General features: G+C 37.9%; 59 protein-coding genes (2 of these 59 cut by a window edge). 37 read left to right on the top strand and 22 right to left on the bottom strand.

What is annotated here, in order from left to right; all coding sequences use genetic code 11:
- On the bottom strand, nt 1–1358 hold the 5' portion of the coding sequence (locus tag BUB03_RS15475; RefSeq protein WP_073064800.1) for an ATP-binding protein. The gene continues 646 nt to the left of window position 1, outside the view; the window shows 1358 of its 2004 coding nt (coding positions 1–1358); its start codon is at nt 1356–1358; its stop codon lies beyond the left edge, outside the window.
- A 303-nt stretch (nt 1359–1661) separates the two neighbouring features.
- On the opposite strand from BUB03_RS15475, the gene BUB03_RS15470 reads away from it, so the two are divergent.
- Nucleotides 1662–2162: a hypothetical protein gene (locus BUB03_RS15470; RefSeq protein WP_139258881.1), complete on the top strand. Its 501-nt coding sequence runs from the start codon at nt 1662–1664 to the stop codon at nt 2160–2162.
- 146 nt (nt 2163–2308) lie between these two features.
- Here BUB03_RS15470 and tyrS read toward each other — a convergent pair whose 3' ends face one another.
- The gene (gene tyrS / locus BUB03_RS15465) at nt 2309–3604 is read right to left on the bottom strand and encodes a tyrosine--tRNA ligase (protein WP_073064794.1); all 1296 of its coding nucleotides are present in this window, start codon (nt 3602–3604) and stop codon (nt 2309–2311) included.
- A 113-nt stretch (nt 3605–3717) separates the two neighbouring features.
- On the opposite strand from tyrS, the gene BUB03_RS15460 reads away from it, so the two are divergent.
- From BUB03_RS15460 to BUB03_RS15445, 4 genes are all read left to right on the top strand, one after another.
- Nucleotides 3718–4278: an RNA polymerase sigma factor gene (locus BUB03_RS15460; RefSeq protein ID WP_073064790.1), complete on the top strand. Its 561-nt coding sequence runs from the start codon at nt 3718–3720 to the stop codon at nt 4276–4278.
- A 216-nt stretch (nt 4279–4494) separates the two neighbouring features.
- The gene (gene lipA, locus BUB03_RS15455; RefSeq protein ID WP_040995633.1) at nt 4495–5361 is read left to right on the top strand and encodes a lipoyl synthase; all 867 of its coding nucleotides are present in this window, start codon (nt 4495–4497) and stop codon (nt 5359–5361) included.
- 83 nt (nt 5362–5444) lie between these two features.
- On the top strand, nt 5445–5894 hold the full coding sequence (locus tag BUB03_RS15450) for a hypothetical protein (RefSeq protein ID WP_073064788.1): 450 nt from the start codon (nt 5445–5447) through the stop codon (nt 5892–5894).
- A gap of 3 nt (nt 5895–5897) precedes the next feature.
- Nucleotides 5898–6161 carry a hypothetical protein gene (locus BUB03_RS15445; protein ID WP_073064786.1) on the top strand — a complete coding sequence of 88 codons (264 nt, stop codon included), beginning with the start codon at nt 5898–5900 and terminating at the stop codon, nt 6159–6161.
- 6 nt (nt 6162–6167) lie between these two features.
- On the opposite strand, the gene BUB03_RS15440 is transcribed toward BUB03_RS15445, so the two are convergent.
- Nucleotides 6168–7028, bottom strand: a complete 861-nt coding sequence (locus tag BUB03_RS15440) for an AraC family transcriptional regulator (RefSeq protein WP_073064784.1) — start codon at nt 7026–7028, stop codon at nt 6168–6170.
- 199 nt (nt 7029–7227) lie between these two features.
- Between BUB03_RS15440 and BUB03_RS15435 the strand changes: the two genes are divergently transcribed.
- Nucleotides 7228–8427 carry an MFS transporter gene (locus BUB03_RS15435; RefSeq protein WP_083538959.1) on the top strand — a complete coding sequence of 400 codons (1200 nt, stop codon included), beginning with the start codon at nt 7228–7230 and terminating at the stop codon, nt 8425–8427.
- Nucleotides 8428–8507: 80 nt separating this feature from the next.
- Here the strand turns inward: BUB03_RS15435 and BUB03_RS15430 are convergent, their stop codons facing one another.
- Nucleotides 8508–8888, bottom strand: coding sequence for a SpoIIAA family protein (locus tag BUB03_RS15430; protein ID WP_040995641.1), 381 nt, complete (start codon nt 8886–8888; stop codon nt 8508–8510).
- A 112-nt stretch (nt 8889–9000) separates the two neighbouring features.
- Between BUB03_RS15430 and BUB03_RS15425 the strand changes: the two genes are divergently transcribed.
- Complete coding sequence (locus BUB03_RS15425) at nt 9001–10206, top strand: NAD(P)/FAD-dependent oxidoreductase (RefSeq protein WP_073064782.1); 1206 nt, start codon at nt 9001–9003, stop codon at nt 10204–10206.
- Nucleotides 10207–10246: 40 nt separating this feature from the next.
- Here BUB03_RS15425 and BUB03_RS15420 read toward each other — a convergent pair whose 3' ends face one another.
- Nucleotides 10247–10831, bottom strand: coding sequence for a Crp/Fnr family transcriptional regulator (locus tag BUB03_RS15420; RefSeq protein WP_040995644.1), 585 nt, complete (start codon nt 10829–10831; stop codon nt 10247–10249).
- Nucleotides 10832–11026: 195 nt separating this feature from the next.
- Between BUB03_RS15420 and BUB03_RS15415 the strand changes: the two genes are divergently transcribed.
- Complete coding sequence (locus BUB03_RS15415) at nt 11027–11713, top strand: hypothetical protein (protein ID WP_040995646.1); 687 nt, start codon at nt 11027–11029, stop codon at nt 11711–11713.
- 74 nt (nt 11714–11787) lie between these two features.
- Here the strand turns inward: BUB03_RS15415 and BUB03_RS15410 are convergent, their stop codons facing one another.
- Nucleotides 11788–12981, bottom strand: coding sequence for a vWA domain-containing protein (locus BUB03_RS15410; protein WP_073064780.1), 1194 nt, complete (start codon nt 12979–12981; stop codon nt 11788–11790).
- Between the two features lie 290 nt (nt 12982–13271).
- Nucleotides 13272–13946 (bottom strand): SIMPL domain-containing protein, encoded by a 675-nt coding sequence (locus tag BUB03_RS15405; protein WP_073064778.1) that lies wholly within the window; start codon nt 13944–13946, stop codon nt 13272–13274.
- A 208-nt stretch (nt 13947–14154) separates the two neighbouring features.
- On the opposite strand from BUB03_RS15405, the gene BUB03_RS15400 reads away from it, so the two are divergent.
- The 8 genes from BUB03_RS15400 to BUB03_RS15365 all read left to right on the top strand — a co-directional run bounded on the left by BUB03_RS15400 (nt 14155) and on the right by BUB03_RS15365 (nt 27457).
- Nucleotides 14155–15936: a tetratricopeptide repeat-containing sensor histidine kinase gene (locus BUB03_RS15400; RefSeq protein ID WP_073064776.1), complete on the top strand. Its 1782-nt coding sequence runs from the start codon at nt 14155–14157 to the stop codon at nt 15934–15936.
- An 8-nt stretch (nt 15937–15944) separates the two neighbouring features.
- Nucleotides 15945–16661 (top strand): PA3715 family protein, encoded by a 717-nt coding sequence (locus BUB03_RS15395; RefSeq protein WP_139258879.1) that lies wholly within the window; start codon nt 15945–15947, stop codon nt 16659–16661.
- Nucleotides 16662–16705: 44 nt separating this feature from the next.
- Nucleotides 16706–17440 carry a LytR/AlgR family response regulator transcription factor gene (locus BUB03_RS15390; RefSeq protein ID WP_073064772.1) on the top strand — a complete coding sequence of 245 codons (735 nt, stop codon included), beginning with the start codon at nt 16706–16708 and terminating at the stop codon, nt 17438–17440.
- 60 nt (nt 17441–17500) lie between these two features.
- Nucleotides 17501–18043 carry a lipocalin family protein gene (locus BUB03_RS15385; protein WP_040995655.1) on the top strand — a complete coding sequence of 181 codons (543 nt, stop codon included), beginning with the start codon at nt 17501–17503 and terminating at the stop codon, nt 18041–18043.
- Nucleotides 18044–18180: 137 nt separating this feature from the next.
- Nucleotides 18181–19431, top strand: coding sequence for a CinA family nicotinamide mononucleotide deamidase-related protein (locus BUB03_RS15380; protein ID WP_073064769.1), 1251 nt, complete (start codon nt 18181–18183; stop codon nt 19429–19431).
- Nucleotides 19432–19518: 87 nt separating this feature from the next.
- Nucleotides 19519–22917 (top strand): polysaccharide deacetylase family protein, encoded by a 3399-nt coding sequence (locus BUB03_RS15375; protein ID WP_073064766.1) that lies wholly within the window; start codon nt 19519–19521, stop codon nt 22915–22917.
- Nucleotides 22918–22995: 78 nt separating this feature from the next.
- Complete coding sequence (locus tag BUB03_RS15370) at nt 22996–25056, top strand: M13 family metallopeptidase (RefSeq protein WP_073064763.1); 2061 nt, start codon at nt 22996–22998, stop codon at nt 25054–25056.
- Between the two features lie 301 nt (nt 25057–25357).
- Nucleotides 25358–27457 (top strand): M13 family metallopeptidase, encoded by a 2100-nt coding sequence (locus BUB03_RS15365; protein ID WP_073064761.1) that lies wholly within the window; start codon nt 25358–25360, stop codon nt 27455–27457.
- A 65-nt stretch (nt 27458–27522) separates the two neighbouring features.
- Here the strand turns inward: BUB03_RS15365 and BUB03_RS15360 are convergent, their stop codons facing one another.
- On the bottom strand, nt 27523–28569 hold the full coding sequence (locus BUB03_RS15360) for a hypothetical protein (RefSeq protein WP_040995664.1): 1047 nt from the start codon (nt 28567–28569) through the stop codon (nt 27523–27525).
- A gap of 353 nt (nt 28570–28922) precedes the next feature.
- Here BUB03_RS15360 and BUB03_RS15355 point away from each other — a divergent pair, with 353 nt between their 5' ends.
- From BUB03_RS15355 to BUB03_RS15315, 9 genes are all read left to right on the top strand, one after another.
- On the top strand, nt 28923–29369 hold the full coding sequence (locus BUB03_RS15355; protein ID WP_040996350.1) for a type VI secretion system contractile sheath small subunit: 447 nt from the start codon (nt 28923–28925) through the stop codon (nt 29367–29369).
- Nucleotides 29370–29390: 21 nt separating this feature from the next.
- Nucleotides 29391–30752: a DUF5458 family protein gene (locus BUB03_RS15350; protein WP_073064758.1), complete on the top strand. Its 1362-nt coding sequence runs from the start codon at nt 29391–29393 to the stop codon at nt 30750–30752.
- Between the two features lie 64 nt (nt 30753–30816).
- Complete coding sequence (locus tag BUB03_RS15345; protein WP_228417904.1) at nt 30817–31290, top strand: hypothetical protein; 474 nt, start codon at nt 30817–30819, stop codon at nt 31288–31290.
- A gap of 201 nt (nt 31291–31491) precedes the next feature.
- Nucleotides 31492–32526 carry an A/G-specific adenine glycosylase gene (mutY, locus tag BUB03_RS15340; protein ID WP_073064755.1) on the top strand — a complete coding sequence of 345 codons (1035 nt, stop codon included), beginning with the start codon at nt 31492–31494 and terminating at the stop codon, nt 32524–32526.
- A gap of 44 nt (nt 32527–32570) precedes the next feature.
- Nucleotides 32571–33128 (top strand): gliding motility lipoprotein GldD, encoded by a 558-nt coding sequence (gene gldD / locus BUB03_RS15335; protein WP_040995670.1) that lies wholly within the window; start codon nt 32571–32573, stop codon nt 33126–33128.
- 28 nt (nt 33129–33156) lie between these two features.
- Nucleotides 33157–34080 carry a PfkB family carbohydrate kinase gene (locus BUB03_RS15330; RefSeq protein WP_040995671.1) on the top strand — a complete coding sequence of 308 codons (924 nt, stop codon included), beginning with the start codon at nt 33157–33159 and terminating at the stop codon, nt 34078–34080.
- An 87-nt stretch (nt 34081–34167) separates the two neighbouring features.
- Nucleotides 34168–35532 carry a peptidylprolyl isomerase gene (locus BUB03_RS15325; protein ID WP_040995672.1) on the top strand — a complete coding sequence of 455 codons (1365 nt, stop codon included), beginning with the start codon at nt 34168–34170 and terminating at the stop codon, nt 35530–35532.
- 135 nt (nt 35533–35667) lie between these two features.
- Nucleotides 35668–36612: an NAD(P)H-dependent flavin oxidoreductase gene (locus tag BUB03_RS15320; protein ID WP_040996352.1), complete on the top strand. Its 945-nt coding sequence runs from the start codon at nt 35668–35670 to the stop codon at nt 36610–36612.
- An 11-nt stretch (nt 36613–36623) separates the two neighbouring features.
- Nucleotides 36624–37391: an alpha/beta fold hydrolase gene (locus tag BUB03_RS15315; RefSeq protein WP_073064752.1), complete on the top strand. Its 768-nt coding sequence runs from the start codon at nt 36624–36626 to the stop codon at nt 37389–37391.
- 546 nt (nt 37392–37937) lie between these two features.
- Here BUB03_RS15315 and BUB03_RS15310 read toward each other — a convergent pair.
- Nucleotides 37938–38555: an HD domain-containing protein gene (locus tag BUB03_RS15310; RefSeq protein ID WP_073064749.1), complete on the bottom strand. Its 618-nt coding sequence runs from the start codon at nt 38553–38555 to the stop codon at nt 37938–37940.
- 27 nt (nt 38556–38582) lie between these two features.
- Entirely contained in the window at nt 38583–38882 is a 300-nt protein-coding gene (locus BUB03_RS15305; RefSeq protein ID WP_040995675.1) for a rhodanese-like domain-containing protein, read from the bottom strand.
- 162 nt (nt 38883–39044) lie between these two features.
- Between BUB03_RS15305 and queG the strand changes: the two genes are divergently transcribed.
- The 4 genes from queG (at nt 39045) to BUB03_RS15285 (ending at nt 42164) form a co-directional block, all read left to right on the top strand.
- Nucleotides 39045–39998 carry a tRNA epoxyqueuosine(34) reductase QueG gene (queG, locus tag BUB03_RS15300; protein WP_073064747.1) on the top strand — a complete coding sequence of 318 codons (954 nt, stop codon included), beginning with the start codon at nt 39045–39047 and terminating at the stop codon, nt 39996–39998.
- A gap of 356 nt (nt 39999–40354) precedes the next feature.
- Nucleotides 40355–41032, top strand: a complete 678-nt coding sequence (locus tag BUB03_RS15295) for a TIGR02117 family protein (RefSeq protein ID WP_394363667.1) — start codon at nt 40355–40357, stop codon at nt 41030–41032.
- A 5-nt stretch (nt 41033–41037) separates the two neighbouring features.
- Nucleotides 41038–41688, top strand: coding sequence for a murein L,D-transpeptidase catalytic domain-containing protein (locus BUB03_RS15290; RefSeq protein ID WP_073064741.1), 651 nt, complete (start codon nt 41038–41040; stop codon nt 41686–41688).
- A gap of 14 nt (nt 41689–41702) precedes the next feature.
- On the top strand, nt 41703–42164 hold the full coding sequence (locus BUB03_RS15285) for an SRPBCC family protein (protein ID WP_073064738.1): 462 nt from the start codon (nt 41703–41705) through the stop codon (nt 42162–42164).
- A gap of 97 nt (nt 42165–42261) precedes the next feature.
- On the opposite strand, the gene BUB03_RS15280 is transcribed toward BUB03_RS15285, so the two are convergent.
- From BUB03_RS15280 to BUB03_RS15265, 4 genes are all read right to left on the bottom strand, one after another.
- On the bottom strand, nt 42262–42690 hold the full coding sequence (locus BUB03_RS15280; RefSeq protein ID WP_040995678.1) for a cold-shock protein: 429 nt from the start codon (nt 42688–42690) through the stop codon (nt 42262–42264).
- Between the two features lie 624 nt (nt 42691–43314).
- Nucleotides 43315–44151 carry a prolipoprotein diacylglyceryl transferase gene (gene lgt / locus BUB03_RS15275; RefSeq protein ID WP_073064735.1) on the bottom strand — a complete coding sequence of 279 codons (837 nt, stop codon included), beginning with the start codon at nt 44149–44151 and terminating at the stop codon, nt 43315–43317.
- 229 nt (nt 44152–44380) lie between these two features.
- Nucleotides 44381–44575 carry a cold-shock protein gene (locus BUB03_RS15270; RefSeq protein ID WP_040995680.1) on the bottom strand — a complete coding sequence of 65 codons (195 nt, stop codon included), beginning with the start codon at nt 44573–44575 and terminating at the stop codon, nt 44381–44383.
- A gap of 71 nt (nt 44576–44646) precedes the next feature.
- On the bottom strand, nt 44647–45267 hold the full coding sequence (locus BUB03_RS15265; RefSeq protein WP_083538956.1) for a DEAD/DEAH box helicase: 621 nt from the start codon (nt 45265–45267) through the stop codon (nt 44647–44649).
- A 522-nt stretch (nt 45268–45789) separates the two neighbouring features.
- Here BUB03_RS15265 and BUB03_RS15255 point away from each other — a divergent pair.
- Nucleotides 45790–46737 carry a beta-1,6-N-acetylglucosaminyltransferase gene (locus BUB03_RS15255; protein WP_073064728.1) on the top strand — a complete coding sequence of 316 codons (948 nt, stop codon included), beginning with the start codon at nt 45790–45792 and terminating at the stop codon, nt 46735–46737.
- Nucleotides 46738–46822: 85 nt separating this feature from the next.
- On the opposite strand, the gene BUB03_RS15250 is transcribed toward BUB03_RS15255, so the two are convergent.
- On the bottom strand, nt 46823–47632 hold the full coding sequence (locus tag BUB03_RS15250) for an anti-sigma factor (protein ID WP_073064725.1): 810 nt from the start codon (nt 47630–47632) through the stop codon (nt 46823–46825).
- Between the two features lies 1 nt (nt 47633).
- Complete coding sequence (locus BUB03_RS15245) at nt 47634–48152, bottom strand: RNA polymerase sigma factor (protein ID WP_042279208.1); 519 nt, start codon at nt 48150–48152, stop codon at nt 47634–47636.
- A gap of 300 nt (nt 48153–48452) precedes the next feature.
- Here BUB03_RS15245 and BUB03_RS15240 point away from each other — a divergent pair, with 300 nt between their 5' ends.
- From BUB03_RS15240 to BUB03_RS15225, 4 genes are all read left to right on the top strand, one after another.
- The gene (locus BUB03_RS15240) at nt 48453–49022 is read left to right on the top strand and encodes a fasciclin domain-containing protein (RefSeq protein ID WP_073064722.1); all 570 of its coding nucleotides are present in this window, start codon (nt 48453–48455) and stop codon (nt 49020–49022) included.
- A gap of 79 nt (nt 49023–49101) precedes the next feature.
- A complete protein-coding gene (locus BUB03_RS15235) occupies nt 49102–49812 on the top strand; it encodes a ferritin-like domain-containing protein (protein ID WP_040996358.1) in 711 nt (236 codons plus the stop codon).
- Between the two features lie 25 nt (nt 49813–49837).
- Nucleotides 49838–50650, top strand: a complete 813-nt coding sequence (locus BUB03_RS15230) for a ferritin-like domain-containing protein (RefSeq protein WP_040995685.1) — start codon at nt 49838–49840, stop codon at nt 50648–50650.
- A gap of 175 nt (nt 50651–50825) precedes the next feature.
- Nucleotides 50826–52079: a hypothetical protein gene (locus BUB03_RS15225; protein WP_073064719.1), complete on the top strand. Its 1254-nt coding sequence runs from the start codon at nt 50826–50828 to the stop codon at nt 52077–52079.
- Between the two features lie 193 nt (nt 52080–52272).
- On the opposite strand, the gene BUB03_RS15220 is transcribed toward BUB03_RS15225, so the two are convergent.
- A complete protein-coding gene (locus BUB03_RS15220; protein WP_073064716.1) occupies nt 52273–52860 on the bottom strand; it encodes a Crp/Fnr family transcriptional regulator in 588 nt (195 codons plus the stop codon).
- Between the two features lie 282 nt (nt 52861–53142).
- Here BUB03_RS15220 and BUB03_RS15215 point away from each other — a divergent pair, with 282 nt between their 5' ends.
- Both BUB03_RS15215 and BUB03_RS15210 read left to right on the top strand, forming a co-directional pair.
- Complete coding sequence (locus BUB03_RS15215; RefSeq protein WP_073064713.1) at nt 53143–53868, top strand: SDR family oxidoreductase; 726 nt, start codon at nt 53143–53145, stop codon at nt 53866–53868.
- Between the two features lie 53 nt (nt 53869–53921).
- Nucleotides 53922–54278 carry a glyoxalase gene (locus tag BUB03_RS15210; RefSeq protein WP_073064710.1) on the top strand — a complete coding sequence of 119 codons (357 nt, stop codon included), beginning with the start codon at nt 53922–53924 and terminating at the stop codon, nt 54276–54278.
- Nucleotides 54279–54407: 129 nt separating this feature from the next.
- On the opposite strand, the gene BUB03_RS22280 is transcribed toward BUB03_RS15210, so the two are convergent.
- The 3 genes from BUB03_RS22280 to BUB03_RS15200 form a co-directional block, all read right to left on the bottom strand.
- Nucleotides 54408–54602, bottom strand: coding sequence for an SDR family oxidoreductase (locus BUB03_RS22280; RefSeq protein ID WP_394363668.1), 195 nt, complete (start codon nt 54600–54602; stop codon nt 54408–54410).
- Complete coding sequence (locus BUB03_RS22275; RefSeq protein WP_394363666.1) at nt 54572–54808, bottom strand: SDR family NAD(P)-dependent oxidoreductase; 237 nt, start codon at nt 54806–54808, stop codon at nt 54572–54574. Before BUB03_RS22275 ends, BUB03_RS22280 begins: the two co-directional genes overlap by 31 nt.
- A 193-nt stretch (nt 54809–55001) precedes the next feature.
- On the bottom strand, nt 55002–55592 hold the full coding sequence (locus BUB03_RS15200) for a Crp/Fnr family transcriptional regulator (protein ID WP_073064707.1): 591 nt from the start codon (nt 55590–55592) through the stop codon (nt 55002–55004).
- A gap of 183 nt (nt 55593–55775) precedes the next feature.
- Here BUB03_RS15200 and BUB03_RS15195 point away from each other — a divergent pair, with 183 nt between their 5' ends.
- A complete protein-coding gene (locus BUB03_RS15195) occupies nt 55776–56288 on the top strand; it encodes a YceI family protein (RefSeq protein ID WP_073064704.1) in 513 nt (170 codons plus the stop codon).
- Nucleotides 56289–56355: 67 nt separating this feature from the next.
- Here the strand turns inward: BUB03_RS15195 and BUB03_RS15190 are convergent, their stop codons facing one another.
- Together BUB03_RS15190 and BUB03_RS15185 are read right to left on the bottom strand one after the other, a co-directional pair.
- Nucleotides 56356–57084 carry a pirin family protein gene (locus tag BUB03_RS15190; RefSeq protein ID WP_073064702.1) on the bottom strand — a complete coding sequence of 243 codons (729 nt, stop codon included), beginning with the start codon at nt 57082–57084 and terminating at the stop codon, nt 56356–56358.
- Between the two features lie 74 nt (nt 57085–57158).
- On the bottom strand, nt 57159–57671 hold the 3' portion of the coding sequence (locus BUB03_RS15185) for an isochorismatase family protein (RefSeq protein ID WP_073064699.1). 63 nt of this gene lie beyond the right edge of the window; only the last 513 of its 576 coding nucleotides appear in the window; the start codon falls outside the window, past its right edge; it ends in the stop codon at nt 57159–57161.

The following is a 57671-nucleotide window of genomic DNA, read 5'->3' as shown; positions in this document are numbered from 1 at the left end:
TGCTGGATTTCCTTTATTTCCTGCTGAAGATTTATTTCGCGCTGTTCCGAAATTTTTTTATTCTTTTTAAAATTTAAAAGACCTAAAATGATAAAACCGGCTGATAACAGGGAGGCAAGCCCCAGAATCCACATGTATTTGTTTTTCTTGCTGATTTCCAGCTGCTTTTGCACTAATTCTTTATCCCTTTCGGATTTTCTGTATTTTGCTTCAAGAATGGCAATATTTTTATGGATAGAAACCGTATTCAGGCTGTCAAAAGAATCTATATATCGTTCAGCATACAGGTTGGCTTTAGTTGTATCCTTGAGTGCGGTATAATTTTTAGAAAGCTCTTTTAAAACTTCCTGCTTGTTTTTTTGGTAGGGAGTGCTGGCATAAACTTCTTTAAAAATCTTATTGGATTTTCCGTAGTCTTTCAGTTCACTGTTGAGCTGCCCCTCAAACAGCTTTATTCTTTCTGCAATAACTGTATTTTTATATTTTTCTGCATTGCTCAGTCCTTTGGCAAAAAGTTTTACCGCTTCCGGGTAATTTTTTTGCTTCATATGATAATATCCTAAAGTGCAGTAATAGAGTGAATAAAAATTGGATTCCGGATAATCTTTGATGATCGCGTAGGTTTTCTCTAATTCTGCATTGGCCTGAGACATTTTGTTTTCTCTCATCAGAGCATCTGCCTTAAACAGAACAGCTTCGCCCTTAATCGCTTTGGACTGCGCTGTCTGCCTTTTCAGTTTATTGATAGAATTTTCAGCCAGGTTCATATATTCTACTGCTTTGGGATAGTCCTTTGAGTTATAGAACAAGACCCCTATACTTTTATACAAAGCTCCTGTAAGTTCGTAATCTTTCAGGGATTTGGCCAGAGGTATTGCTTTATTCGTGATGATGTTCATAGACTCTACTTCCTTATTCTGAATGATCCTGAATAACGCTTTATTCTGGAACATGATGATCCTTATTTTTTTAGCTTCATTACTGTTATATTTTTTTAAAAGCAATTCTATGTTTGTAAAATCTTTTTCAAGAAGATTGACGGCATCGGGCTTTGTATAGTTTATAATGGACTGATAATAAAGTCCTATATCTCTGTACACAGGACTGTTGGAAGAGCTTTCCAGACCTTGTTTCAGATACTTCTGATAATTTTCAATATCCTGTTTGGTAAAATAGGTTGCGGCAATCTGGTAAGACTTAATGGCTTTTACCGTATCAACAGTTTCATTGTTGGCAGCCATAACCAAACTGTCAAAATTATTATTCTTTTTTTCCAGAGAATAAAAGTAAAGAGACTGTGCCTCAATATTGAGTATGCCGAAAAGTGATATTAATAATGCAAGTAATTCTCTTCTCATGCTTTTTGTGTAATCATGATTTATATTATGAATATTTTATGAAAGTATTAAAAAAAATAATATGCTCCTGTAGCATGCTTCATTTTTTTAAGGTAGCAATTTGGAGACAGGCATAAAATACCTAAAAACAGGTAGATGTAAATACTGTTTTTTATGTATTGTCCCTGTCAGGCATACGGAATAGTTTTGTGATACACATCTGAATCAACTTTAAAACATAGAATGATAAATACGAAGGGTTTGATGAAAAAAATAGAAATAAATGCAGATAAGAATTAGTTTAAAAAATAAAATATGAGAATTATGAAAAAAATCAATTTACACGGAACATTCAGAAATGCAGTTGCTTTTTTGATGACAGCACTTCTCTTAGGCTTTGTATCCTCATGCAGCAAGGATGATGACGATGTTGATGCAGGAGGAGGAGTTGTAGGTGGAGGCGCCAATTATAAAATAACAGTTACTTTGAACGGGGTAAATTCTACCGATGATTATGTTTCGGTAGTTGCTTCAGGAAGTGATCATCAAAACAGTACTTCTATATGGAAAATTAATGGGACCATTCAAAACGGACAAACAGCTGTGGGATTAAACGACAATAGTTTTACCGGTTCTACCAAAACCTATATTATTGAGACCAATTCCCCTATTGCAGGCCTGGCAGCTTCCATTCAGGTGATCAATTATAACTCTTCCATTACAGGAACTTATAAAATAGAAAAAAACGGAACCGCAGTAGTTAATGAAACTATTAATTTAACAACCAACGGGGCCGATTTTACAAAGCAGTATTCATTCAATTAAATGATTATTTATATACAAACAGTAAGACTTTATAATTTTATGTTTAACTCTCTTCAAAGATGAAGTAACTTTTCAGGTTATTTTGTATTAAAAAAGAGCGGCTTTGATTCCAAAGCCGTTCTTTCAAATAATATCATTAAAGATTTTTACTGTACCTTCACAATAAAGTAGCTTTTCTTACCCTTTTGAAGCAGCAAGAACTTGCCGTCGATAAGATCGCCTTCATTAGCTGTATAAGTATCATTTACTTTTTCTTTGTTTACAGAAACTGCATTTCCTTTGATTTCCCTCTGAGCCTCGCTTTTAGACTTCAAGAATCCTGATTTTTCAGAAAGAAGATCAACTATGCTGATTCCCAAAACATCAGCTTTCGGAAGCTCTTTTTGAGGAACACCGTCAAAAACCTCAAGGAATGTTTCCTCGTCAAGGCTTACAAGGTCTTCAGCGGTTGAACGTCCGAAAAGAATTTCTGAAGCTTTAACCGCTTTTTCGTACTCATCTTTGCCATGTACCCAGACTGTTACCTCTTCCGCTAATTTCTTCTGAAGCTTTCTTTCGTGGGGAGCTGTTTTATGTTCTTCAATCAAAGTTTCAATTTCTTCTTTACCTAAGAATGTATAGAACTTAATGAATCTTTCGGCGTCATCGTCGGTTGCGTTCAACCAGAACTGATAAAATTTGTATGGTGATGTTTTCTTTTTATCCAGCCAGTAATTTTCACCGCTTTCCGATTTACCGAATTTAGAGCCGTCTGCTTTTGTAATCAAAGGAACCGTTAAAGCAAATGCTTCCCCCTGAGCCTTTCTGCGGATCAGTTCAGTACCGGTGGTGATGTTTCCCCACTGGTCAGAACCTCCCATCTGAAGCTTCACATTATTATTCTGATACAAATGAAGGAAATCATACCCCTGAATAAGCTGGTAGGTAAATTCCGTAAAACTCATTCCGTCTGCTCCGCCATCTCCTGAAAATCTCTTTTTTACAGAGTCTTTCGCCATCATATAATTAACGGTAATGTTTTTTCCTACATTTTTAGCAAAGTCAAGGAAAGAGATATTCTTCATCCAGTCATAATTATTGACCAGTTCTGCTTTATTTGGACCGTCCGCATCAAAATCCAGAAATCTTGAAAGCTGGTTCTTTAAACAGTCTACATAATGAAGAAGTGTTGCTTCATCCAGCAGGTTTCTTTCTGCAGATTTTCCCGAAGGATCTCCGATCATTCCCGTAGCACCACCTACCAGAGCAATCGGCTTGTGCCCATGCTGTTGGAAATGTGCCAGAATTTTAATCTGGATAAGGCTTCCGATATGCAAAGAATCAGCAGTCGGGTCGAAACCAATATATGCAGTAGTTACCTCTTTATTCAGTTGTTCATCGGTTCCTGGCATCATATCGGCAAAAAGACCACGCCATTTCAGTTCTTCTATAAAGGAATTCATCTATAATTTTCTTTAAAATTTAACGGGGCAAAGATAAGAAATTCATAAGTATAATAAGAACAGGGAAGCTCACCTATTGGCTTTTTCACTTAAAAAAATTATATTTGTTATTAATGAACGACGAACAGCTATTCCTGCTTATTCAAAAGGCAAAAGAAAAGGACCAGAAGGCCCAGACCAAACTCATCAATATTTTTTGGGTGGATGTTTTTGCTTTTGTGATGAAAAAAGTGAAAGATGAAAATGATGCAGATGAAATCACGGTGAATGTTTTTTCAAAAGTACTGTCGAAGCTGGATATGTACGATCCGCATTTTCAGTTTAAAACCTGGGTGCTGACAATTGCACAGAATACCGTGATTGATTTCTGGAGAAAGAGAAGCCGCGAAAATCAGGACCCTACTGAAAATCTTGATGAAGTTAAAAATCAGTTTGCAAAATCTCCGGAAGAGCTGATGATCTCCAATGAAGAACAGAAAAAGATCATCAAAACCATTGAATCGCTGGATGCCAATTACCAGGATATTATCAGATTAAGATTTTTTGAGGAAAAAAGCATCAAAGAAATTGCGGAAGAACTTGGAATTTCCGTTGCTAATACTAAAGTCAGGGTAATGCGTGCTAAAAAAGTGCTCGCAGAACTGCTTAAGAATAATGAGTTTGATGATCATTAATAATTTACTTTAACCACCCCGTCAAAAATTCCCTGAATTTTTGCCACCCCTCCAGGGGAGGGGAATTTAGATCCGACAAATTTTCGTCTTTGAGGGATAAAAATTCTTCTTATTGAAGATAAACAGTTTTCTTGATTCTTTATTATCTGTTTCATCAATTTTTCCGGTAGATGGTTTCCATTAAAAATTCCTTAACTTTGAACTTCAATTTAAGAAATGGAAAATTTAGTTCAAGATACTACCGTTCAAAAGCCAAAGTGGATCCGAGTAAAACTTCCTACCGGAAAAAACTACAGAGAACTTAGGACTTTGGTGGACAAATATAAATTAAATACCATATGCCAGAGCGGAAGCTGTCCGAATATGGGAGAATGCTGGGGAGAAGGAACGGCAACGTTCATGATCTTAGGAAATATCTGTACAAGAAGCTGCGGATTCTGCGGTGTAAAAACAGGAAAACCGCTTGATGTTAATTGGGATGAGCCAGAAAAAGTAGCACGTTCCATTAAATTGATGAAAATCAAGCATGCGGTTCTTACTTCTGTAGACCGCGATGATCTGAAAGACATGGGATCCATCCTGTGGGCAGAAACCGTGAATGCCGTAAGAAGAATTTCTCCGGGAACCACAATGGAAACACTTATTCCCGATTTCCAGGGAATCACCAAACATATCGACAGACTGGTAGAAGTAGCTCCGGAAGTAATTTCCCACAATATGGAGACCGTAAAACGTCTGACAAGAGAAGTGAGAATTCAGGCTAAATATGAAAGAAGTTTGGAAGTTCTGAGATATTTAAAAGAAGCAGGGCAGAGAAGAACAAAGACAGGGGTAATGCTTGGTTTGGGTGAAACAAAAGACGAGGTTTTCCAGACTATTGAAGACATCAGAAATGCCAATGTAGATGTCATTACGCTTGGACAGTATCTTCAGCCTACCAAAAAACATCTGCCGGTAAAAAGATTCATTACACCGGAAGAATTTGATGAATTGGGAGACTTTGCAAGAAGTTTAGGCTTCAGGCATGTGGAAAGCTCTCCATTGGTAAGAAGCTCTTATCACGCTGAAAAACATATCCACTAAAATATAACCGCTTTATTTAGCGGTTTTTTCATTTATGAAATTAAAATATTTTTTAATTTCATAATGAATTATTGAGATAAATTATGGATTATAGAGAAAATAGCGAAGCAGAAAAGAAACAATTTATCAATAAATTTATTTTTTTTCTTGATTATATTTTTGAAGAGACCAAAAAAGTCGAATATAAATATTTTTCAAATTTAGTTTTAGGAATAAGCATAGTTTTAGAATATAAAAAACATATAAGTACTCAACTTGCTTTTGAGTTAATCAGAAAAGAAGAAGAAAAATCCAATATTTTTTTGACAGATTTGCATAGATCCAATTACGTCAGCTTTTATTCTGATTTTGTTGCCGATTTTGATCCTGATGGATATTGGTCGGATTACCCTAACATATGGAAGGAAGAAATTCCTATATTGGATGATTATTTAAACCAGTTTGAATTTGTAAAAAACCAAAATTTGCAAAACGAATTCAAAGCTAAAATTGAACAGTTTAATATTTTATATATAAATTCTCAAGAAGTATAAGATATGATCAGAAAAATTGAAGTTTTCTCCGCATTAATTATTTTACTTGGAATTGCATTTTATTATTGGATATTAGGAAATCATTTTTCAGGTAAGGAAATAGTACTTTCTGTATTAATTATTTTAAATATTATTGGCCTTATAGTTAATATTAAACATTTTAATTCTTTTAGAAAAGGGACTCATGTATCATATATGGGATATCTTGGAACAATGGCTTTTATGGCCATTACAATGATGTTACAGATTTTAGAACTGGTTAAATAATAGCTCTTAATTCCGCACCTCAATGTTTTTCAAATGCTTTTTCCTGAATTCTGAAGGAGTTTCTCCCGTATGCTGCTTGAACAATTTATTAAAATACGACAGACTTTCAAAACCCACCTGGAAACAAACCTCCGTTACAGAATAATCTTTCAGTAAAAATATTTTAGCCTGGCTGATCCTGTAATTGTTAACAAAATCAGTGAAAGTCATATTTGTCTGCTTTTTAAAATAGCGACAGAAAGCCGGTGTACTGAGGCTTACGATCTTTGCTATTTCGTTGACATTGGGCTTTTTATCATAATTCTCATGGATATAATCGTAAATGGTTCCCATTCTGATCTTATCGTTCATGAACCATTTGATCCTCGTGTCTTCTTTGTTGAGTTCCTTTACTTCGTCCGAACCGGCAAGAATCTGAAGGATTTCTATCAATCCTATCAGGGAGTCAAAAGAGTTCTTATCCTTTATATTATTAAGTTTTTCAATAACGATGCTTTTCGTTTCTCCTGAAAATGAAAGTCCCAGGTATGATCTTTCCAGAAGTTTTTTAATGTTTTCAAATTCAGGAACGGGAAGAATGGTATTCTGAAGGAAATTTTCTCTCATCTGAACCACCAGTTGCCTGCATTCTGTCTGAATGCCATAATCAAAATTAAGATGAGGCACATTGGAGCCTATCAGAACCAGATCGCTTTCTGTAAAAACGGAAATATCCCGGCCTACATGGCGGATGCCATTGATTGCTTCCACATAAACAAGCTCTATTTCCGGGTGATGATGCCAGAAAAAGCAGTTTTTCAAAGAAGGTGAAAAAAGCTTGAAAGACTTTCCGTCTTCAAACTCAATAATTTCTTTCTGAATCTTCATCTTGTTCTCATTTGATTGTTTCTAATTTTAAAAATACGTAAAAAGGTTAATATGGAGCAAATTATGATCATTTCAAGAGAAGTAAAAAACAATATTTCTGGCGAATTTTGCATTTTCAAAGTAAAGATCATAGAATCTTATCTTTATTTTTCAGAAAAAATCACTTAAAAAAATTAATTCGAAAAGAAGTTTATTGACAATGAAGATTGATAAAAGAATAATACCGCTGGCTATAGGCGGTCTTGGAATAGGAACTACAGAGTTCACCGTAATGGGGCTGCTTCCCGATATTGCCCATACCTTGAAGATTACCATTCCTGAAGCAGGTCACTTGATTTCGGCTTATGCCATGGGAGTTGTAATTGGAGCCCCGATCCTGATCGGGTATTCAGTGAAATTTCCGCCTAAGAAAGTGCTGATGGTTTTGATGATCCTTTTCACACTTTTCAACGGACTTTCTGCGGTAGCTCCCGATTACACTACGATGCTGATCATCAGGTTTATGTCCGGGCTTCCTCACGGAGCGTTTTTCGGGGTAGGAACGGTAGTTGCATCACGAATGGCCGGAAAAGGGAAAGAGGCATTTTACATATCCTTAATGTTTACAGGACTTACGATTGCCAACCTCATCATGGTTCCTCTGGTTACCTATATCGGACATGCTTATCACTGGAGGCTGTATTTCGCAATTGTAGCATTTATCGGTCTTTTTGCCATATTGTTTCTTAAATTATGGCTTCCTGCGACAGAGGCCAACCAGGATACTCATTTCCTGGAGGAGCTTAAATTTCTTAAAAACAAACAGTCATGGCTGGTTTTAGGAATTACGGCCATTGGATTCGGAGGACTTTTCACATGGCTCAGCTATATTACGCCTTTAATGACAATCGTTGCAGGTATCCAGTCCAATCAGATGGCTTACGTGATGATCCTTGCGGGGGCGGGAATGGTTGTTGGAAACCTGGCCGGAGGATTTATTTCTGACCGTCTGGGACCTGAAAAAACATGTGTACTATTAATCTTCCTGATGATGATTTCTCTGGCAGGCGTATTTTTATTGGCAGATCACCAGAATATGGCGCTTATCCTGACTTTTGTATGCGGGGCTTTGTCTATGTCTGTTGCCGCACCTATCAACATCATGATGATGAAGGCTGCGCCTAAAAGTGAAATGATGGCTGCAGCATTTATGCAGGCAGCTTTTAATATTGCTAATGCGATGGGGGCATTTTTAGGAGGAATTCCTTTGGAATACGGATTTTCATTCAAATATCCTTCATTGGTAGGAGTAGGGATGACGTTCATTGGTCTTGTCATCAGTTTAAGATACAGATATCTGTATGGTAAAGAAACTCCTGATGCTGAAACTGCAGTAGAATGCGTGCCGTGTGATAAATAAGGTTTAAAATCAACAGTTTAAATACAAAAAGAGACTTTGTTCACCATTGAACAAAGTCTCTTTTTCTTTATAGAATAATGCTAAACTTCTACTTCATTGCCGTTTTTACACCAATAAAGCGCATTATACAAATTTTCTTTAGGGAAAGATTTAAACTCTCCCGGCATCAGAACACTGAAGATATCCGTAAAGTTCTGTACTCCCTCTTTGTCTGTAACAATAGCTGTACGGTTCCATTTTGTAAGGTTTTGTAACCCTAAAAATGCATCTTTAAGCCATGCTCCCATGGTAAAATTATCCAGATCAGTATCCAAATACAATAAGTAATTCAGTTCTCCGAACTGATCTACCTTTTCTTTTACATGAGGAATGACAAGGTTGTCAAAATCTTCTTTAGTCACTTCTCCGGTCGCATTGAATGCCGCAACATTTTCCGGAGCTTCTGGAATAATAGTTATCATAGTAATTATTTTAGTGGTTGGATTTAAACTGGGTACAATAATTGCACCATAAATTGGCAAAAAATCGTTAAAGTACTTATAAATGTTGTTATTTTAAATGTAATTTTCAATTATGGATCTAAAATCGAATGAACCTTTCTGGCTTTTAAAAAACGGATTAACAGCTTCATATCCGTCTCTGAAATCAAATGAAGAATGTGATGTTTTAATTATAGGCGGCGGAATTACCGGAAGTCTTATTGCCCACCAAATGGTCACTGACGGCTATAAAACTATGCTGATTGATAAGCGGGAGATTTGTAACGGAAGTACTTCTGCGACCACTTCAATGCTGCAGTATGAAATAGATATTCCTCTCTATGAACTTACAGAAATGATAGGAGAAAAAGGAGCGGTAGAAAGTTACAAAGCCTGTTCTGATGCCATTGATATTCTTGAAAAACTTACAAAAATAATCAGGTCCGATGCAGGTTTTAAACGTAAGAAATCTTTGTATTTTGCTTCAAAGAAGAAAGATGTGAATTGGCTTAAAAAGGAATATGAAGCAAGGAAGAACGCAGGTTTTAAAGTTAAATGGCTGGAAGCAGATCAAATTGTAAAGCAGTTCGGATTTGAAAATACTTACGGCGGTATTGTATCCGTCCAGGGCGCCAGTATTGATGCTTTTAAATTTGCTCATGAGCTATTGGGTTACAATATAAAAAAGGGATTGAGGATCTTCGATAAAACCGAAATGAAAAAAGTAGAATACCATAAAGGTTTTAATCTGGTGACAGTAGACAGTGGTTTTCAGATAAAAGCAAAAAAAGTCATCTACTGTATCGGCTATGAAAGCAAAAACCTGCTGAAAGAGAATTTCGTCAATTTAAAAAGTACCTATGCAATGGTTTCGGAAATTGATACTGATACCTTCAAGAATATAAACAGCACGCTGGTCTGGAATACAGATGACCCTTACATTTATATGCGGACAACGGATGACGGAAGACTCCTCATAGGCGGTGGTGATGAAGACTTTTACGATGCCGAAAAACGAGACATTCTTCTGAACAAAAAGGAAAAGGAAATTCTGAAAACGCTGAAAAAAATAAAACCTGATTATCATTTCTATACAGATTTTGTCTGGGCCGGAACCTTTGGGGAAACCAAAGACGGACTACCGTATATCGGGGAACACAAAAAGTTTAAGAATTCTTATTTTGTCCTGGGATTTGGAGGGAACGGAATTACTTTCTCTGTAACCGGAATGGAAATGGCCTCCCGGTTTATGAAAAATAAAAAGCACCTGTTGTCAGAATATTTTAAGTTTGGCAGATAGGCAGATAGGGCAGGTGGCTGAGGTACTTGAAGCCACCGGTTTACTTTTTATTGTTGGGATTGAAATATCTTTTTTTCAGTCTGCTTAATGAAACAGGATGCACGCCCAGGTAAGTGGCCAGATCTTTAGATTTTACCCTTAAAATTAATCTGGAATCCTGGCTAAGCAAATGGAGGTATCTTTCTTCGGGAGTTAAATGAAGAAATGCCGAAAAATTAAGATAGATTTCCTTAGCAGTATTCTTCCAAAACATTAATAGCAGTGTTGAGATATGGGGATATTCATTAATAACATTTTCCAAATCATTATAATTAAATAAAAATACTGTTGTTTCTTCCAGAGTTTCATAGGTAAGCGATGAAGGACGTTTCTGCATTAAAACTTCCAGAGATCCATACACACTATTTTCATGAAAAAACCAGACTGTTTTGTTATTTTTGTCATAAGCACGTATTAATCCTCTTTCAATGATGCCTACATACTCTGTTTGTTCACCTTTATGTAATACTATTTTATTGGCAGGATAATTTATTATTTTTACCATCCCCAATAGTTTCTGTTTATCATTTTCGTCCAAATATTTGTTTTGCTCAAAATAGATTTTTATAAATTCATCGTAATCCATACCGTGTATTTTAATTAGGAATTTATAAATTATTATTCAATTTATTTAGACAATGAATGTAGATTTAATTCTATAATTAACATTTGTTAATTAGTGTGTTAGCGTTGGATAATAAGTCACTAATTCATGAAATGATTGTAGGTGTATTCTACCTCTAAAATTTAAATTTGCTTTACAATACAAACCATACAAATCATGAAAAGCATAAGAAAAATTTTAGTTTTGCTGTTATTTCTGTTTACAGCAAAAGTTTGGTCCCAGGTAGGTATCAATACAGAAAATCCGACTGCAATGCTGGATGTAAATGGTAATTTCAGACTTCGCGTGGCAGAAAAATGTATAGAAACATCTTGTGCAGATTCTCTTTTGGTGAAAAGCAGCGGCGGGTATGTTCAGACTGTCTCAAAAGATGAGATATTGAATTCAGGCGGGAGATCCTATGTTTCAGGTACAGGAGTAAATCCCACCATTCCCCTGGTTGTTATTGCAGGATTTACCAATTGGTTAAAGATAGCATTTGATAAAGAGCTTATAGATGAGCATAACGATTTCGACATATCCAATAATACATTCACAGCACCAAAAGATGGAATTTATGGGGTATTTGTACAAATAAAGGCCTCAAACCTTGTTTCTGCTGACGATTTGGGAGTGGGGATTTTTGTGAAAAAAGGAACTGCTGCGCCTACATTAATGGCGGAAGAAAGCTACTTAATTGCAAGTGTCCTTTCCATTAATGTGTCGCCACCAGTAAGGAAAACCCAGACTATGGTTGCCTTGAATGCAGGAGACCAGATGTTCTTTGGAGTAAAAACAACACTTGTTTCTTTAAATTTAGTTTCAGGAGGTTCATCCCTCTTTAATATTTATCAGATAAAATAGGAGTATGAGGAAACTTTTTACTATATCTTAACTTGGTAGAAGCCGTTTCAGTTTTGAAACGGCTTTTTTAGTAATTACAAGCTGTAGCCATTCTTTCTGGCTAATTCTATAACAGAGCTTTCGATGGCTTTTCCAAGATCGTCGGTATCCGTAGTCCCTCGTTTCTTCATTTCAGCATCAATGAAGTTCTGGCGCTTTCTTGACAGCTCCTCGATCTCTTTCTGGATCTTTTCACGTTCTGCAGACTTTACAGCAACAGCTTTTTTAATCTCCTCCGTACTTTTTCCTTTCAATTCGGCAGGAAGCGCATCTTCTTTTATTGTGGCAATGAAGCCGGCATCTTTTTCAGCCTTATCTACCAGGTCCCAGTGATCATTTTTGTAAGCATTTTTCTTAGATTTTGCAACCGTTCTTTCTACATAACTGGATGCTGACTGCACCTCAGCATTTCTGTCCTGGGCCGCCTGTTTAAGCTTATATTCAGAACCGTGACTTCCGTAGAATATGTAAGTGTCATTTAATTTTGTGTTACATTCTGAAATTTTCACATCATAAGGTGTTTCAATATAAATGACCTTTCTGTCGCTATCGATATTGAAATATTTTCCGTCCCCTAGCGAAGCCCCGTTTTGCCAGAAGGTCTGAATTCCCTCATCCCTGCTTCCGCAGAAAATAGTATTGGTATAGATATTTTTACTTTTGGCTTTGGAAATTACCTCCTTGTAATTCACCCTTCCTTGGTCAAACGGCTCATTACCGGCAATGTAAATCAGTTTCATGCTTTTTTCATTGCCATCCCAGTTCAGGTTCATGGATGCATCCCGGATTACAGCACCGCAATATTCACTTCCTCCATTGGTTCTCAGGGAGAATAATTTCTCGGAAACCAGATCCAGATCCTGCGTAAGAGGGGTTACCTGGCGGATGTAGTTATCGTCCCGGATACCGTCGTTCCCATATTCATAAAGGGCAATTTCAATCTGCGGAGCCTGTCCGTTGTATTTCAATGTGGTTAATGTATTCACAATGTTCCATAGTCTCGATTTTGCCTGATCAATCAGTCCGTCCATGCTGTTGGATGTATCCAGAAGAAGCGCAACCTGAATTTTATTATCCTTTGAATAGGTCGGAAGGTCTTTTGCAGAAGCATTTTGAATAAATGCCATTCCATCTGCCGTATTACTGTTTGAGCATCGGGTGTCTGGTAAGCTGCCGGAGCTTAAAAAAGCGGTACCTGCAGCCAATGCTAAGATTTTTAAAGCGGTCATAATACTATTTTTTATGGGTTATCTGTTGTAATATTGGATCTGCATCTTTTTCAAATACTTTACTTCATAAGAGAAAATGATCTTATTCAGTCCTTTCTTTTGTATGGTTTATGATCTGGCAAGATTCAGATTTCAGTTTATTAATTTAAATTCCTGAAGTAAAATTATCTGTATTTATAGCTGAAAACCAGAAGACTTGGTGAACATTCACTTTCACTTGGTGAACTCAGAAGCCAGGGGTGGAAAAGAAAAAAACAGCCCTTTCGGGCTGTCTTTTAAATCTGTTAATTCTAAAGGATTTCGTATCTGGTTTTGATGCTGTATTTCAGCTTGATATTCTCAATATTGTCAAAAGAAAAATCTACCGGGGCATCTGCTGCTTCCAGCTGTACATTTCTCAGGCTGCTTTTGTAGGCTACAGGAAGAACCGTATCGCTGGTGTAATCTTCAATTTCGATGACTTCCAGTGGAGCGCCGGTCTTTTTGCCCATACTTTCCAGCAGGTAGTCTGCCTTTTCTTTGGCGGCTTTCAGAGCATTGATCTTCACTATTTTCTTGAAATCTGCAATTTTAGTGTTTTTCACTTCTGCCACATTCAGGTTGCTTACCCATTTCTGGTTCAGGTCTTCAAATATTTTGCTGATATTCGCCTTTGTACCTGCTTTAAACTGATAGCTCTTTGTGAACTTGCCGTTTTTTGCATAGATATTCTGGTACATGGATTTGAATTTGATGTCTTCATTCTTTACTCCATTATTTTTTAATGTTTCGAACAGCTTCTTTTCATTATCTGCCAGATCGTTCTTGTTATCTGCTTTAATGCCGATATTGAAGATAATCTCATCCGGCTCCACTTCCATTTCTGCAATACCTGTTACCTCAATGGCATTTTTCTTTACTTCCTGTGCATTGGCAAAACTTCCCAGAGTAAAGATTCCGATTAATAAAAAATGTCTTAATTTCATAATTTCTTGTTTTAAATTCTGAAGTAAAATTACCACGATCCGGAACCCGAAACGGAGAAACTTGGTGAAATAAGGTTTTCACTTGGTGGATGGCCTGAAAAATGTAATCTTTTATCTATGAAACTTGGTGAAACAGAGTTTTGACTTGGTAAAGAATTGAAAAGTTTATCTAAAGTTTTGCTTACTTTGCATTAAAGATCTGAAACCCGTGAAATTAGCTGTTAAAATATTCTTTATCTTCATTCTTGCTGCAGGAAATTTCTGTACCGCGCAGGATTCCACACGGGTTACCAAAGCCTATAAATCTGCGGCAAGACTGAAAAAAGCTGTAGATAATAATGATAATAAAGGTGTTGCCGACAGCTATGTAGGAATTGCCAACGACTACTACAATCAGGGAAATTATGCCAAAAGCGAAGAATTTCTTGTAAAAGCAAGGAATATTTACAAAAACCTGAATGATAAGAAAAACCTTGAAGCCGTTACCCGGAAAATTGCCCAGTCCCAGGAAAAGCAGAACAAAATAACCCCGGCTATCAGCAATTACAACAGGGCAGCTGAGATAAGCTATAGTGAAAAAAGCAGAGCTGTTAATACGAATGATGCAGCCAGGCTTTCTTCCCCCACAGCCGAGCAGAAAGCAGAAGCAATCCAGGATAATATCAATATAAGCCTCAAGGATAAAGATAAAGGTGATCTTGCAACGAGTTACAGCCAGATGGCAGATGTCAATATACAGCAGAAAGATATTCCCAAAGCAGAAGAAAACCTTAACAATGCCTACGTCATTTCCAAAAGGGAAGCCCCTCAGCAGGCTTTGGAAATCAATCAGAAGCTGACCAATTTCTATGTGGAAAATAAAAACTTCGAAAAAGCCATTGAGGCCAAAAAGAAGGTACTGAAAGAAGATTTCGTTAAAGACAATTCACAGGAAAAAGTCAATCAGATTCAGGAATTAGCAGATATTTATATTAAGAAAAATGATCCGGAGGAAGCTGTAGCCTTATTGAAAAATGCCTACGAAATCGCCCTGGAAAAAGGACATACCCTGGAAGCACAGAAAAGTGTAAAAAAATTGGACAGCCTTTATAATATAGCAGGAAATACCAATGCTTCAGTCTCCCTGTACAGAGATTTTCTGGGAAGGCTTCCCGATCTGGTTTCCAAGGACAGAAGCCTGGTAGATAATAAAATACTGGAAGATACCGAACAGAGAATTTCACAGCTTGAAAAAGAAAAAGAGCTGAAAGATGCATTGATCCGAAGAAAAAATATATTTAATTACAGTTTGATCGGAGCTTTGGTTTTGCTTACCGGGCTGATTGTCTTTATTTTCAGGACACTGAAGAAAGTTCAGATCAAAAATAAAAAAATTGCATTGCAGTCGCTGCGGCGCGAAATGAATCCGCATTTTATTTTTAATAGCTTAAACAGTGTCAATCATTTTATTGCGACCAATAACGAGCTGGAAGCCAATCAGTACCTTACAAAATTCTCCAAACTGATGCGTGGCGTGATGGAAAATTCCGCCGAAGACTTCATTCCTTTTCAGCAGGAGCTGGATTTGCTTCAGAATTACCTCGCTCTTGAAAAGACCCGTTTTGCCGATAAATTCGATTATGAAATTGAAGTAGATGAAAGCCTCAATATGCAGAGTCTGAAAGTACCGGGAATGCTCGTTCAGCCGTTCCTTGAAAACGCGGTATGGCACGGATTGCGCTACAGAACTGAGAAAGGATTTTTAAAACTGGTCTTTGAAAAAGAAAATCAGCATTTAAAGATCACTATCGAAGATAATGGAATTGGTATTGAAGAAAGTAAAAAGCAGAAAACCCTGCATCAGAAGACCAGAGAAGGACGGGGAATGAAAAACACCCTCGAAAGGATCAGCCTGCTGAACGACCTCTATAAAAAAGAAATTACCTGCTCTATCAAAGACAAAGAAAATAACAGCGGAGTTTTAGTCAATATTAAAATAAATCTGACATAAAAATAAAGATGAAGAAATATTTATTCATAGGGATAATAATGTTTTCGTTCGTAAAGACTTTCGGACAGGAAATAAACAGCGTCCGTTTTGAAAATGTAGTGAAAAGCTTAAAGCTTGACAAAACCAAGATTAAAGAAGAATTCTGTACGGAAAAGAAAATGCCGAATGCAGAAAATTCATATATCGCTGTTCTTCCTGTCCTGCAGGGCAAAGAGGAAGACGACTTTTTTGTAGTTCGCAATTATATTGTAATCACGGATGAAAACGGAGTTGTGAAGAATCAATATTTCGATCCTGAGGAAATCACTTCCGATGCTATTATGCTGAGAAGTATAAATATAGACACAGGGCTATACAACATAAGTAATGGTATCCGTGCTTTTGGTGTAACGGTAAGTGTTGCCAATGGCAGCCAGCCCAATCCGTATTCTTCGGACACTATTTCACTGTACTATCCTGAAGGTAGAACCCTTAAAAAAGTTTTGAATACATTTGAATTAAGCTCCCACGGCGGAGAATGGGACACCAGATGCTCAGGGGAATTCAATGATGATCATTCAGTGATTATAATGGATAAAACGAAGACTAATAATTTCACAGATCTGAAGGTCAAAACCATATCTGTTGAAACCAAAAACCAGGAAATAAACGGTGACTGTAAAGAACATGAAACATCAAAAGTCACCTACCGGATATTAAGATTTAAAAACGGAAAATACCTATAAACTATCGCCGGCTAATAATAACTGCCACCTATTACCTGAAAAAAATGAAAATAAAATCCGTAATCGTAGACGACGAAATCATTGCCAGAGAAGTTCTCAGAAACTATCTCACAAAATACTGCCCGCAGGTAGAAATTGCAGGCGAGGCGGAAAATATCAGGGAAGCCGTTCCGTTAATTGCTGATAAACAGCCTCAGTTGGTTTTTATGGATGTCGAAATGCCTTTCGGTAATGCATTTGATGTACTGGAAGCCACCAAAGAATTCTCCTACGAAACCATCTTTATCACGGCATTTTCCCAGTATTCATTGCAGGCACTCAATAAATCGGCCAGTTATTATATTTTAAAACCGATTGATATCCAGGAACTTATTCTGGCAGTCAATAAAGTAGCCGAAAGCATTGAAAGCAAGGAAGAGCTTAACCGTAATAAAATTCTTCTCGAAAACCTAAAGCTGAAGCCCGAAAAGCAACAGCTAATCCTTCCTACCTTACAGGGATTTGATGTGGTGAAAACCGAAGACATTCTGAGACTTCAGGCAGACGGGAACTTTACCCAGGTTTACCTTACCGACGGTTCTAAAAAAATGGTCTGCCGATTCCTGAAGCATTTTGATGACCTTCTTGAAAGCCCGTTTGTAAGGGTTCACCGTTCTCACATCATTAATACACGATTTGTAAAATCTTACCATAAAAGCGGAACCGTTATGCTGTCAGATGATACGGAAATTGAAGTTTCAGGCAGCTTTAAAGATAACTTCCTGAAAGTATTTTCCTAGAATTTAACACCGTAAAGGCATTATTTTTGAAGTTTTTAGTGCAATCACAAAATATTCATTATGAAAACTCTTAAGAAAATTGCTGTTCCGGTTACATTAGGTGTTTTAGGGCTGATAATTTACAATTCCTGTTCAGCGGGAATTCCCAAAGGAGCGAAGGCCGTTAATAATTTTGATGCTAAAAAATATCTCGGAAGATGGTACGAAATTGCCCGTTTCGATTACAGGTTCGAGAAAAATATGGACAATGTAACTGCTGAATACTCCGAAAACCCCAACGGCACAATCCGTGTCAGCAATAAAGGCTACGATTACATAAAAAAAGAATGGAAAGAATCCGTGGGAGAAGCAAAATTTGTAAAAGACAAAACAGAAGCCCGGCTTAAAGTATCCTTTTTCAAACCGATCTGGGCAGGCTATAATGTGATTGATATTGATGAAAATTACCAATACGCATTAGTGGCAGGAAGCAGCCTGAAATATCTGTGGATTCTTTCCCGTACAACAACCCTTCCCGAAAGCATGAGACAGCGTTTCATTGAAAAAGCTAAAAGAATTGGGTACAATACTGATGAGCTTATCTGGGTGAAACATAATCAATAGTCAAGTCAGGCAAAAGAGCAAAAAGGCAAAAGGACAAATTCACCATTTTGCCTTTTAGCGTTTTATCCCCTTCACAATTTTGCCCTTCTACATTTTTTACCGTCATTTGCAGGAGATTTTTTTTCGAGAATTTACATATGGAAAAAGCTGTCCTAATTACTATCGGTGACGAGATACTTTCCGGAAATACCGTAGATACCAATTCTAATTTTATTGCTACAGAGCTTAAAAATATAGGCATACCGGTGATACAGATCTTCACTATTTCAGATGAGGTCGACACTATTAAAAATACTTTAAAAGCTGCCTTCGAACTGGGCGACTTAGTCATAACAACAGGCGGCCTTGGCCCGACAAGGGACGACAAGACCAAAAAGGCGCTGGCAGAATATTTTAATGATGAAATTGCATTGGATGAGGTAACCTTCAACCACCTTAAAAACTATATGGAAAAACGCGGGCGGGCTGATATCCTTGAAAGAAACAGGGAACAGGCCTTTGTACCAACAAAATCCGTTGTTTTTCAGAATCATTTCGGAACAGCGCCATGCATGATGATGGAACAGGATGGGAAATTATCCTTCAGTCTTCCCGGTGTTCCTTATGAGGTAAAACCGCTGATCAGGGACCAGATTGTTCCTTATTTAAAAGAAAAATTCAACCTTTATTATATTCATACAAGGATAGTTTCTGTTGTGGGAATTCCTGAGAGTATCCTGGCAGATATGATCGAGGAATGGGAACTTGCGCTCCCCGAAAACCTTGCACTGTCTTATCTGCCCGTGGGAACCCGTGTAAAGCTGAGGATTACGGCCTCAGGAGACAACGAAGCCGCTCTGAAGCAGCAGACAGAAGATGAAATTCAGAAATTGCTTCTTTTGGTGGGAGATCATGTCATTGCTGTTTCGGAAGACAAAATAGAAAAAATTCTTGCCGAAATTCTTAATGAAAGAAAACTGACCATTTCTACCGCAGAAAGCTGTACCGGGGGAGAACTGGCAAAAATGATTACTTCCAACTCCGGAAGTTCCAAACATTTTATTGGAGGCATTGTACCTTATGCTACTGATAAAAAGATTGAAATTTTGAAGGTTTCCAAGGAAACAGTAGATCAGTTTACCGTGGTAAGCGAACAGGTAGCCAGCGAAATGGCCAAAGGCTGCCAAAAATTGTTTAATACCGATATTTCACTGTCCACTACAGGAGTTGCGGGCCCGGGAAAAGGAGAGGATGGCAAAGAAGTGGGAACCGTTTTCTACACCATCAGGATAAAAGACAAAGAATCTACTTCAAAATTATATATGCCTCATCTGGACAGGCTGGACTTCATGTATTTTGTTTCCCAGAAAATCCTTCAGGATCTGGTAGGGCTTCTGATAAATGCTTAGGTGCCAGTTGATTTTTTAATTTTATTTTAATTAAAATCACCATCCTTTTTCACACTTTTTGAAATCCACTTTATAAATTTTCATAAAGTGGAAGATTCAAAACAGATTTTTCAGACTGACAGTAAAAAACGCTGGAGAAGCGTACAGTGGGGCAGCCGTATTTTTATTTTCGTTGCAGTATTGCTTATTCTTGCTTTAGGGCTGATGATGAAGCTCGATAAAAGCCCGAAAATACCTTTCAAGGAAGATTATAAAGCAGTAATGACGGCCAGCAAGCCTTATCTTCAGGAAAATAAGATTTCCAAAGAATATAAAGGTTTCAGAAGCTTTATTTCTGAAAAAACAATGCATACCAATCTTGCCAAAATCCAGCAGGCAAGAGCCGAAAGACTGAAAAATCAGAATAAAAGCTGGTCCCAGTTTCCGGGTGGGATCCGCTCGGCATTCTATGTAGCCTGGGACCCGCAGTCGCTGATGTCCCTGAAAAGAAATATCAGACATATCAATCTCGTTTTCCCTGAATGGTTCTTCCTTGATCCTGAAACGGGAGATTTAAAGACCAATATAGATCCGGAAGGATATAAAATCCTTAAAAGAGCCGGAGTGGCAGCAATGCCTATCTTAAGCAACAATTCCGAAAGGGAATTCCGATCTGAAGGACTTGGGAAAGTATTGAAAGATCCGGGAAAAAGAACAGTGCTTATCCGCAAACTTGCCCAGCAGTGCCAGAAATTTCATTTCAAAGGGATCAATATTGACTTTGAAGATATGAACCTGGATTCTGACGAGTACCTCATTGCCTTTATGAAAGAGCTTTCAGAAACATTCAAACAGAATAAGCTCTTGGTTACGATGGATATCATGACGGATAATGACGATTATAATATCCGGAAACTGAATCCGTATGTAGATTACTTCATCCTGATGGCCTATGACGAATATGCGCAGGACAGCGATGCAGGGCCGGTATCTTCACAAAAATGGATAGAAGCCCAAACGGAAAAAATCCTTAAGGAAACCTCTCCGGAAAAAATAATCCTTGGTTTGGGGGCGTATGGCTATGACTGGAGTACCAACAAGGAAGACAATACATCCGTTACCTATATGCAGGCCATTACAAAAGCCAGCGCGAGTAAAGCCGCTATTAATTTTGATGATAATACCTTCAATTTAAATTACTCTTACACAGACTCTAAAAACAATACGCATACCGTATTTTTTAACGATGCCGCCTCTATTTTCAATACTATGCGTTTTTCCTCTGAATATCCGCTGGCAGGTACAGCAGTATGGAGGCTGGGCAGTGAAGACAGCAGAATCTGGAATTTTTATGATAAAGATCTTACCTCTGCCGGCATGTCCAAACTGAATTTGAAAGAACTGGAAAATGTTAAAGGGCAGACGATGGTAGATTACATCGGCGACGGAGAAGTACTGGATGTTCTGAATACTCCCCATGATGGTAAAATTGCCCTGGAAATTGATTCTAAGGAAAAGATAATTACCGATGAGAACTACATCACTTATCCAAGCTCTTATGAAGTAAAAAAGTATGGGGAAGCACCACAGAAAGATCTTGTATTGACTTTTGATGACGGCCCGGATGAGACATATACCCCGCAAATTTTAGATGTATTGTCAAAATACCACGTTCCGGCTGCATTTTTTCTGGTAGGGCTCAATGCTGAAAAAAACCTTCCGCTGGTTAAACGGATTTACCGTGAAGGCCACGAAATAGGAAACCATACTTTCACTCACGAAAACGTTGCAAAAGTAAGTCCGGAAAGAGCGTTGCTGGAAATGAAACTTACAAGACTGCTTATAGAATGTGTAACCGGGCACAGTACCATTTTGTTCAGGGCACCTTATAATGCAGATTCGGAGCCAACCACTTCCGAAGAAATTATTCCTGTAGCACTGGCAAGACAACAAAACTACCTGGATATAGGAGAAAACATTGACCCTGAAGACTGGCAGCCCGGAATCAAGGCAGATGAGATCATAAAACGGGTGATGGCAGGGATTAAACAGCAGAGGGGAAATATTATTCTTCTGCATGATGCAGGCGGAGATACCAGAGAAGAAACGGTAAAAGCCCTTAAAACCTTAATTCCGATACTTCAGAAACAAGGGTATCATTTTACCAACCTTGCCAGTATTCTGCACAAAAACAAAAACGTACTGATGCCGGAAGTTCCTAAAACGAGATCTTATTATATCATGCAGCTCAATCTGGTCCTCGCTACGGTAATCTATGAAATAAGTCATTTTCTGGTGGCTCTTTTCACCATTTTTATCGGTTTAGGACTCATAAGACTGATAATGATGATGTATTGGGCTTATAAAGAAAGAAAAAAAGAAAAACTGCTGGGCGATTTTCCTGTTTTGGAAACCTATCCCAAAGTATCCATTATAGTTCCGGCCTACAATGAGGAAGTGAATATTATTTCTTCCCTGGATAATTTATTAAAGCAGACCTATCCCAACTTCGATATCATCATGGTGGATGACGGAAGTAAGGATTCAACCTTCCAGAAAGCAAAAGAAGCATTTTCTGACCATCCGAAACTGAAAATTTTCAAGAAATCGAACGGTGGAAAAGCCACCGCACTGAATTTTGGAATTTCCCAAACTGATGCGGAATATGTGGTTTGTATTGATGCAGACACCAAACTCCAGTATGATGCCGTAAAATATCTGATCGCCAGGTTTTTAAATTCAGATCCTGATGATAAGATCGCTGCAGTGGCAGGGAACGTAAAAGTAGGAAATATGGTGAACTGGCTCACCAGATGGCAGTCGATAGAATATACCACAAGCCAGAATTTCGACAGATTAGCCTACGCTTACATTAATGCAGTAACTGTAATTCCAGGGGCGATCGGGGCATTTAAAAAATCTGTCATCATAGAAGCAGGCGGGTATTCTACCGATACCCTTGCGGAAGACTGTGATATTACCGTGAAAATTTTAAGAGCAGGATATACTGTTGCCAATGAAAACAGAGCGGTTGCGGTAACCGAAGCACCTGAAAGTGTGAAACAGTTTTTGAAACAACGTTTCCGCTGGACCTACGGGATTATGCAGATGTTCTGGAAACAGCGCCAGACATTTCTCAATCCGAAATATAAAGGGCTTGGGCTCTGGGCAATGCCGAATATCTTACTGTTTCAATATATTATTCCGTTCTTTTCACCTCTGGCAGACCTGATCATGTTCTTTGGAATTTTATCCGGAAATGGCGGGAAAATATTCACCTATTATCTGATTTTCCTTTTGGTAGATGCATCTCTGGCTCTGATTGCCTTCATTATGCAACGGGAGAAACTATCTAACCTGTTGTATGTTATTCCGCAGCGGTTCGGATACAGGTGGCTGATGTATATTGTGTTATTCAGAAGCCTGAGAAAAGCATTGAAAGGGGAAATGCAGTCCTGGGGATTTTTAAAAAGAACAGGAAATGTAAAAGAGATAGCAGCTTCCTGATATTTGTTTAAATTTGTTATTGATAAAAAGTAACAAATTATAAAAACAACAGACCTATTATAAAAATTTGCTATCATAATGAAAAAACTAACACTTTCTTTGTTTTTACTGGCAGGAGTTTGCTCACTAAACACAGTGAACGGACAGGCTAAGGCTGTGAAAACAATGGCTAACAACACTACGGATAACGGCTTGGATCTTAGCCTTATGGATACTTCCGTACGTCCGCAGGATGACTTTTACAACTACGTAAGCGGTACGTGGATGAAAACAGCTAAAATTCCGTCCGATAAACCGACCTGGGGAAGTTTCAATAAGCTGGCTGAAGATACGGATAACAACTCTATGACCATCCTGAACTCTCTTCTGAAAGATAAATTTGCAGACGGAAGCGAGGGGAAAAAAATCCAGGATCTGTATGCCACTTACATGAACATGCAGAAAAGAAATGCAGACGGAATCAAACCTATCCAGGAAAACCTGAATAAAATTGATGCCATCAAAAACATGGCTGATCTTCAGAATTACCTGACTTCTGTAACCAAAGACGGCGAAAACACGCTTTACGGATGGGGTGTAGATGCAGATCTTAAAGACTCTAAAATGAATGTGGTTTATTTAGGAAATGCTTCACTGGGGTTAGGAAGAGATTACTATCAGAAAGTAAATGAAAAAAATACGGAAGCTATTGCTGAATATCAGAAATATGTAGCTTCCATGCTTAAAGAACTAGGCTATAAAAATGCTGATGCTGCTGCCAAAGGAATCGTTGATTTCGAGAAAAGCGTTGCAAAGACTTATCTGACGAACGAACAGAGCCGCGACAATACTTTGCAGTACAACCCAAGAACCATGGCTGAACTTTCAACATTGGTAAAAGGTGTTGATATCCCTGCTTACCTGAAAAAAGTAGGCGTAAGTACAGATAAAGTGATCATCGGGGAAATCGGGTATTACAAAGACTTTGATAAACTGGTGAATGCTCAGAACCTTCCTGTGATCAAGGATTATTTAAAATTCCATATGATCCACGGAAGCGCTTCTTATTTAAGTGAGAAATTAGGTGACATGAGATTTAATTTCTATGGTAAATATTTAAGAGGCCAGCAGGAGCAGAGAGCATTGAACAAGAGAGGATTTGAGCTGATCAACGGTACTCTTGGGGAAGCTTTCGGAAAATTATATGTTGAAAAATATTTCCCTGCTGAAGCAAAAGCGCAGATGGTAGAACTGATTGATTATTTAAAGAAAAGCTTCGCCGTTCACATCAACAATTTAGCATGGATGTCTTCTACTACAAAGGAAAAGGCAATGCAGAAATTGAACAAGTTCACTGTAAAAGTAGCTTACCCGGACAAATGGAAAGATTATTCAAAACTGGATATCGTTCCTGAGTCTAAAGGCGGAACATTATATTCAAACCTTCAGAATATCACTGAATGGCAGTATAACAAAGATCTTGCAAAAATCGGAAAACCGGTTGACAAATCAGAATGGGGTATGACGCCACAAACGGTAAATGCATACTACAATCCTGTAAACAACGAGATCGTATTTCCTGCTGCAATCCTTCAGCCGCCGTTCTTCAATCCTAAAGCTGATGCTGCAGTTAATTTCGGAGGAATCGGAGCTGTTATCGGCCACGAAATGAGCCACGGATTTGATGATTCAGGAGCTCAGTTCGATGCTGACGGAAATCTTGTAGACTGGTGGACACCTGAAGACAAAGCTAACTTCGAGAAAGCAACAAAAGCTCTTGCTGCACAGTACGATAAGTATGAGCCTGTAAAAGGAACTTTCGTAAACGGTACTTTCACAAACGGTGAAAATATCGCTGACTTAGGAGGAGTAAATATTGCTTACGATGCCCTTCAGATGTATTTAAAAGATAAAGGTAATCCGGGGAAGATCAGCGGATTCTCTCAAGATCAGAGATTCTTCCTAAGCTGGGCAACCGTTTGGAGAACTTTATCAAGTGAAAAATATATGGTCAACCAGGTGAAAACAGACCCGCACTCTCCGGGATATTTCAGAAGCTTCGGTCCACTTATCAACGTTGATTCCTTCTATAAAGCGTTCGATGTGAAAAAAGGAGACAAGCTTTATAAAGAGCCTGCAGACAGAATTAAAATCTGGTAATAATCAGATAATAATAATCAAAACCGTTCAGCAATGAGCGGTTTTTTTGTTTTCTAGTTTCGGGTTTCAGGTTTAGAGTTACGAATTCTGATTCGAATTATGATGAATTATACTTAATCAAAATATCATTTTGACAAAAATCACCCCAAACACTATAATACGAATACTCTCAAACTCGAAACTAGGAACTCGAAACCCGCACCAAACCACCAACCTTTCATCATTTATCAATTATCATTAATCACCTATCATTAAAGTTCGTATATTTGGTAAGTTTGTGTTAAATCAAAAATTATCTTTAATGAAAAAGCTAAATATTGGAGTACTTGCCCTTTCAGGGATTGTATTTTTAAATTCATGCGGAACGGCCAGGACTGCCGGTACAGAAACTAAGACTGAAACCACAGTTGCCGTTACAGAACCAGTAAAAAAAGAAGAAGTGAAAGAAGAAGGAATCAATTTATCTTATATGGATAAGAGCGTTCGTCCGCAGGATGACTTTTTTAGCTATGTGAACGGAAATTGGGTAAAAACCACTCAGATTCCTTCAGATAAGGCAAGTTGGGGCTCTTTCAATGCGTTGAGAGAGAATGTGGATGATGCTTCCCTGGATATTCTGAACAAAATTTTATCAGAAAGTTATTCCGAAGGATCCGAAGGGCAGAAAATCCAGAACCTGTATGCCTCTTTCATGGATGTAAACAAAAGAAATGCTGAAGGGCTTTCTCCCATCAAAGGGGATCTGGCAAAAATAGATGCCATTAAAAACCTGAATGACCTTCAAAAATACCTTCTTGAAGCTACAAAATTAGGAGACAACTCATTTTACGGATGGAGAGTAGGCGCAGACATGAAGAATTCCAAAATGAACGCCGTATATCTTGGAGGCCCGGACCTGGGATTAGGAAGAGATTATTATCAGAAAGTAAATGAAGCAAATACAAAGACCTTAGCAGAATACCAGACTTATGTAGGTAAGCTATTCGGAGTTTTAGGCTACAAAAATTCTGATGCAGCTGCAAAAAATGTGGTTGATTTTGAGAAGCAGCTGGCCAATTATCTTCTTACATTAGAGCAGAACAGAGACGCCAATTTAAGATACAACCCGAAAAATGTATCCGAATTATCAGGTGTTGTTAAAAATATCAATCTGGCAAAATACCTGTTGGATGCAGGAGTTAATACCGATAAAGTGATTATTGGGGAACTGAAATATTACCAGAACATGGATCAGTTTTTGACCCAGAAAAATCTTCCGCTGTTAAAAGACTACCTGAAATATCACCTGATTAACGGAAATGCCAGCAATCTTGATGATAGCCTTGAGCAGATCAGATTTGATTTCTATTCAAAATATCTTCAGGGGCAGAAAGAACAGCGTCCGATGAATAAAAGAGGACTTTCTCTGGTAAACGGAGTTCTTGGTGAAGCTTTTGGGAAATTATACGTTGAAAAATATTTCACTCCTGAAGCGAAAGCTCAGATGGAAACCTATATCGATTACCTTTTAAAATCATTCAAACAGCATATCAATGATATCGACTGGATGTCTCCTGCCACGAAGGTAAAAGCCCAGGAAAAATTATCTAAATTCACGGTGAAGATTGCTTATCCGGACAAATGGAAAGATTATTCACAGTTAAAAGTAGAATCTCCGAAACAGGGTGCAACACTATATTCCAACCTTCAGAATGTATCGGCATGGCAGTATCAGAGAAGCCTGGACAAAGTAGGAAAACCGGTTGACAAAACAGAATGGGGAATGTCTCCGCAAACTGTAAACGCATACTACAGCGGATCAAACAACGAAATCGTTTTCCCGGCAGCTATTCTTCAGCCTCCTTTCTATAACCCTAAAGCTGATGCAGCGGTTAACTTCGGAGGAATCGGAGCGGTGATAGGCCACGAGATTTCTCATGGATTCGATGACAGTGGTTCACGTTTCGATGGTGACGGAAACCTTAACAACTGGTGGACCGAGGAAGACCGTAAGAACTTTGATGCAAAAGTAGGTCAGCTTGCTGCCCAGTACAGCGCTTACGAACCGGTAAAAGGAAGCTTTGTGAACGGTAAATTTACAAGTGGTGAAAACATCGGGGACCTTGGTGGAGTAGCAGTAGCTTATGATGCCCTTCAGATGTATCTGAAAGACAAAGGAAACCCGGGAAAAATCAGTGGATTTACCCAGGACCAGAGATTCTTTATGAGCTGGGCAACGGTGTGGAGAACAAAATCTACAGACCAATATATGATCAATCAGGTGAAGACAGATCCGCACTCTCCGGGAGTGTTCAGGGCATTTGGTCCGCTGGTGAATCAGGATGCATTCAACAAAGCATTTGATATAAAACCTGGAGACAAAATGTATAAAGCGCCTCAGGACAGAATAAAAATTTGGTAGAACAGCCGAAAATTGTTAGAAAACAAAGAATCCATCTCATATTAATTGGGATGGATTCTCTTTTTTTAATGGGCTTTCTTATAATTCCGGATTATAAAATTTATTCCGGTTTCAATAATGTCTCCCATTGTTTTACAATATTTGAAGTTTACATCGTAGGTAAGTTTTTGTAAAGCTGTTTTCAGCTCTGTGACATTGGCTTCCGGCGCGATCTCTTCTTTTTTCATAATAGAAATAAGCTCATTGAATCTGCTTTGGCTGCTGGTCACTCTTTTTACAATCTGCGAACGGACTTCTTTACGGTACTGTTCTATAGAATTAGGTTTCAGTTTTTCCAGAACCATCTTAACCATTGCATTGTTTTCTTTGAAATATTGGGGAAGATAAACTTTCAGATTCCCTTCATAGCTTTGCTGATCAAAATCGATAGGACGGATTCTGTAAATCACCTGATCGAAATCGTGAATAGGAATAATCACATAATTGTAAGAGCGCATGTCACCCAGTAGCCCGATAAGGCAGCGCTCATTGAACTTTACAAACTCCTTGGAAATCTGTGCTTTTTCCAGTTCTGTACAGTTAAGTAAATGCTTTTGGATGAAAACATCCCCCGGAATTCCTAAGATATGCTCTTCTATCAAAGTATTTTTATGGATCAAAAAATTAATCCGGTTGGGAGAAAGCAGGTCTTCAATTTCCAGCCCGTATATACGGGAAGCATCGGCTTGCTTGATATAAAAATTAGTATGATTGTCGTTGAGAATATTTCTCACCCGGATCCGGAAAGGTCTGGAGTTTCCGAAAGTACAGAAGTCGATCGTATCCACTTTCAGATAAGGTAAAGTCGCTTCATCTCCATCGGAATGAAGAAGAGTGTAAATTTTATTTAAATTAGCCTCTATTTCTGTAAATTCATGTTCAGAGTACATTACACCAAGCCATAAAGTATCCTTACCGTCCTTATCCAGAATACTTATACTGTCGCTGAATCTTAGCAGGTCTTCATATAGAAACTGGATGTTGGTTGTTCTGTTATGTTTCTCCAAATACTGGTTTAATGCTTCAGAAACGGGATATATGGGTTTTCTAAACGCGATCTTTACATCTTTCATGACACTGTTTACTTGGTTTAAATATAAAGAATTTTTTTCCTCACATCGGAGGAATTCTTATTTTAACATGTGCTGGATGCTTTTTTATAAATGCAGAGCATACAAAGACTTTATTTTATTTTCCGTAGCTTATCTTGTTTATTTTTCATAGTTTAGTGATATCGTAAAGTCATGATTTTACGTTATATATAAATTAGGTTAAATTAAATATTTCAAGAAAAATCTTTACAAAATTTTGTATGTTACAGTTTTTTTTTAAATTTAAACATTGGATTGGTAATTTATTCGATTCATCGGTAAATTACTCAAAGACAGATCCGAACCAAAATCAGAAATCTCAAAATAACAATAATATGGCAATGTTTAATTATGGTGTTGGCGGCAACGAGGTAAAAGTAGACGCTAATGAAGCGATTCAGGAAATACAGGAAAACAAATCGCTGATAGTAAGCCAGCTTACAACAGAGGAGTCGTATACTCCTGAAATTGTAACAGGATTAAAAACAGTGGAAGACGTCTTCAGACATTTTCAACCATCCGTAGCTGTACAGCACGAAACGGAAGAAGGAACTATAGTGGAAGAGGAATTCCGTTTTCAGAACCTTGCAGACTTCACACCCAAAAATCTTACTCAGAAATCAGACTATTTGCAGCAGCTTAGCATGGAACAGGAGCAGTACAACAAGATCGTACGCCAGCTGAAAACCAATAAGATTCTGCGTAATATGCTTGAGAATGAACAGACCAGAGCTGCATTCATCGAAGTACTGAAAGATGTGGCACAAGAACTTGAAAAATAATTATTTACACTAAATCAAATCATGGATAGCAAATTACAGGCACAAGAAAGCCAGCAGCAGGGTCAGCAGCAACATTCAGGGCAGCCGAAGGGCAACCCGCTTGCGGAGCTTAATAAAATAGGAGGTTTTGGCTTTGTTGAATCCGTTGTAGACGGTATCGCCAATATGAACCCAACGAGAAAAGCCAGGAAAGAAATTTTCCTGAACGACAATAATAAAGCAGACGAAAGAAAAGAACTTCTTCAAAAAATAAACCTTTGGGTAAGTCTTTTGGAAGGAAACGAATCTGCAGATAAAATGGCAGATACCTGCAAAGCCAAAGCACAGGCAGCAGACCAGAATTTAAAGACCAACCTGAAAAATACACTGGACGCAGTACGTTTGCTGGAAACCAACTACAGAACGGTAGCCCAGTTCTACAAAAATACGGAACTGGATAAAGTGGATAACGTAAGCATCGTTAATGCAAGCCTTGAGCAGGTTTCAGATCTGGATAACCCTTTATTCATCGATGCTATTTCCGAAGAATTCAAAAACTATTACGACCGTCTGGATCTTAGAGACAACTATTCTATCCTGGCAATCCCTGGATATTTAGGCTCAAATAAAGTCATTGAAAAATGGGCAAAGATCTGTAACGAGAACAAAGTAATGATGGTGACCGACTTCGCGAACCTTGACAAGCCGGATGATGTGGTAGATTTATTCCATTCTGCCAACCTTACAGGAGGGGAGCTTCACAGAAGTAACGTTATTATGACGTGTAACTGGCTTGTAGGTAGAGGAAGAGCTGAAGAAGTAGGAGAAGAGGAAAACGTAGAGCTTCCGCCTTCCACTTCATTAGCCGGAAAAATCCACAAAACACTGATGTCTCAGGTAGCAGCCGGTAAAAAACACGGTAACATCAACGAAGTGGATGCTGTAAAATTCGAGCTGAAGAAAAGCGAAATTTCTCAGCTGGAAAAAATGGGTCTTGTTCCGATGGTTAACGAATACGGAAAGATCATGGCATTCTCTGCCAAAACATTGTTTACAGGAGATAATATCGGTCTTCAGACCTATTCAGTAGTTCGTGTATTCGACTATGTAACCAAAGTATTACTTGACTTCCTGAACAGAAGAGCTTTCGAAAACTGGAATGCCAAGAACGAAGATGATTTAAGAAGACAGATCGTAACTTTCCTTGACAATATCAAAGGACCGGATAAACTGATCGAAAAATTCAAGATCGTTCGTTTCGAGCAGGATAGAGTCAATAAAGACAGAGTATGGCTTGATATCCGTATGACTCCTTATTTCCCTACAAAAAGTTTCGTGATCAAATTAGACGGACATAAAGGAGATGATGGCAACGAATGGGATGCACAATACACTCAGGAATAATAAGAACTCCAATTAAATAAAAAAACCGATGCATTTATACATCGGTTTTTTACTGCCAATTCATATGAAAATTAATGTGATCAAAAAAAGTTTAGCAGGCTTTCTGCCTTTGTTTATTCTGATTGTATTATCGGGATGTGAAAAAAAATACCAGGCGCCGGATCATTATGCTGTGGATCTTTTTAAAGACGAACGTCAGCAGGGAAAAGCCTACATCATGAATGAAGAAGAATGCTTTGACGGCAGCGAACTGGTTATCGCAAGTTCAGAGGTGAAACTTGCTGACAGTTCAAAAGGAAGAGGGAAAAACTTCTTTCTTTACAAAGTAAGATCCGGAAAAGTATTAAAAACAATAAGAGATTCAGTGGCAGACTATCCTTTCATGTTTCTTTCAGATCAAAGGCTTAAGCTTAAAAACGATTCAATTTACCTTTATCTGAAAAAACTGGAAGGTTTCCGTTTTATTGCAGCAGAAAGAAATCTCAAATATCAGTGGCTGAAAGCAGCTCCGGTATACTCCGTTAAAAAGGATAAATAGTTTTATCTTTGCAGGATGGGAATCTGAAGCCTACCAAGTTTTTAGAATGTAAGTTGTAAAAATAGGCTTTGACTCCGCTCAGCATGACAATTCTCAATCATACTGTATAAAACGGTAGCATCAGAATGTCATGCTGAGCGGAGTCGAAGCATCTAAAAAACTCGTTCAGATTCCGGAATAATTTTAAACAGACAAAACTTTTTGGAAAAAGATAATAAAACCTCAGATTTTCTTCATATCGGAAACAAGCTCCTGAGCTGGTACGGGAAAAATGCCCGGGATCTTCCCTTCAGACAGACAAAAGATCCTTACAAAATCTGGATCTGCGAGATTGTTTTTCAGCAGACCAGGATCAGTCAGGGACTTAATCATTATAATAATTTCATTAAAAGGTTTCCGGATGTAAAAACTTTGGCCGAAGCAGAAGAAAATGAAGTTTTGCTTTACTGGAAAGGGCTTGGATACTATTCGAGAGCGATCAATATCCATAAGGCTTCACAACAGATCATGAACGATTATCATGGAGTTTTCCCGGCAGATTATGAAGAGATTTTAAAATTAAAAGGAGTAGGGAAGTATACGGCGGCTGCCATTTCAAGCATTTGTTTTGATGGCAAAATGCCGGCGGTAGATGGTAATTTTTACAGAGTTTTAAGCCGTATTTTTGCTGATGACTTTGATATTTCCAATTCCAGAGCTTTTTCCTACTTCTCACAGCTTGCAGGATTGGTCATGCCTGAAAATGTAGGCGATTTTAATCAGGCAATGATGGATCTCGGCTCAGAGATCTGTAAACCTAAAAATCCACTCTGTAGTGAATGTCCTGTAAATGATGACTGTCTTGCTTTTTCCCTGGATAAAACATCGGATTACCCTGTAAAAACCAAAAAAGTTAAAGCATCAGACCTGTCGCTGAAGTACTATTTCGTACATAGAAACGGGCAGTTCCTGATCAGGCAAAGAAAAGATGATTTCATCTGGAAAAAATTATTCGAGTTTCCTACGGCTATTTCTGCAGAGCTTGAACCGTTTATCAAAGGAGTTAAAACAGTCACCCATAAGCTTACCCATAAGAATCTGACCATTGAAATTTCAAGTGTTGAGATTGATTCAGAAGCAGTTTGGAACAGATTTACTTCCGAAAATGAGTATATCATTACCGACTTTGAGGCCTCTCACGAAAAATCCTTTCCCAAGCCATTGGAAAACTATATCCAAAACTCACTGAAAGACTGAAATTTGTCTCCCAAAATCTGAAATCTAATTTGTACTTTTGCAAAATGATAAAAAACGTCATTTTTATTTTTGTATCACTGCTTTTAATTTCGTGCGGAAAAGACCATGTTCCGAAACCTTATGGAGAACTCCGTCTCGAGTATCCTGCACCAACCTATCAGAAGTTTGAGAATAACTGTGCCTATACTTTTGAATATTCCGATTTTGCATCCATTTCCGATGCTAAAAAGCCGTGCTGGTACTACATCAATTACCCAAAAATGAAAGCAAAGATTTTTGTAACCTATTATCCGATACAGAATGATTTTGCAGACCATATCAAAGAAGCAGAGAAAATGGTGTATGAGCATACTATTAAAGCGAGTTCCATCGATACCAAATCATTCGAATATCCGGACAAAAAAGTGTACGGAAACTTCTATGAACTGAAAGGGCAGAGCGCTTCCAATCTTCAATTTTACATTACAGACAGCACAAAACACTTTGTGACTGCTTATCTATACTTTAATACAAGGCCGAAACCCGACTCTCTGGCCCCGGCAGTGAACTATATCAAAAACGATATGAAACACCTGCTGGACACTTTTGAATGGAAAAAATAATTGACTTTTAAAATACATTGAAAAATATATGAAACTTTTAGTTGTAGGAAGTGTTGCATTTGATGCAATCGAAACGCCATTTGGTAAAACTGATAAAATTTTAGGAGGTGCAGCCACCTATATTGGCATTACTTCTTCTATTTTAGGCGTTAAATCCGGTATTGTTTCCGTTGTTGGAGGAGATTTCCCACAGGAGCACCTTGATATGTTCACACAAAGAGATGTAAATATTGAAGGAATTGAGATTGTAAAAGAAGGAAAAACATTCTTCTGGTCAGGGAAATATCATAATGATCTGAATACCAGAGATACTTTGGCTACAGAAGTGAATGTTTTAGAGAACTTCGATCCTAAAATTCCTGATTCAATGCAGGATGCAGAGATCCTTCTTCTTGGAAACCTGCACCCGGGTGTTCAGTTATCCGTATTGGAAAAAATGAACAGCCGTCCTAAGCTGGTTATCCTTGATACCATGAACTTCTGGATGGATTCAGCCTGGGATATCCTGATGGATATGATTGCCAAAACAGACGTTATTACCATTAATGATGAAGAGGCAAGACAGCTTTCCGGAGAATATTCTTTGGTAAAAGCAGCTAAAAAGATCCATACAATGGGTCCTGAGTATGTAATCATTAAAAAAGGAGAGCATGGGGCTTTACTTTTCCATGACAATAAAGTATTTGCAATTCCGGCACTTCCTTTGGAAGAAGTTTTCGATCCAACCGGAGCAGGGGATACTTTCGCAGGAGGTTTTGCAGCTTATCTTGCCAAAAAAGGCAGGTTTGATTTCGAAACCATGAAGTCTGCCCTGATCGTAGGTTCTGCTATGGCTTCGTTCACTGTGGAGAAATTCGGAACAGAAAGAATTGAAGAAGTAAACGAATCTGATGTATTCAGCAGATTGAGACAATTCAAAGAATTAACAACATTCGATGTTGAACTGCAATAAATAAGTCTTTTTAAGAAATATTTATAATAAAAAATTTAGACAAATTCGTTAAGAATTCTAAATTTGCAACTTGTTTAAAATAGTAAAATGACAAATAAACTAAAAATCACTTTTCTTCTTGGGATTTTCATGATGATATTCTCTTCAAACATGAATGCTCAGCTAAAACCGGGAGAATTAGTGGATGGTATTGCTGCTGTTATCGGGGATGAAATTGTTTTGGAATCGGATGTGAATGAGCAGATGAACTATGCCAAACAACAGGGAGCCTCCGAAACAGATAAATGCGACTTCCTTGAAAACCTGATCAGCAATAAGCTTCTTGTATATGAAGCCAAAAAAGATACATTAATTGAAAACCGCTCGGCTGCCATTAAAGAGCAGGCCAATGCAAAATACCGTCAGTTGCTTTCCCAGTTTCCGGATGAAAAAACGATGCTTGCAGCATATAAATTCAGAAACGGATACGAAATGAAAAACGCTATCGAAAAGATAGACACAGACCAGTATTACGGGCAGGCAAAATATCAGCGTATCACTGAAAAGGCAGATGTAACACCGAATGAGGTTACAGACTTCTACAACCTTTATAAAATGCAGCTTCCTGAGGTAAAGGATGAGATTTCTTTAGCACAGATCATGGTGTATCCTAAGCTGACTGAAGCCCACAAACAAGATCTTATCAACAGATTAAAGAAAATCAAGGCAGATATTGCAGCTGGTGAAACCTTCGAAAGCCAGGCAAGAATCTATTCCGAAGATGAAGGATCTGCTGCGAATGGAGGACTTTATAAAAATATTTTCAAAGGACAGATGGTAAAACCGTTTGAAGCGGCTGCCCTGAACCTTCAGGAAAATGAAATTTCAGATCCTGTTGAATCAGAATTCGGATATCATATTATCCAGCTGATCAAAAAATCAGGAAAGGTGTATGATGCCAGACATATTTTATTGAAAGCTACTCCTACAGATGATGAAATAAAAACGGCAAAAGCAAAATTAGACAGTATCAAAGGTCTTATTATTGCCGGGAAAATAACATTTAAGGATGCGGCTTATAAATTCTCTGATGACAAGAAAACGAAATTCAATGCAGGAATTATTTCCGGTGCGGATGGTTCGGACAAAATTGAAAGAGAAAGTATTCCAGGAACAATTACTTATGAATTAGCCGGATTGAACAAAGGAGATATCACTGCCCCGTTCGAAGATGAGGATAATAAGAGAAAAGTCATTAAGATGATTAAGGTAGAAGATGTTATTCCTGCCCACCAGATTACCCTGGAGACCGATTATAACAGGATCAAGCAGATGGCGCTCAATAAAAAACGAAATGAAATGATTGAGAAGTTTGTTAACTCCAAACTCCCGACCACCTTTATATCCATTGACGGACGTTACGATGACTGTAAGTTCAAAGCCAACTGGAAAAAAGAATCAATCAAAAAATAAATACAAAACCTTCAGAATTTCTGAAGGTTTTTTTATATTAAAAAATCAAGATACTTCCTCTGGAATCCGGGGTTTTTATTATTTTTACGCATGAGCAATTTTATAGATTTCAACTCAGCAAAAAAACTTCATGAAATGAGGACAGAGCAAAATAGAATTACAGAGCTTTTCAACATACAGTATCCCATTATCCAGGCCGGAATGATCTGGCATTCAGGATGGAGGCTGGCTTCAGCGGTTTCTAATTGTGGAGGCCTGGGACTGATCGGTGCAGGAAGTATGTATCCCGATATTTTAAGAGAAAATATTCAGAAATGCAAGCAGGCAACAGATAAGCCTTTTGGCGTTAATGTACCCATGTTATACCCTAACCTTGAAGAAATTATTCAGATTATACTGGAAGAAGGCGTAAAGATCGTTTTTACTTCTGCCGGAAATCCCAAAACTTATACAGAAACCCTTCAAAAAGAAGGAATAAAAGTCGCTCACGTAGTTTCGTCTACCAAATTTGCGGTAAAATGTGAAGAGGCGGGGGTAGATGCTGTTGTTGCTGAAGGCTTTGAAGCCGGAGGACACAACGGAAGAGACGAGACTACTACCTTCTGTCTGATCCCGAATGTGAAAAAACACATTTCCAAACCATTGATCGCCGCCGGTGGAATAGCACTGGGTTCACAAATCAAAGCTGCCATGATTCTGGGGGCAGATGGCGTACAGATCGGTTCCCGTTTTGCGGCTACCGTTGAAGCAAGCGCCCACGAAAACTGGAAAAAGAAAATTACAGAACTGAACGAAGGAGATACCCATCTTACTTTGAAAGAGCTGGCACCCGTAAGAATGGTGAAAAACAAGTTCTTCAATGAGCTGGAAGACATTTATCAGTCAGGAAGAAACAAAGAAGCTCTGATAGCCTCACTGGGAAGAGCAAGGGCCAAGCGTGGAATGTTTGAAGGTGATATGGAAGATGGCGAGCTGGAAATAGGACAGGTTTCTGCTTTGATCAATGACATATTGCCTGTAGAAACTGTGTTCAGGAATCTGCTGAAAGAATTTGAAGAAGCCAAGGCACCGGCTTTATAGAATTTAAACAGATGGAAGAGAGAATCATTGAAGTAAGGGATCAGAAAATTTATACAGCTTTCAGTAACAAATTCAAAGGTAGACCGGTTATTATTTTTCTTCACGATTCCTTAGGCTGTACGCAGCTTTGGAGGGATCTGCCTTTAAAACTGTCCGAAATGACAAACTGTAACGTTTTGATGTATGACAGATCAGGCTATGGAAAATCCGGACTTATGGCTACTCACGAAAGGCCGGTCAATTACATGGAACTTGAAGCCGGTTTGCTGAATGATTTGTTAAACAAACTAAATATTGATAATGCTATCCTATTCGGGCACAGCGACGGAGGGACTATTTCCCTCATCACAGCGGCAAAATATCCGGAAAAGGTAAAGGCCGTCATCTGTGAGGCAGGACATATTTTTGTGGAAGACGTTACCTTGAAAGGAATTAATGATGCCGTTGATGCTTACAAAACAACCAATCTTGCAGAACGTCTTGCCAAATACCATGGTAATAAGGTGGAAGCACTTTTCAGAGCCTGGACGGAAACCTGGACCCGTAAAGACTACAGAAGCTGGAATATTGAATACCTGTTAAAAGATATTCACTGCCCGTTATTATTTATTCAGGGAGAAGCTGATGAGTACGGCACATTGGATCAGGTTGAGAAAACAGTGTCCCAGGTGAGTGGTATGGCAGAGAAATATATCATTCCCGGAATAGGACATACACCGCATAAAGAAATTCCTGAGCTGGTTCTCGCTAAAGTATCAGAGTTTATAGAAAAAATATAGCTGTTTACAAACAAAATCAGCTGTAACAGAAGCATCTTGACTTTCAGCAAGGTGCTTTTTTATGCTTTATAATCAATCTGAAAAGATCTGCTAATACAACTTGTACAAATAATTCATTAATTAGAACGGGAAATACACATGATCAGCTCTGTGACTTCATTTTTAAGCTGTTTGCCTATTTAACCATGTACAAGTTTTGACAAAAATATGAAAATAGAAAATTTACTTTTCTGATAAAATTTTAAATCTATTTTTTCAAAAAGATTAACCTTTTTAGATTTTAAAATTCTCTTTCCAAAGCCGTATCAATTTCCTGAAAATTTACATATAATATACAAATAAAATCACTATTGTGTGATATTTTATTTTCTATTTTTGGAATATCAAAACAGCGATGCAGGAGATTCTAAAAACAAATTTGATGAAAAAAATCCCCTATAAGGAAATTTCCAATATTTCCCCCTTTGGTTTAGTTGATGGATAAGTTGTGTTTGAATGAATGGTTCCATTCTGGAGGTGTGGCTTTGCTGCATCTCCTTTTGTCATTTATAAAAGATTAAGTTCCGCAGCTAAATTTTCTCTTGCCTGCTGTTCATATTTATCCCTGAAGTCCTCTGTTTTAAAAATACTTTCCAGTTCCAGAAAATGTTTCAGCACCTTTTTCCTTCCCGGCTTGTAAAGAATATCGGGGTATAAGGCATATTCCTTTCTGATCTTCCGGGTGTAATCGAAATAGTCGGCAGAATCTTTTCCAAGGATGGAAAGATCTGCATCCAGAAGATAATTCGTATCCGTATCATCAGACTTGTGGTGCGATTTTGTTGCCAGTATCTGAGCCTCAACCCTTGAAACCATATCCGGATTCAACCCTATTTTCTGAAGCCTTTCCACAGCACAGGAGGCACTTTTCTCTTCATTGGACTTTGAAGAAGCATCATAAATGACATCGTGGTAAAATACAGAAAATGAAACAGCATGATCATCCTTAATATGGCTTTTTACATTTTCCAGCTCCAGAAACATATTTTCCAGATGGAAAAGATTATGGTAATGCCGGCCTTTTCCGGAATATTTCTTTTCAATTTCCAGCCACATCGCTTGAACAAGATCCCGGTCTTTTGTGTAATGAAGACAAAGCTCCATAAATTTTTCCTGCAGATTCATAATAGAACCGTGTATAAAAAAAGGAACTTAAAAAGTTCCTTGATTTGCTTCCAATACAGCTTTCAGTTCGGCCCAGCCTCCGCCGTTGTAACCGTCCTTCAAGCCCTGGCCGTTAAGATATTCCAATGCTTTTCCGCTTCTGTTTCCGCTTCTGCAGAATAAGATCACAGGTTTGTCAACAGATAAAATCTCTTCTTTTCTGTCTTCTACCTCCCCTAAAGGAATATTTTGAGCCCCGTCTATATTTCCGTCCATTTCAAGCTCCATAGGCTCACGAACATCAATTAATTTATAGTTTCCTGATTGTATAACTTCTATTAAAGACATAATATTTAATTTAGATTAAAAATAATAACGAAAATACGTAATTTTTTGCTTAAAAAACTCTTTATAGAAACTTAAATTTTCACAAAAAAACCTTAAAAGGTAAGCCTGGTACACCTTTCACCTGAAAGCTTCAGATTGGTAAATTAATCTTAATTTTGCAGAATGGAAATCCTCAATGCCGGTGCCGAAAAATATTCACTACTCATCAAGTCCAAAGCAGAAAAGTTTGGGTTTCAGAGCTGCGGTATCTCAAAAGCGGAATTTCTAGAAGAGGATGCTCCTAATCTCGAAAAATGGCTTAAGAACAATTTCCATGGTGAAATGAAATATATGGAAAACCATTTCGATAAAAGACTTGATCCAAGGCTGCTCGTAGAAGGTTCAAAATCGGTTATTTCACTATCTTACAATTACTTCCCGAAAGAAAAGATCTCTGAACTGGAAAATTATAAAATTTCAAAATATGCCTACGCAGAAGATTACCATGAAGTAGTAAAAGAAATTCTCCGGGAAATGGTTTCGGAACTTCAGCAGGAGATAGGCGAGTTCGGCTTCAGGGTTTTTGTAGATTCTGCACCTGTTTTGGAAAGAAGCTGGGCCAGAAAGTCAGGAATAGGATGGGTAGGAAAAAATGCCAACCTGATCACCAAACAAAATGGCTCTTTCTATTTTCTGGCTGAAATTATCTGCGATCTTGAACTGATCCCCGACCATGCGACCACGGACCATTGCGGTACGTGCAGGAAGTGCATCGATGCCTGTCCTACAGATGCTATTGTTTCGGAAAAGATCATAGACGGAAGCCGGTGTATTTCCTATGCAACCATAGAACTTAAAAACGAAATTCCTGATCATTTTAAAAATAAAATGGAAGACTGGATGTTCGGTTGCGATATCTGCCAGGATGTATGTCCCTGGAACCGGTTTTCTTCCCCGAATCTCCAGAGCAGATTTACTCCGAATCATGCACTAAAAAACTTCAAAAAAGGAGAGTGGAAAGAGATTACCCAGGAAATATTTTCCGAAATCTTCAGAAAGTCTCCCGTAAAAAGAACCAAATTTGCCGGCCTGAAGCGGAATATCGAGTTTTTGGAACGTTCTGCAGAAAAAGATTAGGATAAATTTTTGGTAACGAATCCTTATCTGGAATGGTAAGGTTCCAAAACTCAGGAGGGTAACCGGCCATCCCTAAGCTGTGCATCTTAAGGAGGATAAGATTTAATTCATTAAGAATCTTCGGAAAACTTTTCCTAAAAAGAAAAATTGACTTTCAGGAGACAAATGTCCCACAGAAAATCAACGTTTTTTTTGTACTCTTTTCGGAGCTGTTTTTACTCTTATTTTAAATCTTTTTTGTGATTTTGTATTTTTACGCATATTTGTGAATATTTCGTAACTAAATTTAATCATTTTTTCGATTAAAACAAATACTTTTACGGAAAATTGAAGATTAAATTTTATTAAACATGACTTTGAAAATTGTAATTATATACATTCTGAAAACCCTTGGAATTATTCTGGGAATTGTTGCCCTGTATGTCGTTATGGCGCTTCTGCTGCCGCTTATAGAAGTTTCTGCAGAAAACGACGGGCAGCCGAAAGATATTCCCATCTATATTTACACCAACGGAGTACATACAGATGTTGTAATGCCTGTAAAAAATGATCTTCAGGATTGGAGCGCAAAAGTTCCGTTTTCCAATACAAAATCAAAAAGAACAGATTACAATTATATAGGAATAGGCTGGGGCGATAAAGGATTTTACCTGGATACTCCAACCTGGGCTGATCTGAAGTTCTCCACAGCTTTTAAAGCAGCGTTCTGGCTAAGCGATTCAGCGATGCACTGCACTTATTATACAGCCATGAAAGAAGGGGACGACTGTAAGAAGATGATGATTAGCAGGGATCAGTACAAGAGACTGGTGAAATTTGTAGAGGATAATTTTGACAGAGATCAGAACGGAAATTTTATCCTGATTCCTACCGATGCGGTGTATGATGTAAATGACGCATTTTATGATGCCAAGGGAAAATACAGCTTCCTGAATACCTGCAATACCTGGACCAACAATGCACTGAAAGCTGCAGGACAGAAAGCTGCTCTCTGGACAGCTTCGGATTTTGGTATCTTCAGACATTATAAATAATTTCAATGAAGTTTTTTGCAGTAATTCTTGCACTTTACAGCCTCCTTTCATGTAGTAATGAACCCGGTAAAAGAAATCATCAGACTTCAGTAAGCCCTGATATTCAGGTAGAGAAAAGACCAGAGGCAGATCTTTCTAAAATGGCAGTAAAAGCAGAAGAAGCTCTCAGATTCTGTACTTCAAAAAAGCTCAATACGGATTTCTGTATTCTGATCGATATGAGTCTTCATTCCGGGGTAAAGAGAATGTTTATCTGGGATTTTAAAAAGAAATCGGTGATAGAAAAATACCTTGTGGGTCACGGCTGTGGTACAAATCCATGGAGTTTGGACGGTTCAAAAGACCATCCGAAGTTCAGTAATGAAGACGGAAGCCATCTGTCATCATTAGGAAAATACAAACTGCAGGAAAGAGGATACAGCGAATGGGGAATCAACATAAAATACCTGATGCATGGTCTGGAAGAAACCAACAGCAATGCCTTGAAGAGATTCATTGTTTTTCATTCCTGGGATAGGATGAATGATGATGAAGTTTTTCCAAAAGGTTCTCCTGAAGGATGGGGTTGTCCCACTGTTTCCAATAACGCTATGAGAGAGATTGATCCCATGCTAAAAGGCTCTGAGAGACCTGTACTCATGTGGATCTATTTATAATATACAGAGAAATTATGAAGCACAGACTTATCCGGGAACAGCAGCTGAATTGTGACAGGGCAACGGCCTGGAAGTTCTTTTCTTCTGCCAATAACCTTTCGGAAATTACCCCAAAAGATATGAACTTTGTTGTACTGACTGCAATGGAGAATGACGAAATTTATGAAGGAATGTTGATCGATTATTACGTTTCACCGCTATTTGGGATAAAAATGAAATGGCAGACAGAAATTATCAAGGTAGATTTTCAAAGGAGTTTTATAGACTTTCAGAAAAAAGGACCGTACAAACTCTGGCATCATCATCATGAATTTATTCCGAATGAAAAAGGAGTATTAATGAAAGACACTGTAGATTATGAGCTTCCCTTGGGATTCTTGGGTGAAATAGCCCATGCGGTTTTCGTTAAAAAGAAATTGGAATATATTTTCGACTACCGGTATGCCGTGCTGGAGAAGATGTTTAACAAAAAATAAGGAGTACCAATTATAATTAACTCTTACGATAAAAGCCACCTTTTCGGGTGGCTTTTTATTGTCTTACAAACCTGCAGTTTTTCAGCAGATCTGTTAATTATTTGATTAACTGGATATTAACAGCGGAGAAGCCTTTTGGAGATTTTTCTTTCTCAAAAGATACTTTATTACCTTTTTTTACAGGGTGTGCACAGCTGTTGTTGTGAAAGAAAACATTTTCTTTGCTGCTGTCCTCAGTAATAAAGCCGTAGCCTTTCTCACTGTGGAAAGTAATGATTCCTGTCTTTCTGATGTCTTCCTCCACAATCGGAGCGGCACCAAGCTGGATATCATCAATGTTTATTTCCTGTCTTTCTCTGTTTTCAGGAGGTGTAGAGGTAAGCCTTCCGAATTCATCTACATACATGAAAACATCTTCTGCCCCTTTGTTGTTGTTCGTCTTACGATCTTCGCGTCTCAGCGCTTTTTCTTTTTGTTTTTGAATTTTTTTCTTGAAATTTTCTTTTTTAGAAAAAGAGTCTGCCATAAATTATTTTAGTATTAAATTTTATATTGTAGTTATTGGTTACTGATCTGCCAAATACTTGTAAGTTGCAGTCATCCGTCTGATCTTCCTTATGAAACGAAACGTCGAAAGCAGTTTTGTTTTTGGCCGTTCATCAGTAAAAGAAGTGATTTTTAAAAAATGAGGCGTCTGAAAAAGCGGGAACTGAAAGAAAGAATTTCTATACTATTACAGAGGGCAAAGGCAGCGGCCTATTAATTAATATACAAATATACGATAATTAACCGAATAAACCTATTTTAAATCATTGATTATCAAAAATATATTTTGCTGTCCAAAGCTGTGTATGTATTTCAACATATAAAGCCTAATAAAAAATCCTCAGTGACCTGAGGATTGTGGAAAATAATATATTATAAAAATGAAGTGGTGTATAATATGTTTCGTAAGGTAGCAAATGCTATGCCTAAAACTCACAAATTTTGGATTTTTTTTGTGTGAAAGCTGAATTTCAGGGCGTTTGAAGAGTGTATAAGTCTGGTATGTAATGGGATATATTCTTTATGCAGGATGAAAAAAAAGAAGATTTTCATAAAAAAACCTCCGAAATGATTCATCTCAGAGGTCTTAAAATACTTTTTATAATTATGAAGCTTTTATAGGTCTGCTGTCCCGGATACTTTTAATGATAAAAAACAGTCCCAAGAACAGAAAAGGAATACTTAAAATTTGTCCCATATTCAGGCTCATTCCTTTTTCAAAATCAACCTGGTCCACTTTTATAAATTCAACAAAAAAACGTACAATAAAGATCAGCAGGGTAGTGATTCCAAAATAAAATCCTTTTCCTACCTTAAAGATATCTTTCTTGTAAACAGAATATACCAGTAAGAAAATGATCAGATAGCAGATGGCTTCATACAGCTGTGCAGGATGTCTTGGAATATTGTCAACCTGTCTGAAAATAAAAGCCCACGGAGCATTGGAAGGAGTTCCTATGATTTCAGAATTCATCAGGTTTCCAAGTCTGATAAAAGCACCTGCTAAAGGGGTTGCGATTGCGATGACGTCCAGAACAGTCATAAATTTAATGGAGAATTTCCTTGCATAGATCAGAAGCATGATAATTAGCCCGATGCCGCCGCCATGGCTTGCCAGTCCTGCATATCCTGAAAAATGATAAGCCCCGTCAGCTCCTTTTTGAATAGGAAGAAAAATCTCTATCGGGTGCTGGGCGTAGTAATCAAAATCGTAAAACAGGCAGTGGCCTAATCTTGCACCGACCAGGATTCCGATGAATGCATAAGAAAAAAGGGCTTCATGAGCTTGACTGCTCAGGTTCTCTTTTTTATAGATGGTCTTTAAGATGGTATAGCATAAAACAAGGCCGGCAAGAAACAGCATACCGTAATATTTTAAAGGAAAACCGGAAATATTGAAAATTTCGGGACTTACATCCCAGTTAACGTATAATAAATTCATTGATGATAGTTGTAGAATTATTTTTCAGTGGCAAATATAGCAGGATATAGCCGTTTTTTAGGAATAGAAGCCAGACTTTAGAAGATTTTGAGGGAATATATCATGTTTTTGCAGATGATGTATCGCATTTAAATAAAAAAACCTCTTACATTAAGCAAGAGGTTTTAACGGACACTGAATAAAGAGTATTGCTACCAATCAGCCAATGCCCGTTAACGGTATATTCAAATTATGCCAACTTTACGTTAACTGCATTTAAACCTTTGTCGCTTTTTTGTACTTCGAAAACTACTTTATCGTTTTCGCGGATCGATCTTGTATCTAATCCTGAAGAGTGTACAAAAATATCTTTTCCTCCGTCTACTGGAGAAATAAATCCGAAGCCTTTTGCTTCATTGAAAAATTTTACGGTGCCTTCTTGCATAGTAATGGGTATTAAAAAATTATTGTATTAATTATTGAAGATTTTTCCTGAATTTTCTGGAAGAAATCTGTTTATATTATTTCTATTGGGTTTTTGAGCATGGTATCTGCAAATTTCCGGACGTTTAACGGCATAGTTGCGGAAAAAAATAAGGTTTGTCTTTTGGGCGAAATCAGTTTTAATATTTTTTTTACATCGTCTGAAAATCCCATGTCAAGCATTCTGTCTGCTTCATCCAGAACCAGGATTTCTATTTTAGAAAAATCAATATGTCTCTGGCTTAGCAGGTCCAGTAGTCTTTCAGGCGTTGCGATAAGAATGTCAACTCTTTTCCCCAGGGCTGCCAGCTGACTTCCTGATAACACGCCATCAAAAATGGAAAGTTGTGATAAGGGTAAATATTTGCTGTAAATTTTAAAATGTTCCTCGAGTTGTAAAACCAGTTCCCGTGTTGGAGTTAATATTAAAATTCGTATTTCTTTATGGTCAGATGTATTTCTTTTTAGCAGTTGGAGAATGGGCATAGCAAATGCTGCCGTTTTTCCTGTACCGGTTTGGGCATGTCCTATAATATCCCTTCCTGCTAAAATAGGTGAAACAGCCATATACTGTAATTCTGTAGGTTTGGAATATCCGGCTTCTGTAACAGCCCGGACTATGGGATCGATTAAATTTAAACTTTTAAAACTCATTGTATTCTACCGGAAATCCGGTTCTGAGTGGCCAAATCGGTTAGGATCTGAATTGTTGTCCTTGTATATAATAAGAATAATGAATATTGGTTTATACCATCCTTATTTTAAATTATTATTTTACTTTGCATTAACCTGGACAATAAATTCGGTTGGGAAAATATTTGCTGAGCTTTGCAATATCGTTCTTATTCTCAAAGCAGGATCTTTTACAAACCCATGCTGTTTTGAACTTTATAATTACTTTTTACCTGAAGCCAGGAAAGCAATATTAAAAATTATTTTAAAAAATAAATTTTAATCGGGCAGCTGAAAAAGCAAAACTGAAAGAGAAAAATGAGATTTTAAACTATTACAGAGTAGCAAGGGGCAGAGGCCTGTTTTTATAAGTGCTTTGCAAATCTACAATAAAAAAAATGAATATTGACTGATTTAAATTATTGATTATCAAAAATTTATTTGTAGCTTTCGCACGTTAACTGAATTGTTTGCAACCAAGCGGATGATTTTAAATCCGTACCTATGCAGACGTCTGTTCCTACAACCAATCCCCAGCCTCAAACTTTAGAGTCACACTCGAATCAGCATGTGAGAATTGCTTACTTCATTATGATTCATCATAAACCTGAAGTATTCAAAGCGATGTTCCAGAAGATCTATACCAGAGATCAGTTTTATCTCATTCATATAGACCGGAAAGCTAAAGAAGAGTTTACCGATGAGATTCAGATGTATCTCATCAGGTTTCCCAACGTCTATATTCTGGAAAGCATTAATATTGTAGCCGGAGGATTTAGTACGATCCAGGCTGAACTTGATGCGATGGAATTTCTGCTTAATGTCAGCCAGGAATGGGATTATTTTGTTAATCTGAGTGGTGAAGATTACCCTTTGAAATCACAGAACATCATCAGGAAATTCCTTACAGAGAACAATGGAAGGAATTATCTTTTCTATTATGATCAGAAATTTTACCGTCCGGATACTCTTAAGAGAATACAGAATCATTTTACAGAGCTGTCTTATAAGGTTTCATCTATAATCTACAAAAGAGAATTCATGAAGGGAGTTACACCCTACATAGGTGGAAAATGGGTTATTTTTACAAGGGATACCTGCGCTTTTCTTGCCAATAATAAAAGAGTGATGAATTTTGAGGATTATTATCTCCATACATTTCTCCCGGCTGAATCATTTTTTCAGACTGTTCTTATGAATACTTCTTTTAATGATCTTATTGTAAATGCTGATAAAAGAGCCATCATAGAAAAGCCGATATTTGGCAAGAAACAGACATCAGATGAGCTTATTCTTTTTCTGAAAGCTACCAACCACCTTTTCATCAGGAAAGTAAATGAGAAAACAGAAGAAAAGGTTCTGAAATACATTGAAGAAAGCTACGATCATCCTTTACCGGAAATAGATGAGGTGGAGCGGGAGCTGAAAATTAATAAAAGACAGGATAATTAACTTCTGTATGTCCCCCAAATATTATATTATTAAACATTATGATCCGAATGGAAATATCAAAAAGCCTTTACTCTAAAGTATAGGCTTAGATTTCACCCATTACATACATGTTTTCCATAGTAGGGACTGCACTGCCGCCTTTTTTCTCGAGAGTTATAGCGAATGCCTGTGCTTTTGGGATATTTGCAAGTGCAGTTTTGCTGTCTTTTTCTTCGCTGTACATGCCTGCGCTTACAGGTTTTCCATCGGCGATGGCCCACAGCTGATACTGCATTCCTTCCGGAGCTTTTGGAAGACTTTCAGCGTTAAGGTATACTTCTTTGGTCTTTTTATCCCAGAAAACCATTGCTTTAGAGTCTGTATGCTTTTCTACTCCTTTCAGCATTACCATCTGCATATCCGGATTGGAAAATAAGCTCATCTTCTGATTCATTTTCTGCATAGCAAGCTCCTGCGACTTATTTTCAGTCTGCATTTTGGCTATTTCTTTTTTAGTTTCCGCATTGTTGCTCATCCAGAAAAGATTCCCGGCAGCACTGATCAGAAATAATACGGAAGCTGCGACTGCATAGGCTTTCCAGCTGCTTTTTCCCTGAATTTTAGTCTCTTCCTGAGGTCTTGCAGCAGGAATATCCGTAACAACAGGCTGTATTTTTTCAGCAGTCTCTTCCTGTTGCTGGATCTTATTCCAGATTCTGGATTTTAAATCAGACGGAGGAGTTATGGCCTGGCTTGTTGCCAGATCTTCCAAAGTTTTCTGGGCTTCTTCAAAAGCCGCTTTCACTTCAGCATTATTCTTCATCACACACTCCAAAATCCCTGCTTCCTCAGGAGAAGCAAGACCTAGAATATAAGATTCTATAATTCCGGATGATATGTATTCTTTTGTGTTCAATTTATTGATAATCTTTTAACAAGTCCTTTAATTTTATCAGCGCATTCCGCATTTTGGTTTTCACTGTTCCAAGGGGAATCTTTAGCTTTTCGGATATTTCGTTCTGGGTATATCCCTGGTAATAGGCCAGGTCAATAAGTTCCTGTTTATCTGTTTCCAGACCTTTAAGCACATTATTAAATCCAATAAAATCGGACGAGTTGTTGGTTGTTGAAAGTTCTGCAGAATTATATACGAAATCCGGAAGTGACTGGTTTTTAAGCTCGTTCTGAAAGCCTTTTGATTTTAAATAATCTATTGCCGTATTTCTGGCAATATTTATCATCCAGGTATAAAACCTTCCTTTTGATGAATCATACTGGTGAACAGCATTCCAGATTTTAACGAAAACATCCTGAATAACTTCCTCCGTATATTCTTTAGACTGTACGATTCGGAAAACCACACCATACAGGGCCCCTGCATAATGATCGTATAAATAATGAAAGCCTGATTCGTTTTTTTCTCTAAGTAAAACGATAAGCTCTTCTTCCGAATAGGTTGTTTTAATAGTGTATAATTTTCATTCCAAATGTAATAAAATAAAATATATTACAAATAACATCCGAAAAATCTTTTATATCGTAAATGATTTTATACATCCGATTAAGATTATCATTAAATCATCAGCACCGGTAAATACTTCCTGTTTGATGAGATTATAATAAAGATTTAAAAAAAATAATAAAAAAACAAACTTTTTAAATCTGATTCACAAACAAAGTCGTAAATGATTCTAAGAACACAACAGAAACAGATATTAACTTAAAAAATCAATAAAATGAACACAAACTCAAAAATCGCAGTTCTGGCAATGGTAGCCTTATCATTTGCTTTCGGCGGGAAGGTAAATGCACAAACGATGAAAGAAAAAACAGTAATGGTAGGTGGTGCGGCTATGTATCCCTCCAAAAATATTATTGAAAATGCTGTACATTCTAAAGATCACAAAACTTTAGTAGCCGCTGTAAAAGCAGCAGGGCTGGTAGAAACCTTACAGGGGACGGGACCTTTTACCGTACTGGCTCCTACCGATGCCGCATTTTCTAAACTTCCGAAAGGTACCGTTGAAACTTTGGTAAAGCCTGAGAATAAAGAAATGCTTACCAAAATTTTAACCTATCATGTTCTTGCAGGAAAATACAATGCTAAGGATATCTGGGCTGCTGTAAAAGCTGGAAACGGAAAAAGTATGATGAAAACAGTAGAAGGTGAAGGACTTACTTTCTGGACTAAAGGAAAAGATCTTTATGTACAGGATGCTAAAGGAAATAGTGCAAAAGTGACGATAGCTGATGTGAACCAGTCAAATGGAGTGATCCATGTGATTGATACGGTGCTGATGCCGTAATGTTTTAGTTTTTAAGCAGCATAATTTTTTTATGCTGTTTTTTCTCTCTCATATTCTCAACACTCAAACCAATAATATTATGAAAAAAACTATTAATGTTTCTAACCAGGGAGCGACTCTGGATACAAGCAGAAGAAACTTTCTGAAACTGGGAGGCATAGGACTGGCTATGGCAGGACTTACCCTCATCGGTTGCGATGATGATACTGACTTCGGAATGATGGGTGATAAGGTTTTTGACCTTGGAACCGGAGATGTCGGCGTTCTGAATTATGCCTATGCTCTTGAGCAGCTGGAGGCTGATTTTTATACCAAAGTAGTTAATAATTTTTATTCGGGAATCTCCAGCGCGGAAAAGGAAATTTTCACCGACCTTTACCACCACGAGGTCATTCACCGTGATTTTTTTAAGGCTGCTATCAGCGGAGCGACTTCTAATGTCTTGCCAACCCTTCAATTCCAATATTCCAATGTAAATTTTAACGACAGAAACTCAGTTCTTGCTACTGCAAAAGCTTTGGAGGATACAGGAGTTGCAGCTTACAACGGTGCCGGAAAATATATTACCAATCCCGCTTATCTGGTGATTGCCGGAAAGATCGTTTCTGTAGAAGCCAGGCATGCGTCTGCGATCAGGAATATCATCAATCCCGGATCAACAGATTTTTCAGGTGATGATGTGATTGACAGTAACGGACTCGATCTTGCCAAAGAGCCCAAAGATATCGTTATGGCGGCAGGAGGATTTATCAAAACTCCTTTCACATGGAAAGAAAGAGGAATCAGCTAATTATTCATTTTCAAAATCTACAGTTATGAACATTCTTAAATTACTCGATAAGCTTTCTAATGATAAATTTTTTACCACAGAAGCAACAAGATTAGAAACTCTTACCCATATTTCAGCATTCGGCAAAAAAGCTGCAGTCGCTTCGGTTCCATTAGGTTTGGGAGCACTGATGACAACACCAGCTAAAGCAGAAACACCAGACCATTCGTCCGGAAATGTTTTTAAAAATGCTCTTACCGATGCCTTACAGCTGGCATTAGTGCTGGAATATCTGGAAAATGAATATTATGCTATAGGACTGGCTGCGGCCGGACTTATTCCAAATTCAGACCGGCCTGTTTTCATGCAGATCTCAAAGCATGAATCGGCTCACGTATCATTCCTTAAAAGCACACTGACATCTTTAGGAGTAACTCCCGGGGCAAAACCAAATTTTGATTTCACAGCTGGCGGAAGTTTCACGCCTTTTACAGATTATAATCAGTTTCTTATTCTTGCACAGGCTTTTGAAGATACCGGTGTCCGTGCCTATAAAGGGCAAGCTGGAAACGTTATGTCAAACGGTGCTGTTTTACAGGCAGCATTGCAGATTCATTCTGTAGAGGCAAGACACGCTTCGCAGGTAAGAAGAATGAGAGCGAATAAAGGCTGGATAGAATTGGCCAATGGAGGAAGTATGCCTTCTGCCACTGATCCTGTGTACGCGGGAGAAGATAATGTAAATCAGGCAGGATTCAATACCGCAACTGCTTTCGGAGCAGCGGCAGGATCTGCGGCTTATGATGAAATATTAACAGGTAGTGAGGCTCAGGCCATCGCAGGGCTGTTTATTGTATAACATAGTTTATTATTTAGGTGTGAGTCCTATCCTTAGAAATATCTGGGATAGGATTTTTTTTGCATTAATTATCAAATATCGGGAAAATAGTACCCAAAAGTGTAATTGACTTGTTTCGTTCTTATGACCAGTTTTACAGTTGAAATAAATAATTCCTAATAAAACGAAAACAGCCATGAAAACACTACCTTTAAAAAGCTTCAGGATTTTTGTAAGTATTTTCTTACTCACTCTGTGTACATATCTTTACTCCCAGCCTGTTTTAATGGGCCGGATTTATGATCAGGCGCATGGGCAGAGCTTTGCCCTGTACAGTGACGGAATGACTATCCAGGACGGGAATCCCATGAACAGAGGAATGACTTTTCGTGATCCCTCCGGAATGATGTACCTGAGACTGCCTGCAGCTAATCCATACCAGAAAGCTTTTTTTCTGGACTATAACAGGAATGTGATTGAGCTTGATTATATGCTGGGAAGCAGGGTTATAGGCTATGCAGATGTTCCGGTGCCCCAGAATCCTATGATCAATTATGTTCCGCCGGTATACAGCCAGAATGTGGGTGTCCAGACAGCCAATGGATTTCAGCCTTTGCCCACACAGATTGTAGACACCAATAACCCGTATGGGAATCTGATGATCACCAATGAACAGACCGCAAAAGGGTGTTATGAACAGTCGATGAACTTTAACGGAACATTGGACAAGCAGAAATTTGGTGACTGCATGGTGGCGAATATGGCCGGAAAGAAAGAAAACGAAATTTATAACTGTGTGAAAAATGCGTCAACCCCGGAAGAACAGGCTTTATGCCTGGTAGGAACCATGGGAGGTAATAATGAAAGAAAAATATCTGCATCTCTGCTCAAATGTTATAAACAGTACGGGAATGATTACAGCAAATATCCTTTATGCTTAGCCGGAGAATCTTCCGATCCTGAGCTTCAGAGGCTGCTATCATGTGTACAGCAGCAAGGGCAGTATGGGCAGGTGAACTTTATGAATACCGCCATGTGTTATGGGGCCGGCAAACTTAATCTGAATACAGAAGCCCAGATTGTAGTACAGTGTGCCGTAACTTCCGGAGGGCAGCCCTATGTTTTCGCAGGGTGTGCAGGCGGGCAGCTGATGTCGAGAGAGCTTGATAAATGTCTGACCAATGGAGTAGGAGGTGATTCCGGCTGCTTTGGCAAAAATAATGATATTGTAAAAGGCTTAAGTAAAATTGGGCTCGAGCTTCAGAACCAGTTTGGTCCTAATAATGACATTGTAAAAACATGGAATAATACAGTTCACGATATCCAGTATGGTCCGGGGAAAAATCATGAAGTGGTAAAGGTATTTACCAATGTAGGAAATGAACTGGGGAAAGCGGGAAATAATATAGGAAAAGAAATTAAAAAAGTACTGCCGAAAATCAAATGGTAATAACAGAATAGATGATTTTTTATACTAATGGAAAACCTCTGATAGTAAAAATCCAGAGTTTTTTTTGCATTCAGAGCCTCAGGAAAATGAGAGTATTAAAAATAAAATCAGGTGACAAAATACTTAAATCAATAACGACAAACAATAAAAAGCGTTGATAGACATCAACGGTTTTTTATAGAAGGCTGCTATTTTACTTTTTAAGAGATTGATTACGGATTCGGCTAAGCGTTTCCTTGGTAATTCCTAAATAGGAAGCGATGATGTGCTGTGGGAACCGTTTCAGGAAATCAGGATACTTTCGCAGCAATTCTTCATATCGATATTCCGCAGTATAGTTGATGGAGGAATGCAGTCTACTTTGCATGGCCATATGATGGGCATCGTCAAGTTTTATCCGTAACTGACAAAAAGCGGGAATAGAGTTAACTTTATCATACCAGCCATCTGCCTTTGGAAGCATCAGTACTTGGGTTTCCTCCCAGGCATCAATATTATATATCGACGGTGTTAACCTATGGTAGCTTTCCCTGTCTGAGGTCCACCAATTTTCTATGGCAAGATTCAGCACATGCTCATTCCCTTTCTCATCTACCGTGTATTGACGAACGGCTCCTTTTACAACAAAAGAAATATACTTACATACATCACCTTCCTGTAACAGGAATTGCTTTTTTCTAAACTTCCTGGGAATAAATGCCTTACGCATCAACTCAACATCCTCCTCTGAGAGTGGGATAGTGGTGTTTTGGTCCAGATAATTTAAAAGCGCAGTAAGCATTTCGTAAAGATAAACAAAAGGGGTGTAATCAGGAAATATCAGAATTCGGATATATTGCCTGAGAAAACCGACCGTTAGTGGCTGGTGCAGTACTTTTTGAAGGTAAGAGCTCCAATACAATCTGTCTTCGGAGGGATAAATAACGAAAAGTATTGAATGTGAAAATGTTGATGTAGATCAACAATTTTTTTTATCATATCTCATCGTAAAGCCGGATTCATTCAGGATATCTTTGGTTAATCAGAAAGCACCGGATTATATACTAATATTAAACCAAATAAAATGATCAGAACAAACGGAATTTTGAAAGATAAACATGTAATGATTGTCGGGGGAAGCTCAGGTATCGGACTTGCGACGGCAAAACAGGCAAAAGCGGAAGGAGCAATAGTTACGATTGTAGGTTTCAATCCTGATCAGACTGAACGGATAGCCAAAGAAAATGAATTTGAATGGAGGGCCGCCGATATTACAAAACAGGAAACGATCAAGGTTGCATTATCGGATGTTAGGCAGGTAGATCACCTGGTTCTTCTGGCGGGTACATTCGTTGCCGGAACAGTTTTGGAGGCAGATATAGATTATCTGCATAAAGCTTTCGATGAACGTATTTGGGGAGCATTGTATATCATCCGTTCGCTTGATGAAATGCTCTCACAGGATGCATCAATCACTTTCACTTCCGGTGTGCTGGCAGACCGTCCAGGACCGGGAACTGCAATATTGGCCGCTGCATCTTCTGCAGTAGAATCTCTGGCCCGTGGTCTTGCCCTTGAGCTTGCACCACGTCGTGTAAACACGGTCTCACCCGGGACTACTGATTCACCTCTTTTGTCCAAGTCTCTGGGATCAGGCAGGGAAGCATTTATAAATTCGATGAAAGAAAAGCTCCCATTGAAACGCGTAGCAACGACAGACCAGGTGGCATTGGCTATTTTATTTTTTATGACCAATGAAATAATGACTGGAGAAACTGTGCATGTGGACGGAGGACAAAGGCTTATTTAGAGAACATCAGATCTAATAGCAATAGGAGAATTTTTAAACAAAAATAAAATATAATGGAAAAATTATTTGACCAATTACAAGAAATACACGTTGCCGCCTGGAATGAAAAAGACGAAAAAAAACGTGAAGAGCTTCTTAAAAAAGTTTATGCAGATGATATTAAAATGTATGATAAGGAGATTATCCTTGATGGCTTGAAAGCTGTTTCTGATTTTATAGGAAAACTTATAGCCGAGGATCCTTCGTATAAATTTTCTGAAGCAAAACCTATAGAACAGCTTCAGAACAGTGCCCGGCTTTTTGGACACATCCGGACCGGAAAAGGGATGCTCAACAGTATGGACTTTTTCCTGACCGAAAACGGAAAAGTAAAACATCTGTATGCATTTATTGAACCTGTGGGAGAATAGGTAAAAATAAATTTACAGAAATAATAAAGAAGGTACTCATGAATATGGATACCCTCTTTATTTCTGTTTAAAGATTAGATTACTTACAGATATTTACCGGGCTTAAGCACCTGGAAGAAATTCCATATTTTAAGCGTTAAAGCCACCGTCAACTGTAATAAATGCTCCTGTAATAAAACCACTGTCTTCTCCAGCTAAAAATGCAACCGCATTGGCTATGTCCTTTGCTTTACCATATTCTCCGAGAGCTATTCGGGTTCTGAGAAAATCTGCAAATTCTGTATTGTCAGGATTCATATCCGTGTTGATTGGGCCTGGCTGCACAAGATTAACTGTAATTTTTTTTGAACCCAGTCACGGGCCAGACCACGGGTAAACCTTTGTAAGGCAGATTTACTCATAGTATACAAGGTTGTTTGAGGACCAATTGCATTCTCTGCCATATTGCTCCCTATTGAGATGATCCTGCCACCTTCAGGCATGTGCTTGACAGCCTTCTGTGATGCCAGGAAAACAGCTAACTCTTTCACTTCATCCTCGGTAAGGGATATCTTTTTACTTCTACATTTATATTGCTAATGTAAGACATGAAGTTTTGTTTCAAACAATGTGGCGTGCGATGATATTCTATTTGGAAAAATAATATTTTGGCTAATACTCTGTTGGTCTTTATTCTGACAGTATTATCCTTAGAATTAATAAATGAGAAATTTTTATCCTAATCTATTTTTGTTTCCGGATACGGCTCAAAGTTTCTTTTGTAATTCCCAGATAGGATGCAATAAGATGCTGCGGAAATCTTTGCAAAAATGCAGGATGAGTCTTAAAAAGATTATTGTAACGTTCAGCTGCAGGAAGGCTTATCGCATTATTGATGCGGTTTTGCATCGCTATGCCATGATTCATATCCAGGCGTTTTGTCAGTTCGTTTAGAGCCGGAACTTTTGTCATTTCATTGATACCTTCTTGTGAAATCATCAATATTTCAGTATCCTCACAGGCTTCAATATTATAAATAGTCGGTTTTGAACCTAGCAGACTTTCACGGTCTGCAACCCACCAGTTTTCCAGATAAAGATTAATAACATTTTCTTTGCCTAAGTCGTCCACAGAATATTGTTTCATTGAACCGTTAATGATAAAGCCACAGTATTTGCAGATTTCTCCCTGCTTCAGAAAAAACTGTTTTCTGCTGATTTTTTTGTAAACAAACAACTCTCTTATAAATTCTTTGTCTTCAAGAGTTAATGGTGAAGAGCTGTGTGCTTCGATATAATTGAAAAGAATTAAAAAACTGTCTTGATTAATATTCATACTTATAAGTAGACTTATTTCTGGATTTACGAATTTAATGAAAATTATTTGGTCTTTAAAAATGCTTTTTAAATTCAATAATTGAATTAGTTTTACATACAATATTTATTATCAAATATCAACAATTTCGTTTCAGTGGTCCCTATAAATTTGCAGTGTAAATAACATTTAAATATAATTACAATGGCAACAAAATGGAACTTAGACCCTACACACAGTGAATTGACTTTCAAAGTAAGACATATGATGATTTCAAATGTCAAAGGAAATTTTACCAATTTTGATGTGCAGCTGGAAGCGGAAGACGATACTTTTGCAAATGTAAAAACAATGGCAACCATCCAGACTGATTCTATCTCTACGTACAATACTGACAGAGATAATCATCTGAAGTCTGCTGACTTTTTTAACGTGGAAGTTTATCCTGCAATCATTTTCGAAGCATCAGCATTAAGTAACGAAGTGACAGGAAATCTTACCATTAACGGAATTACAAAACCAGTTACCCTTGATGTAGATTTCAATGGAATCAAAGCTGATCCTTATGGAAATACAAGAGCGGGATTTTCTTTTGAAGGAAAAATCAACAGGAAAAATTTCGGACTTACTTGGCATGCAGCGTTAGAAGGCGGAGGAGTAATGGTAAGCGATGAGGTAAAATTGGCAGGTGAATTACAGTTTGTAAAAGAAGCTTAAAAGCAACAAATTGCAAACAATAGAAAAGCCTTTGGAATCTCAAAGGCTTTTCTATTTGTAGATGAAATCAATGGAATTTATTTCCGCTGAACATTCCCGTCTCACTGTATTTAGCGTCTTTTTTTATCTGAAATAATACAAGATCACTTTCTGCAATCGCTTCAATAGAAAGGCTTTCCTCAAAAATTATACTATCACCTTTCGCAATCCTTTCATTTCCGATTTTAATTTCTCCGTTGAAACAGTAAATGAAATTGATGATTTTTTCACTCCATTCGGGAATCTCTATAACTTTATTCACTTGTAACCTAATATCGAAAATATTAGTTTCAACTCTTAATTTTAATGGTGAATCAGCTCTATTTCCGGCGACCAATCTCCAGGTATTTTCACTGAAAATATTTTCAAATTGATGAAACTGAACCAGTGGCGATAAGTCATTTTCAGAAGGCCGCATAAATATTTGGAGCATTTCCACATCTTCTTCGGCACTTTCTTCGTGTGAAATTCCGCTTCCTGCATTCATCAACATCATATAAGAATTATTCAGATGTTCTTTTTTGCCGGTGCTGTCCATATGAATCATCTTTCCGGAACGGATGTAGGAAAATATTTCGTCATCCTGATGCGGATGCATCGGAACCAGGCCTGGAGGTTTAAATAAAGCATGATCAATTCTTCCAATGGTTAAAAATCCCGTATCATTTTTTTCGAGATTGGTTCCGGGATACAATATTTCGACGTGAAATGTCTGATTTCCGTACGTGTGCTTTGCTGAAGCTCTGGTGATTTTCATAATGTAGGTTTTTAATATTAAAAAAAGAAACACCGCTTTACTTCTGAAAGAATGTTTCTTTTGTAAACTAATTTTTAATGATAGTTTAAAATTCCAACCAGTTTTTGTCCGTTAGGACTGGTCCAGTCAATTGCCAATTCAGAGATGATCTGATCCACTGTCGTAATAATTGCCCCTGCCTGTCTCATTCTTTCCAAAGCCAGATTGTCGCCATATTGGGTATATGAAGCTGATGCGTCTGCAGAAACCTGCACATCATATCCTTCATCCAGCATCTGTAAAACCGGAAAAGTAACACAAATTTCGGTAGTAACGCCAGCTACGAAAAGTTTTTTTCTGCCTAACGCTTTTACTGCTTCATTGAAGCCTTCGTGATGCATCGCGTTTACAATTCCAGGACGTTTGATCCGAGCTTCATACGCTTCAGGTAATATTTCCTGCAGTTCAGGAATCAGCGGACCCTGAATCTGGTCTTCCATACTGGATGTCAAAATCACAGGAAGATTAAGAGCTTTTGCAATTTTTGCAAGCTTAATGGTATTTTGTTTTACCAAATTAATGTCGTGGGAATGTGTCCAAGCCATTGT

Origin of the sequence: Chryseobacterium oranimense, from assembly GCF_900129755.1 — a bacterium.
Lineage (GTDB): Bacteria > Bacteroidota > Bacteroidia > Flavobacteriales > Weeksellaceae > Chryseobacterium > Chryseobacterium oranimense.
This window is presented reverse-complemented; position numbering and strand designations above follow the sequence as displayed.

Excerpts from the sequence above, each read along its gene's own strand:
- BUB03_RS15195 (WP_073064704.1), top strand. The coding sequence starts at position 55,776 with ATGGCAACAAAATGGAACTTAGACCCTACACACAGTGAATTGACTTTC.
- BUB03_RS15450 (WP_073064788.1), top strand. The coding sequence starts at position 5,445 with ATGGATTATAGAGAAAATAGCGAAGCAGAAAAGAAACAATTTATCAAT.
- BUB03_RS15380 (WP_073064769.1), top strand. The coding sequence starts at position 18,181 with ATGGAAAAAGCTGTCCTAATTACTATCGGTGACGAGATACTTTCCGGA.
- tyrS (WP_073064794.1), bottom strand. The coding sequence starts at position 3,604 with ATGAATTCCTTTATAGAAGAACTGAAATGGCGTGGTCTTTTTGCCGAT.
- BUB03_RS15370 (WP_073064763.1), top strand. The coding sequence starts at position 22,996 with ATGAAAAAACTAACACTTTCTTTGTTTTTACTGGCAGGAGTTTGCTCA.
- BUB03_RS15350 (WP_073064758.1), top strand. The coding sequence starts at position 29,391 with ATGGATAGCAAATTACAGGCACAAGAAAGCCAGCAGCAGGGTCAGCAG.
- BUB03_RS15360 (WP_040995664.1), bottom strand. The coding sequence starts at position 28,569 with ATGAAAGATGTAAAGATCGCGTTTAGAAAACCCATATATCCCGTTTCT.
- BUB03_RS15220 (WP_073064716.1), bottom strand. The coding sequence starts at position 52,860 with ATGCTTACTGCGCTTTTAAATTATCTGGACCAAAACACCACTATCCCA.
- BUB03_RS15230 (WP_040995685.1), top strand. The coding sequence starts at position 49,838 with ATGAACATTCTTAAATTACTCGATAAGCTTTCTAATGATAAATTTTTT.
- BUB03_RS15255 (WP_073064728.1), top strand. The coding sequence starts at position 45,790 with ATGCAGACGTCTGTTCCTACAACCAATCCCCAGCCTCAAACTTTAGAG.
- BUB03_RS15240 (WP_073064722.1), top strand. The coding sequence starts at position 48,453 with ATGAACACAAACTCAAAAATCGCAGTTCTGGCAATGGTAGCCTTATCA.
- BUB03_RS15320 (WP_040996352.1), top strand. The coding sequence starts at position 35,668 with ATGAGGACAGAGCAAAATAGAATTACAGAGCTTTTCAACATACAGTAT.
- BUB03_RS15290 (WP_073064741.1), top strand. The coding sequence starts at position 41,038 with ATGAAGTTTTTTGCAGTAATTCTTGCACTTTACAGCCTCCTTTCATGT.
- BUB03_RS15445 (WP_073064786.1), top strand. The coding sequence starts at position 5,898 with ATGATCAGAAAAATTGAAGTTTTCTCCGCATTAATTATTTTACTTGGA.
- BUB03_RS15460 (WP_073064790.1), top strand. The coding sequence starts at position 3,718 with ATGAACGACGAACAGCTATTCCTGCTTATTCAAAAGGCAAAAGAAAAG.
- lgt (WP_073064735.1), bottom strand. The coding sequence starts at position 44,151 with ATGAATTTATTATACGTTAACTGGGATGTAAGTCCCGAAATTTTCAAT.
- BUB03_RS15190 (WP_073064702.1), bottom strand. The coding sequence starts at position 57,084 with ATGAAAATCACCAGAGCTTCAGCAAAGCACACGTACGGAAATCAGACA.
- BUB03_RS15310 (WP_073064749.1), bottom strand. The coding sequence starts at position 38,555 with ATGAATCTGCAGGAAAAATTTATGGAGCTTTGTCTTCATTACACAAAA.
- BUB03_RS15385 (WP_040995655.1), top strand. The coding sequence starts at position 17,501 with ATGAAAACTCTTAAGAAAATTGCTGTTCCGGTTACATTAGGTGTTTTA.
- BUB03_RS15435 (WP_083538959.1), top strand. The coding sequence starts at position 7,228 with ATGAAGATTGATAAAAGAATAATACCGCTGGCTATAGGCGGTCTTGGA.
- BUB03_RS15280 (WP_040995678.1), bottom strand. The coding sequence starts at position 42,690 with ATGGCAGACTCTTTTTCTAAAAAAGAAAATTTCAAGAAAAAAATTCAA.
- BUB03_RS15390 (WP_073064772.1), top strand. The coding sequence starts at position 16,706 with ATGAAAATAAAATCCGTAATCGTAGACGACGAAATCATTGCCAGAGAA.
- BUB03_RS15235 (WP_040996358.1), top strand. The coding sequence starts at position 49,102 with ATGAAAAAAACTATTAATGTTTCTAACCAGGGAGCGACTCTGGATACA.
- BUB03_RS15325 (WP_040995672.1), top strand. The coding sequence starts at position 34,168 with ATGACAAATAAACTAAAAATCACTTTTCTTCTTGGGATTTTCATGATG.
- lipA (WP_040995633.1), top strand. The coding sequence starts at position 4,495 with ATGGAAAATTTAGTTCAAGATACTACCGTTCAAAAGCCAAAGTGGATC.
- BUB03_RS15225 (WP_073064719.1), top strand. The coding sequence starts at position 50,826 with ATGAAAACACTACCTTTAAAAAGCTTCAGGATTTTTGTAAGTATTTTC.
- BUB03_RS15405 (WP_073064778.1), bottom strand. The coding sequence starts at position 13,946 with ATGAAATTAAGACATTTTTTATTAATCGGAATCTTTACTCTGGGAAGT.
- BUB03_RS15345 (WP_228417904.1), top strand. The coding sequence starts at position 30,817 with ATGAAAATTAATGTGATCAAAAAAAGTTTAGCAGGCTTTCTGCCTTTG.
- BUB03_RS15315 (WP_073064752.1), top strand. The coding sequence starts at position 36,624 with ATGGAAGAGAGAATCATTGAAGTAAGGGATCAGAAAATTTATACAGCT.
- BUB03_RS15470 (WP_139258881.1), top strand. The coding sequence starts at position 1,662 with ATGAAAAAAATCAATTTACACGGAACATTCAGAAATGCAGTTGCTTTT.
- BUB03_RS15305 (WP_040995675.1), bottom strand. The coding sequence starts at position 38,882 with ATGTCTTTAATAGAAGTTATACAATCAGGAAACTATAAATTAATTGAT.
- BUB03_RS15410 (WP_073064780.1), bottom strand. The coding sequence starts at position 12,981 with ATGACCGCTTTAAAAATCTTAGCATTGGCTGCAGGTACCGCTTTTTTA.
- BUB03_RS15440 (WP_073064784.1), bottom strand. The coding sequence starts at position 7,028 with ATGAAGATTCAGAAAGAAATTATTGAGTTTGAAGACGGAAAGTCTTTC.
- BUB03_RS15430 (WP_040995641.1), bottom strand. The coding sequence starts at position 8,888 with ATGATAACTATTATTCCAGAAGCTCCGGAAAATGTTGCGGCATTCAAT.
- BUB03_RS15265 (WP_083538956.1), bottom strand. The coding sequence starts at position 45,267 with ATGAGTTTTAAAAGTTTAAATTTAATCGATCCCATAGTCCGGGCTGTT.
- BUB03_RS15330 (WP_040995671.1), top strand. The coding sequence starts at position 33,157 with ATGAAACTTTTAGTTGTAGGAAGTGTTGCATTTGATGCAATCGAAACG.
- BUB03_RS15415 (WP_040995646.1), top strand. The coding sequence starts at position 11,027 with ATGAAAAGCATAAGAAAAATTTTAGTTTTGCTGTTATTTCTGTTTACA.
- BUB03_RS15200 (WP_073064707.1), bottom strand. The coding sequence starts at position 55,592 with ATGAATATTAATCAAGACAGTTTTTTAATTCTTTTCAATTATATCGAA.
- BUB03_RS15395 (WP_139258879.1), top strand. The coding sequence starts at position 15,945 with ATGAAGAAATATTTATTCATAGGGATAATAATGTTTTCGTTCGTAAAG.
- BUB03_RS15215 (WP_073064713.1), top strand. The coding sequence starts at position 53,143 with ATGATCAGAACAAACGGAATTTTGAAAGATAAACATGTAATGATTGTC.
- BUB03_RS15285 (WP_073064738.1), top strand. The coding sequence starts at position 41,703 with ATGAAGCACAGACTTATCCGGGAACAGCAGCTGAATTGTGACAGGGCA.
- BUB03_RS15425 (WP_073064782.1), top strand. The coding sequence starts at position 9,001 with ATGGATCTAAAATCGAATGAACCTTTCTGGCTTTTAAAAAACGGATTA.
- BUB03_RS15270 (WP_040995680.1), bottom strand. The coding sequence starts at position 44,575 with ATGCAAGAAGGCACCGTAAAATTTTTCAATGAAGCAAAAGGCTTCGGA.
- BUB03_RS15355 (WP_040996350.1), top strand. The coding sequence starts at position 28,923 with ATGGCAATGTTTAATTATGGTGTTGGCGGCAACGAGGTAAAAGTAGAC.
- BUB03_RS15365 (WP_073064761.1), top strand. The coding sequence starts at position 25,358 with ATGAAAAAGCTAAATATTGGAGTACTTGCCCTTTCAGGGATTGTATTT.
- queG (WP_073064747.1), top strand. The coding sequence starts at position 39,045 with ATGGAAATCCTCAATGCCGGTGCCGAAAAATATTCACTACTCATCAAG.
- gldD (WP_040995670.1), top strand. The coding sequence starts at position 32,571 with ATGATAAAAAACGTCATTTTTATTTTTGTATCACTGCTTTTAATTTCG.
- BUB03_RS15420 (WP_040995644.1), bottom strand. The coding sequence starts at position 10,831 with ATGGATTACGATGAATTTATAAAAATCTATTTTGAGCAAAACAAATAT.
- BUB03_RS15210 (WP_073064710.1), top strand. The coding sequence starts at position 53,922 with ATGGAAAAATTATTTGACCAATTACAAGAAATACACGTTGCCGCCTGG.